This window comes from Streptococcus sp. HMSC065E03, from assembly GCF_001815045.1.
Taxonomy (GTDB): domain Bacteria; phylum Bacillota; class Bacilli; order Lactobacillales; family Streptococcaceae; genus Streptococcus; species Streptococcus parasanguinis_AD.
Genome location: NZ_KV818847.1, coordinates 184,031 through 241,701 on the forward strand (window position 1 = coordinate 184,031; position 57,671 = coordinate 241,701).

The following is a 57,671-nucleotide window of genomic DNA, read 5'->3' on the forward strand; positions in this document are numbered from 1 at the left end:
GAGAGGCTAGGACTTTTGTCCCAGCCTCTTTTTTCGTCTAAAAAAACATCTAGCAAAATTGCTAGATGCTTCAAAAACCACTATTTTTTAAACGTTTAGAACCTTATCCAAGAATTCTTTCAAACGTGGGTGTTGTGGGTTGTCGAAGATTTGGTCTGGTTTGCCATCTTCGAGGAATTCACCGTCTGCGGTAAAGATGACGCGGTTGGCTACTTGGCGGGCAAATCCCATCTCGTGGGTAACGATGATCATGGTCATGCCTTGCTCTGCCAATTCTTTCATAACGTTCAATACATCTCCAACCATCTCAGGGTCAAGGGCAGAAGTAGGTTCGTCAAAGAGCATAATATCTGGATTCATGGCAAGTCCACGTGCGATAGCCACACGTTGTTTTTGACCACCGGAAAGGCTGTTTGGATTGGCATCGGCTTTATCTGCGAGTCCAACTTTTTCCAACAATTCCATCCCGACTTTTTGAGCTTCTTCACGGGTCATCAGTTTGTGCTCTACTGGCGCAAACATAATGTTTTCAAGGACGCTCATGTGAGGGAAGAGGTTGAAGTGTTGGAAAACCATCCCGATATTTTCACGGACCAAATCAACATTGGTTTTTGGATCGGTTAGATCATAGCCATTTACGGTAATTTGTCCTTTTGTAACTTCTTCGAGGAGATTGAGACTACGAAGGAAGGTCGATTTACCAGAACCAGACGGTCCGATAATGCAGACCACATCCCCTTCGTAGAATTTTGCTGAGATTCCTTTTAAGACCTCATTTTCACCATAGTATTTGTGGAGGTCATGGACATCAATTTTTAATTTAGCCATTAGTTAACCTTCTTTTCTAATTTTTTTGCAAATCGTGTTAGCAAGGTGATAATCACGAGGTAGAAGACGGCAAGGATCGCATACATCTTGAAACTTTGGTAGTTTCGAGCGATGATGATCTTACCAGTTTGGAAGAGTTCTACCAATCCGATCGCAGAAACGATAGTCGTATCTTTCAGGGCAATGACGAATTGGTTAACAAAGTTTGGAAGCATGAGTTTGGTTGCTTGTGGCAAGATGATCTTGCGCATGGTCTTACCATAAGAGATCCCAAGGCTTCGGCTGGCTTCCATCTGTCCAATCGGTACAGCTTGGATCCCCCCACGAACAATTTCTGCAATATAGGCAGCAGCATTGAGGGAGAGGGCGATGGTACCTGCAACAAAGTCGTTGATTGGGGATTGATGACCTGTGACCGATTCAATCAAGTTTGGAATTCCCCAGAAGATGAAGGCAGCGAGGATCATGAGTGGGATTCCACGAATGACATCGACGAAGATTTCCGCTGTCCAGCGGAGCCATTTATAAGGGCTAACACTAAACATCCCAAAGATAACACCGATCACCATAGCAATGGCGAAAGAGAGAAGGGCAAGGGCAAGAGTGACACCCAAACCACTTAACAATTGTTTGTAGTTGTTTTGGAGCAAGCCCCAGATCGTTGTTTCATCTGCTGTTGTACTTGAAGTACTTGATTTGCTATCTGCTTTAAGGTATTTATCGAGAATCTTTTGGTATTGACCGCTTTTCTTCAAGTTTGCAAGACCGTTATTGAACATTTCGATCAATTCAGGATTTTCACCCTTCTTAACGGCAAATGCTAGTTGACCACTTGGAGTTCCTTCGATAGGTGTTTTGAATTTACGTCCTTGTTTAATAGCGTATTTGATAACAGGTTCGTCATCCATGATCGCTGCGACAGAACCAGAATTCAAACTATCGTACATAGAAGCTCCGTCAGAGAACGTTTTGATCTTGTAACCATATTTCTTTTGGTTTTCTTCAAGGAAGTTTTGTGAGGAAGTACCGTTTTTAACACCGACTGTCTTTCCTTTTAGGTCATCATATGAATCAATCTTGCTGCTTTCTTGAACGGCTAGAATAGAATTGGCCGTGTAGTATGGTTCAGAAAAATCAAATGTTTCTTTCCGAGCATCTGTTACGGTCATCCCTGCGATCATTCCTTGCGCATGGCCGGATTGGACATCACTTACCGCTGCGTCAAATCCAGGATTATTAATCTCGATGGTAAATCCTTGGTCTTTGGCAATAGCCTTGATCAAGTCCATATCGATTCCTGTGTATTTGTTTTTTCCATTTTGGAAGACAAATGGTGCAAAAGATGAGTCACTTGAAATTACATATTTTGATTTTTTAGGAGTTGCTTTTTGACCAGCAGGAGTAGTTGTTTCTGGAACGGTACTGTTACTTGATGATTGGCTTTCACCAGTCCATTTCTTGATGATCTTATCAAGTGTTCCATCAGCTTTCATTTGAGCGAGAGCCTTGTTAAATTCAGTGATCAACTTTTCATGATTTCCACCTTTTTTTACACCAAAGGCAAAGCCACCGACTGCTTCCCCGTCCATATTGATAGCTAGGTCCTGCCCCTTTTGAATGGCGTATTGAATAACAGGTTGGTCATCCATCACCGCATCGACCGCACCAGCTGATAAACTGTTGTACATGAGATCACCAGTATCAAAAGTCTTGATCTTGTAGCCGTACTTGTCCTTGTTTTTATCGAGGAAGCGTTGGGCTGCAGTTCCGTTTTTGACACCGACTGTCTTCCCTTTTAATTGGCTGTACTTCGTGATTTTATCGGCTTTCGTAGTCGCGATGACAACTTTTGTATCGTAGTAAGTATCAGACATGGTGAAGACTTTTTCACGTTCTGTTGTTTTGGTCATCCCTGCCATGATGGCATCCGCTTGACCAGCTTGAACTGCATTGACCGCTGCATCAAATCCTGGGAAGGATTTGTCCAAATCCCAGCCATTGATTTCAGCGACCTTGTCCAAGATTTCTACGTCAATTCCTTTATAGGTTTGATCTGAATCCTTAAATTCAAATGGTGCATACGCTGTATCGAAAACGACCTTGATCGTCTCAGCATGAGCATGACCAGCGAATGCAACGAATGGAAATAAGAAAAGCAAACATGCTAGTAATTTTTTCTTCATTTCTGTCTCCTTTAAATTCTTTTCTCTTTGGGTATTTGACCCATGAGCACATTGACCAAAGGATGGCCTTAAAAAAACAAATCATTCATACCAAAACGAGTATGAATGGTCTTATGTTTTTCTACAAGAGCTATTATATCAGAAAAGACGTTGCTTTGCAAGAAAAATCGAGTTTTCGTGTTAGGTTTTCTTACATGAAACGATATTGCAGCTCTAGATTTTCTTTGCTACAATGGACCTATCAGATAAATGGAGGTTGATCATGAAGAAAGGAAAGATGATTCAGGATATAAAAACTAACACCTCATGGCCAGTTCTTATTTCTATACTATTTTATGTATTATTAGCATCTCTCTTTATAGAAGGAGGCCTTTGGATTGGTAGTGAACTTGTGGGGCCATTTTCCTTAGTGATAGGTTTTCTAGTGGAGTTCTTTTCGCCAGGAAATGGGACAGCAAGTATTCAAGAATTTTTCTACCATTATCTTCTCTATTATGAGCTTTTCAGTTTTGTAATCATACTATTTCTCTTTATTTTTTGGGTGAAGGTCATAGAGAAGAATGCTTTATCAAGCTTAGGCTTTGTAAAAAGAAATTGGCTCAAGTATCTAGTCTGGGGGATCATGATTTCACTTGTTCAAATGGGAGTGATCGCGCTTGTCTACCAAGTAAGTGGCATCGGGTCTTTTGTGTTAAATGAGCTGAGTTTAGAGCCCTTGCTTTTTATCCTAGGATTATTTCCATTTTGGCTTCTGCAAGGGGGGACGGAAGAAGTAGCGACGCGAGGTTGGCTTCTGACTCGGATTGCTGCAAGAACTAATCTGCCTTTAGCGATCGCGATTTCTAGTAGTCTCTTTGGCATTCTGCATATGGGAAATGCAGGAGTGACCTTCTTATCCGTTCTGAATATCATCCTCGATGGAGTGCTGGCTGGTCTGCTTTTTATCTATACGGATAGTATCTGGCTAGTGGTCGCCCAACACGGCACTTGGAACTATGTACAAGGAAATCTCCTTGGTTTTCAAGTCAGTGGCACAGGCGCAGATGCGTCTATCTTTAGTTTTACCATGGGAGATGGACCTGTCTGGTTGACCGGAGGGGCATTTGGAGCAGAAGGATCAATCATCACCACTCTGGTTCTTCTTGTATCCCTAGTGATTGTATATCGCTTAGGGGAGAGGAAAGAAAAGTTTGATGACTAACCTCTGTGTAATGTCTGAAAGTCATATATGAAAAAGACAAACACCAAAAATGACGTTTGTCTGCCTTCTGAGTCGAACACATATTGATGAGTTCGGCTTATTTTATATAATGGGAATAATTAGCTTGACTTGTGCACCATGATTAATATTTTCTAAATGCATCGTTCCATTATGAAGTTTCATGACGCGTTTTACGAAAGATAAACCAAGTCCATAGTGACTTTCTTGAGAGGGTGTTCTTGCTTGGTCATCTTTATAGAAAAGATTTCCAGCATTCTGTAATATATTTTTTGAAAAATTAGATTGGTTATTCCATATAGTTAGAACTAATTGACTATTTTCTTGTGAAATTGTTAGCTGGATTTGTGCATCATTTTCTTTTTGATGTTGTATTGCATTATTAATGATATTTGTGATTGCTCGGAAAAATAGATTGGAATGAATTGCAATTTGTGTTGATGGAGTTACTGTGTTTGTAAAAATAAAATGTGTATTTTTGGGGAGTAAAGGTGAGATATGTTCCTGTAATTGATAAATTACTTGTTTAATTGATATGTTTTCAAGTTGAATATCATGGTCGTAAAAGGTTTTGGAGTATTGGATGAAGTGGTTAAAATAATCGTTTAATTGAATACTTGCTTGCTCAAGATCTTTTAGACATTCCATTACTTGAGGTGTTTGCTCGGTAGATTGTAAGAATTCAGCATTTCCTCTGATGACAGTTAGAGGAGTTCGAAGATCATGTGCAGCGCTAGATACTTGAAACATGAGTTCTTTTTTTTGTTCTTTTTCATGTTCAATCCTATTTTTTATATCAGATTGCATTTTTTCGATCAGTTCATTTGTTTCAATAAATTCTTTAATCTGCAAATGGTGATTTTCATTTTTTGTGAAATATAGACCACTATGATAAACCATGTTCATTTCTTTTTGAATCTTGGTTAATAACTGTCTAATATTTATTACAATGATAACAATTAAAATGATGCAAAGATAAATCCAAGAACTGACGCTAAAAAATAAAGCAAAGTGATTGGCATTTTTCTCATTAATTCCAGACACAGAAGATAGAAGAGCTGGAACTATGTAAAAAAGTATAAGACATAGAAGAAATTGCCAAATGATTTTAAGGTAGGTACGCTTAATGAGTTGCTTGATTGTCAATTCTTTTTCCATTTGTATCCTCCTCCCCAAACGGTTTTGATGGGATCAATTTGATGAATCTTAAATTTTTGTCTAATTTGATAGATGTATTCGGTGATTGACCGTAGTTGAGCATCAGAGCTTACAGGATAAAGATAATTGTAAAGTTCTTCTATGCTAAATATTCGGTTTTCATTTTTGGCTAAAAGATAAAGTAAATCAAACTCTCTCTTGGTCAGTGATATTCTCTTTGATTGATAATAAACTTCTTGACGATCTCGATAAAAAGTAATATCTGAATTCATTTCTTCTTTAGAGGCAGGGTGAGATCTTTCTTCTCTACGAAGATGCATTTGAATTCTTGCAATCAATTCTTTAATGCTGAATGGTTTTGTGATGTAATCATCGGCTCCGGCTTGTATTCCTTTTAATAAATCTTCTTCAAAATCTTTAGCGGTTAGAAATAAGATTGGAGTAGCAATTTGTGGACGAATGGAACGACAAATATCTAAACCAGAAATAGGCATCATGACGTCAAGTAAAATTAGATCAAATCCAGTAAAGTCACAGATATTGATCTCCTCTATATTTTTACGAGTTTCCACGTGAAAGTTGTTTGCTTCTAATGCATTCCCTATTAATCGTAAGATTTTTTCATCATCGTCAATGGCTAAAATTTTATACTTCATAGTTCCTCCAATTATATGAGCATATTATAGCAAATATAGAATGTAATTTGTTGAAAATAAAAAAAATAATTATTCTGAGAATTTCCTGATTTTCTCCTGTTATACTTGCTCCAAGTGAAGGTGGAATTTCACTAAAAGTCAGAAGGGAAAAAGAATGAATGATAACAATTCAAAAGCTACATAAGGAATATAATAATAAAATTGTCCTTCAAAACGTGTCTTTCAAAGCTAAGAAAGGTGAGATTACTGGATTGATTGGACCGAATGGATCTGGAAAATCAACTTTAATCAGAATTTTACTTGGCTTAGAAAATAGTCAAATGGGAATGGCATTGATCAATGGCAAAAAATACTCTCAATTGGGAGATAATCCTTTTTGTATTGTTGGATCGTTCCTTGACAGTTGCCAACCTTACCCAACCAGAACAGGATTTCAGCATCTTCGGTGGATTGGGTTGGCTTGTGGGGTTGATAGAAATAGGTGCAAGGAATGTTTAGAGTTGGTGGGGTTAAGTGAAGCTAAAAATAAAAAGGTAAAAGACTATTCATTAGGAATGAAGCAACGTCTTGGGTTAGCAACAGCCTTATTAGCAAATCCTGACATCTTAATTTTAGATGAACCAATCAATGGACTAGATCCAGAAGGAATTCGCTGGGTACGTAATTTTTTACAATCTTTTGTCAATGAAGGTAAAACTGTCTTAATGACAAGTCATTATATGAGTGAGTTAGAATTAACTGTAGATCATTTGGTTGGTATTTCTAATGGCAAAATTGTTATTGATGCTCCTACAAAAGATATTTTGAAACAGTTTGGCTCTTTTGAGGAAGCATATTTTAAAGCACTCGAAGGGAAAGAAGGTGAATAATTTGTTGAAGCGTTCCTTTTTTAGTGACCTTTATAAATATAGTAGTTTACCTACTTTTAAAGTTACTTTTTTTCTTATTTTGGGAGTTAGCATATTTTTTTCAATTCAAAATATCCAGGTGATAAATGCCTTAGTAGAAGGAAATGGACAAGCGGTTAACCTTGATCCATCTATGTTATCATCGAATCCAGTGTATACAGTCAGGGATGCTCTCTTATCTTCACCCTACCAAGCAAGTGTTATTTTCTTGCCAATTCTTGTTTCACTTGTTTATTCAACCCATTATCAATTTGGTGATGATTATTTTAGCCAGTTATTGATTCCTAACTGGAAAGTTCGTCTTACTGGGTTTATTGCAAGTTCGATTGTCCTATCGTTACTTTCTACTTTAATATTTTCTATAGTAAACGCTGTTATTTTATTCGTTTTTCTAGATTCAACTCTAAAGAATTTATTAGAATTGACATTGTTTTTAGATGTCACGGTAAGAGTTATGATATTTGCAATCGTTCTTACTTTATTAGCTTTACTTTTCGTAATCATAACGAAAAAATCAATGACTGCATTAATTGCAGACGTTTTATTATTGGTAATCACCTTATCAGGTATTCTAAGAGGAATTTCCTCTAAAATAGAAAATCTATTGCCTTTGATTGGAGCAAAGTCATTTGCATTTGGTCGAATTGAAGGGACTCAAACGAGCCAATTGTACGGCTTTACACTTTTAGTAGTAGAAGGGATCTTGTTCTTGGTGTTCATAATGGTTGTAGAAATGATTCGAATGAGGAGGAAGAATGGCAAGAATATTATTTAGTCTTATCGTCAAAAAATATAGTTTAAAACCCGTAAAGTACCAGATAGCTATACAGTCACTTTTGATAGGTTTTGTGTGTCTCTTCGGTGTGTTACCAGTTTCAATCAATGATACTGTTGTACAATTATCTATAAAGCAAGCTCTTGTTTTTGCCTCAATGCTCTCTGTTAGTATAGGGTGTGTTAATGCATTTGTTGAGTTACAATCACACGAAACAAAACTAGTTTATTTGGTAAGTGGAAAAAGGATCTTAAGTTCAATTAGGATCCTGTTCGTAGAGTTATGTGATGTAGTACTACAATCAACCTTGTATTTCATTGTATTGCTTATATGGTTTCATTTTTTTAGTAGCGAAAATGGTGTCAGTTTAGAAATTTTCAGCTTCTATTTGATTGGCTCCATCCAATACTTTTTGATTTCTTACTTTTTAAGTTATTTTTTCAAAAGTCCAATGGGGAGTTTAGCTATTTTATTGCTATTTCCTATTTTAGTACAACCATTCATAGAAAGAGTAGTGGAACCATTGACTAGTTACCTATTTTATAATATTGTTGCAGATACAATATTAGGGAGAGCTTCCTATTTGCAACTCTGTACTTACATTATTGGATTTGTATGTTCACTTGGAGCAACTCTCTACTTCTTGGTAAGGAATCAAGAAGTTAAGTAGTAAATAAAAATGATACTGATGAGCAAACCTTGCTAATTTTGTATATCATGGACACTGATGTTTATTACGTATTGCATGGTTTTAGAATAAAAGACAAGACTTTCGAAGTAAATGCGAGAGTCTTGTTTAGTTTTCACGCTAATGCGTGTCCAATTAATTATTTTGTAATATGTTGTTTTCCCTTTCATTCCTCATCTCAGAGAATTCTAGTGATTTATGGTAAAATAAGGTCTATATATGTGAGGTCAAAGAGATGATTAATCGAGTAACAGATAACAAATTTAAACTAGTATCGAAATACCAACCGTCTGGGGATCAACCGCAGGCCATTGAACAGTTGGTAGATAACATCGAGGGTGGAGAAAAGGCCCAAATCCTGATGGGGGCGACTGGTACGGGGAAGACCTATACCATGAGCCAGGTCATTGCCCAAGTCAATAAACCGACCTTGGTCATCGCCCACAATAAAACCCTAGCAGGGCAACTCTATGGGGAGTTCAAGGAATTTTTCCCAGAAAATGCGGTCGAGTACTTCGTCTCTTACTACGATTACTACCAGCCAGAAGCTTATGTGCCCTCTAGCGATACCTATATCGAAAAAGATAGTTCGGTCAATGATGAGATTGACAAGCTTCGTCACTCAGCAACATCAGCATTGTTAGAGCGTAACGATGTCATCGTTGTCGCATCTGTTTCATGTATTTACGGTTTGGGTTCGCCGAAGGAATATGCCGATAGCGTAGTGAGTCTGCGTCCAGGTCTGGAGATTTCTCGTGATAAACTACTCAATGACCTGGTGGACATCCAGTTTGAGCGCAATGACATCGACTTTCAACGGGGGAAATTCCGTGTTCGAGGAGATGTGGTCGAGATTTTCCCAGCTTCTCGTGATGAACATGCCTTCCGGGTGGAGTTTTTCGGGGACGAAATTGACCGCATCCGTGAGGTTGAAGCTTTGACGGGTCAAGTCCTTGGTGAAGTGGACCACTTGGCTATTTTCCCAGCCACTCACTTCGTGACCAATGATGACCATATGGAAGTAGCCATTGACAAGATTCAAGCGGAACTAGAAGAGCAGTTGAAGGTCTTTGAAAAAGAAGGTAAGCTTTTGGAAGCTCAACGCCTGAAACAACGTACTGAGTACGATATTGAAATGCTACGGGAGATGGGCTACACCAATGGGGTCGAAAACTACTCCCGTCACATGGATGGCCGGAGTGAAGGAGAGCCTCCTTACACTCTCCTTGACTTCTTCCCAGAAGATTTCCTCATCATGATCGATGAAAGCCACATGACTATGGGACAGATCAAGGGCATGTACAATGGAGACCGCTCGCGCAAGGAAATGCTGGTCAACTATGGTTTCCGTTTGCCGTCTGCTCTGGATAACCGGCCACTGCGTCGGGAAGAGTTTGAAAGCCATGTCCACCAGATCGTTTATGTGTCAGCGACACCGGGTGATTATGAGATGGAACAAACCGATACTGTCATCGAGCAGATCATTCGTCCGACAGGTCTACTCGATCCTGAGGTGGAAGTGCGCCCTACCATGGGACAAATGGACGATCTCTTGGGTGAGATCAATGCGCGTGTAGAACGTGGAGAGCGGACCTTTGTCACTACCCTGACCAAGAAGATGGCAGAAGACTTGACCGACTATTTCAAGGAAATGGGGGTCAAGGTCAAATACATGCACTCGGACATTAAGACCTTGGAGCGGACAGAGATTATCCGTGATTTGCGTTTGGGCGTTTTTGATGTCTTGGTCGGTATTAACCTTCTTCGTGAAGGGATTGACGTACCGGAAGTGAGTCTAGTTGCTATACTTGATGCTGACAAGGAAGGTTTCCTCCGTAATGAACGCGGATTGATTCAGACCATCGGTCGTGCAGCCCGTAATAGTGAGGGTCACGTCATCATGTATGCGGACACCATGACCCAGTCTATGCAAAAAGCCATTGATGAAACAGCTCGCCGTCGGAAAATCCAGATGGCTTATAATGAAGAACATGGCATTGTTCCACAAACCATCAAGAAGGAAATCCGTGACCTGATCTCTGTTACCAAGGCGGTGGCCAAGGAAGAGGACAAGGAAGTGGATATTACCAGTCTCAACCGCCAAGAGCGCAAGGAACTGGTCAAGAAACTGCAAGGCCAAATGCAAGAAGCCGTCGAAGTGCTTGACTTCGAATTGGCAGCACAGATCCGCGATATGATGTTGGAAATCAAGGCTTTGGATTAGATAGGATAAAGCGAATGAAGATTATCATTAAAACAATGGAAACTCCTGAAGAGATAGAAGGAAAATCTCTCGTTCATTGGCAAACGTGGAGAGAGGCTTATGACGATCTTTTACCCGCGGAATATCAGGAGACGATGACATTAGATAGATGTCGTTTCTTTAGTCAAAAGTATCCAGAAAATACCTTGATTGCGATGGATGGAAAGAAGGTCGTTGGATTTATCAGCTATGGAAATTTTTGTGATGAAGCCATTCAAGCTGGTGAAATCATCGCCTTATATGTTTTAAAAGATTACTATGGAAAAGGTGTGAGTAAACAGTTAATGCATGCTGCATTTGCTGCTCTCGATCATTTCTCTGAAATTTATTTATGGGTATTGAAAGATAATAAGCGAGCCATTGCTTTCTATCAAAAAATGGGTTTTACTTTTGATGGCCAAGAAAAAATACTTGAACTTGGAAAACCTGTTAAGGAGTTGCGGATGATGTGTTCTACAAATAAAACTTCCTAAAGGACCTATCTATCAATCTATGAACCATTATCAATTAATCAAGTAAAAAAATAAATGAGATAGAATGAACCAAAGAGATGAAGGAGAAGACGAATGAAAATTTTAGTGATCAATGGGCATCCTGATAAGGAAAGCTACTGTCAAGCCATTTTTCAAACCATTGTCAAAACTATTGACTCAAATCGCCACGAGCTCCAAGTGATCAGTCTCAATGAAGAGGACTTTGACCCGGTCCTTCGCTACGGCTACCGAAAACGGATGGAAGAAGATTCCTTTATCCTTCGTTCTCAAGAATGGATCCAGTGGGCGGATCACCTGATCTTTGTCTATCCCATCTGGTGGAGTAGTATGCCGAGCCTTATGAAGGGCTGGATCGACCGGGTCTTTACACCGGGGATTGCCTACTCGGCCAATGATCAGGGAAGCTTTATCTGGAATTACCTCAGAGGCAAGCAATTCAAGAAGTTGCTCAAAGGAAAAACAGCCAGTATTTATGCGACCTCCATGGCGCCTACTTGGTGGTACAAGATCTTTTCAGGCCCTCTCAACATTCCTGATAGTTATGGCATTTCTGTTTTGAAAAATGCCGTCTTGAACCACTGTGGGATTAAAACCAAACGCGTGTGTATCTTGGGAGAGGTTGGACGGGATGTGAACACTGCTAGCATTCGGGAACAGCATTTCCAAAAGGTCGCAGCAGAAGTGAAGAAACTTTGATCAGAGATGGGAGACTACTGATAAGTTAGTGTCTTTAGTTGTATTTTGAATAGGTTTTAGTTAAACTATTAATATAATTTATAAAACATAGGGATGATTCAATATGCTGCTATTTATCTATATGATCTATGTCGTTCTTTCACTATCCAAAATGAAAAATGAAGGAAAAAGGGTCTCTATTTTTACTAAGGTAATTGTTTACGGCCTATTGATTCTCTCTTTGTTTATGTTCTATTTCAGATTTTTGGCATTTTTATTTAGTCCATTGCCATTTTTGGGCTTTCTAGCGGCTCTTGCTATTGGAGGTATGATGCTATCTCTTAAACTAGTTATTGCCCTTGCTTTGCTTTTGTTATCTCTTAGCCTATTCTTAGATAGCAAAAATAGTAATCCGGAAACGCCTCTCATTGATCATTGGCTACGGTTGGCAGTCCATATTCTGTTGATCTTTATTTAAGGGAAAAACTCCACTTTCAACCTTGAAAGCGGAGTTTTTTTTGTCCTTAGAAATTAGTAACCCACCAGAAATGGAAGTGAAAATTCTCAAATGAGGGTATCCACTCAATGCACATTGACGAACCTCTGAATTAACTTTATAATATAGTTAGTTACAGCATTTCTAAATAAGGAGGCTTCTCTATGCTTAAGCGGTTAAATGGTTTTAAAATGTTTTATTTATTCTCTCTAATTTTTTTAGTCATTGAATTACTATTGGTTGTTTTTGGTCTATCCTTTATTCCGATTCTCTGCAGTTTGTGGTTTGACTCTCTGTTTTTCGTATTATTTTGCCATATTTGGAGCAACTTTTATAAAAAGAGTGGAGCTGAATCGGTTCATGCTTTCTCATTCATTTTTAGTTTCATTTTTACTTTATTTTTTTGGGGTTTTCTATGCCTGTCCTTTTCCGATAATGAAAATACTATGATCCCTCCAATCTATCATAGTGCGGAAATCCAAGGGAATTATGTTGAAATTCCCCATGGGGTGATCCCTATAAGAAGTCGTGATTACTATGAACTAGTCAATCCTTTTATTATGAAAATAAAAGCGAAATATAGTGATGAAGGGTACTAATCAGAAAGTTGTTTTTTCTTATTCATTATTTCATCTATCTCATTTGTATGTACAGATTACGGTTAAGATTGTCATTAGGAACCAAGAGAATGTAGAAAGTATTTTTAAACTTTTGCTGTTTTTTCCCGTAAGGGATAGAAGTATAATGAAAAAACAAAGCAATGGTATAAATGAGCTTCAATCATGTAAAAGTGACTAAATGTGTTTTTTATTGTATTATATCTCCTATTTTTTGTGATTTGGATTGGACAGATATATTTGCAAAGTTTAGGTTTATCGTTTATTCATTTTTTGTTGAACAAATGGTTTTCTTTACTATTTATCACTATATTTTTTCACCCATGGTTTTTTTATAAAAAAGGTCATTTAAAGAAACTCATACCTTTCTCCATTTCCTAACTGTTATAGTTGGATTTGGTATTTTTATGGTTAGTTTCGCGATATTTCAGGTAGCCTCAACTGTTGAATTTTCAATCATGAACTATCGTTTGGAAGGTGATGTAATTTTTTTATACGAACAGCCTTTATTGCAATTCCCAGCTTACCATGAATTAATCAATCTCTTTGGCACGAAGAAAGAAATAGAGAAGAAAGTTTATATTGATTAATTGTCAATATCATAGAAAGGAAATATATGTCACGTACAACGCCTACTATACTGTGCAATCTTTGCATGGTCGAAGATCTTGAAAATAGGAAAGTAGTCCTCCAATACCGCTCACCTGAAAAGACTCACTGGGCTGGCCATGCTTTTCCAGGTGGCCATATCGAGGAAGGAGAAAGTCTTGCTGAATCCGTCATTCGTGAAGTCTACGAAGAGACAGGACTGACAATTGCAGATCCAAAACTGGTTGCAGTCAAAGACTGGGAGCCAGATGAGGGAGGACGCTATATTGTCTTTTGCTACAAAGCAACAGAATTTACAGGCCAGCTCAGATCGTCTGAAGAAGGAGAAGTTTCTTGGGTTGAGAAGGACCAATTAGAAAAGTTGGACTTATCCTACGACATGCTTCCTCTGCTGGAAGTGATGGAAGACCCAGATTTATCCGAGTACTATTATCGCAAACGGACAGACGACGACTGGGAAAAATTAAGATTTTAAGGAAAGGGGCTAGAGGTATCTAGTTCTTTTTTCTCTTCAAATTTCTCTTCAAAGATAAAATGTTGCCTAAAGCACTGAGAATATTCCATTCGTGCTTGAATCTGCTCAGAAAAAGTACTATAGTATAAGCATAAAATACAATTGTAATCTTTCATACTGTGAATAGAAAGAAGGCAAGATATGAAATTACAATTTAGAATCCTTATAGGAATTTGCTTCTTGATCGGTGCCTTAGTCTTTGCATTTCAAAAGGAATGGTTATACGCTTTGCTGTTGCTTTTGGTTGGGGCTTCTTACCTTTATAAAGGAGTGCGTCGATGAAGAGTGAGTGTTTAAACATCAAGGGGCTAAACGTTTGGTATAAAAAAGACAAGCCCATTATAAAAGATACGAATTTGCTTGTACCCAATCATTCTGTAGTCGGGTTGATTGGTCGAAATGGAGCTGGGAAGACAACCTTGCTAAAAGCTTTAAGTAGTGTCTTTGATCATCGGCAGTATGCAGTTGAGACTGTTACTATAGAAGACAAGGCAACCTCTTTTCATACGAATTTCTATAAGAGCCGTACCTACACAGTTTTTACTGAAAACAATAGTTTTTTAAACTGGGATTTTGTTCATTACTTTAATTTTGTCTGTCGTTTGTATCATCGAAAGAGAGATGAAACGTTATTGCAGGACCTGATCTCAGGCTTTCGTTTTGAAGAATTTCTCAACACCGACATTGGTAGTTTGTCAACGGGAAATAAGAAGAAAGTCTTCTTGATCACAGCTTTTTATCTCAAACCTCCTCTCCTTATTTTGGACGAACCATTTGATGGCCTTGATTTTGATGCGACAGAATTTCTATATGGTTTGCTATTGCAGTATAAAGAAGAAGGCTCTATTCTGATGAGTTCGCATATTGCAGAGAGTATCGTTCGGGTCTGTGAAACAGCTTATTCTATTGAAGATGGTCACCTAGACGCGATCGAATCGAATTTAGAAGATTGGTTTCATGACGTCAATCGTCAGAGGGGGTAGAGCATGCTACTAGCAATTTTTAGAGATTTGGTGTCCAAAAATCGGCTCATCTTGTTCTTGACTTCCTTAGCCTTTGCTCTTTATTACCATCTTGTTGGGGCCAAATTTTCTACGAGCTTTCAAGTCTTGTTGATCAGTACGGCTATTGTTACTGCTCTATCAACCTTTCAATTGCTCTATTCCTACTTTTCGATGGACAGGGTCCAGGCCTACTACCAGCTTCCTTTGTCTCTCAATCGTTTCAAAGGGTCTTTTCTGACGGTAACCTTTCTTCTCAATTTACTAGAGCGCGTGCTGTTATTGATTCTCTTTTTGGGAGTCAGGTTAGACCTGCTGCAATCCATTAAGCTCGCCCTCCTTTCTTTCCTAGTGATACTAAGTGTGTTTTATGTCTTTATCCAGTTCAATACAAGGCCAAGTCTTCTAGGAGGAGTGCTCATTTCTGTAACGACTGTTCTTACAGTATCTTCTTTATGGGTCCAACAAGTGCCCTATATGATCTTACTTTCAGCCTTCATTGCTGTCTTAATTTTTAAAAATGAGGACTTGATCGCGATTTCAAAAAATGATCAGTTACTCGTTTCAAAGAGAAGAAGTGGAAATTATTTTTGGATTTCCTTGTTTCAAGAGCGCTATTTTTCCATCAATTTTGTCTTTACTCTCATCTTCCTCCTTCTCATTCTGATACAGGATTATGAGGCTCCTTTAAAAATCATCATCCTGTTAACGATTGCTTCTGTCAATACGCCATTAACCACTCTCATTTCCGCTGATAAAGATTTGATCGATCATGTTAAGTCTCTCCCTAAGAGTCGGTTCTTTTACCTGATGTATTACCGTGTGTTGCTGACCTATTTCCTATCTGTCAATCTATTTGTTGCTCTTTTATTAAAAATGGTGGTCATGCCTGACTTGGGGATCCTATTTTTACTAGGAGTGATGATTCTAGCAGTAGTGGAAGCTGTTTTGCACTTACTGATTGAAATCTATTTCCCTTTAAGAAAATGGAATTTAAAGAGAGAATGTTGGAAGCACCCAAGAAAATACATTGTTCCTAGTATCGTCTTCTTACTTAGTTGGAGTCTCCTTTTCTGCTTCTAAGGAATTGCCCCTTTGCTTGTATCTGCTTCTTAATTGTAGTATGATAGAGGAGTTGAAAAGATGCTAGAAAAGGTGGCAAGTATATGAAAGATTTTCACTTTGATGCAATTGCTGCATTTGAAAATTATGAAATCGAAAAGATGAGAGATGGCCATGTGGTGGTGACAACCAAGGTCGTGGAATCATCGCTCAATTATTATGGAAATGCGCACGGAGGCTATCTCTTTACCCTGTGTGACCAAGTCAGTGGTTTGGTAGTGGTTTCTCAAGGGGTCGATGGGGTAACCTTGCAATCTTCGATCAATTACTTGAAAGCAGGGCGTCTGGGTGATGTCCTGACCATCCATGGCGAATGTGTCCACAGTGGACGGACGACTCGAGTTGTGGATGTCGATATTACCAATCAAGACGGGGCCAATGTCTGCAAGGCAACCTTTACGATGTTTGTTACGGGAGTGAGAGATGAATCCGCACAAGTACGCATTTAAAAACTATATTTTTGATTTTTATGGAACCTTGGTCGACATCGAAACGGATGAGTCGAGTCCCCTTTTATGGGATACCATGGCTCAGATCTACCAATCCTACGGGGCAAGCTACACAGGAGAAGGACTGCGCCTGCGTTATAGAGAGTTGGTGCAACAAGCAGAAGAAGACTTGGCTAAGGAAAAACAAGTTGCCTACCCTGAGATTGATCTGACGGTTATCTTTGTGCAATTGTATTTAGAAGGCCATCCAAGCGGGAATAGTGTTGTCCACCTCAAAGAGTGGGGACGTTTGATTTCGCGGACTTTCCGTGTCCTTTCTCGCAAGCGGTTGGAGCTTTATCCTCATACGAAAGAAGTATTAGAGGATATGAAAGCTGCAGGTTGCCGAATCTTTCTCTTATCCAATGCCCAAGCAGATTTTACCAATCCGGAGATTGATTTGGTTGGTTTTAGAGAGCTTTTCCATGCCATTTACTTGTCATCTGATGCAGGTATTCGTAAACCTCAGCCCGAGTTCCTCTTGGAAGTGATGAAAGAACACCAGTTGAACCCTGAGAAAACGGTCATGGTGGGGAATGACTTTACGACAGATGTTGCTGTTGCCCAAAGTATCGGGATGGAGAGTATCTTGATCAATACCTTCCCATACTCTGATGTTGAACTGCGAGAGCAGAATCAAGCAGGTGTGCGCGTGATTCGAGATATTCAAGAATTGCAGGAAGATTGAAAAATATTATCTATGTAGGGAGGCCAAGTCGCCTCCTTTTTTCTTGAAAATGCTACAGTCGAGCAGGATTTGTCAAATTTTCGCTTTCATGGTATACTATGAAAGTTAATTTGAATAAGGAGATAAAAATGAATAACTTACCAAACTGTCCAAAATGTAACTCTGAATACATCTATGAAGATGGAGCGCTCTTGGTGTGCCCAGAGTGTGCGTATGAATGGAACCCAGCTGAGGTCGAAGAAGAAGAGGGTGTCGTAGCGATTGATGCCAACGGAAACAAATTGGCTGATGGCGATACAGTGACTTTGATCAAAGATTTGAAAGTGAAGGGTGCACCGAAAGATTTGAAACAAGGTACGCGCGTGAAAAATATACGTATCGTGGAAGGAGACCACAACATCGATTGTAAGATTGATGGCTTTGGTGCAATGAAACTCAAATCAGAATTTGTGAAGAAAATCTAAAGATAAGAAGAAGGGCCTAGCCCCTTTTCTTTCAGGAGGATACTATGAAATTCAAACTATTATTTAGCTATCGTTTTCTATTGTTTATCTTAAGTGTACTCGGTGTTTATCTGCAACTGACCAAGCATGGTGGCTTTGGCATGATGCTCTATTACACCATTTTATCTAACATGTTGGTCATGTTCTTTATGGGAGACATGGTTTGGCGCATGGTTCGAGGTCGTTCGACCCAGACTCAGGGCTACCTTCGTATGAAAGGCGCAGTTACCATGTCCATTATGATCACCTGTGTCATCTACCACTTTATGTTGGCGCCTATTGCGACACCAGAGAAGTTTTATCGTTTGGAAAACTTCCTCTGTCATTACATCGTTCCTTTGATGTTCTTCTTTGATACTCTAGTGATTGATAAAGCCAAGCAATACCGTAAGCTCGATCCCTTCCTTTGGACCTCGATTCCCCTGGCTTACATGCTCTTTGCCCTTCTCAATGGATTGGTCTTGAAGTGGCCAATTCCAGGTGCAAAAGATAGTCCCTTTGCCTATTTCTTTATCAATGTGAATAAATACGGCTGGGCCTTTGTGGGCAAATGGGTGGTGATCATTTTTATCGCTTACCTCTTAGCTGGCTATGTGCTCTATGGGATGAAAAATATCAAGCGGAAATCGGCTGCTTCTTAGTAAAAACCGAACATTATTCGGACGTAAAGTCATGTTTTTAAATTTTTTTGAAAAATGTTGAGTTTTTTCTTGCATGTCGTTTGAAACTGTGATATAGTTATCTCAATTAAATAAATCCTTTAATCCTGTCCCGTGAGGCAGGCAAGGAGACTGTGAAAAACAATGGCTAGGACCATAGGGCGAGACTCTATCCTCTTAGACCATTCATTTGCTGAACCTCCTTGAAAAAGGAGGTTTTTCTTTTACAATTAAGGAGGACTGAATGAAAACCAAAGAAGTCGTTGATGATTTGACGATGAAACGGGCCATTACCCGGATCACCTACGAAATCATTGAACGAAACAAAGATTTGAGCCAGATTGTGCTGGTGGGGATCAAGACGCGTGGTGTTTACATCGCTCGCCGGATCCAAGAACGCCTCTCTCAGCTGGAACAAATCGATGTCCCTGTAGCAGAACTAGATACCAAGCCTTTCCGAGATGACATGAAGGCGACTGAGGATACAACGGTCTTACCAGTTGATATCGCTCATAGAGAAGTCATTTTGATCGATGATGTCCTCTATACAGGTCGCACGATACGCGCTGCCATTGACAATTTGGTCAGTCACGGTCGTCCTGCTCGAGTGAGTCTTGCGGTTCTAGTCGACCGTGGGCATCGGGAGTTGCCGATTCGTCCGGACTTTGTTGGGAAAAATATCCCGACAAGTAAGTCAGAGGAAATCATTGTCGAGATGGTGGAGCTAGACGGTCAAGACCGCGTCCTCATCAGAGAAGCTTAAATAAATTGTAAACTATTTGCATTCACATTATAAAAGGAGAATCAACATGTCTGAAAATCAAATCGCTCTTAAAAACCTTGTCTCAATGGAAACTCTTACCAATGAAGAAGTAATGGCATTGATCAAACGTGGGATTGAGTTCAAAAACGGAGCTAAAGCATCCTACGAAGACCAACACATCATCTCAAACCTTTTCTTTGAACCTTCAACTCGTACCCACAAAGCCTTTGAAGTGGCAGAGTTGAAATTGGGATGTGATCTCCTTGACTTTGATGTGAAGACAAGCTCTGTGAACAAAGGGGAAACACTTTACGATACCATCTTGACCATGTCAGCTCTTGGAGTAGATGTCTGTGTCATCCGTCATCCTGAAGTGGACTACTACAAAGAATTGGTTGAAAGCCCAACGATCACAGCCTCTATCGTCAATGGTGGAGACGGTTCAGGTCAACACCCAAGCCAAAGCTTGCTTGATTTGATGACCATTTACCAAGAATTCGGTCACTTTGATGGCTTGAAAGTTTGTATCGCTGGGGACTTGGATCATTCACGTGTGGCAAAATCAAATATGCAAATCTTGAAACGTTTGGGAGCAACCCTTTACTTTGCAGGTCCAGACGAATGGAGAAGTGCGGAATTTGAAGACTATGGAAGTTTCGTCACTATCGATGAAGTCATTGAAGAAGTAGATGTGATGATGTTCTTGCGTGTGCAACATGAACGTCATGATTACGAATCACTCTTCTCTAAAGAAAACTACCACCGTCTTCATGGCTTGACTCAAGAACGTTATGAGCGTATGAAAGATACAGCGATCTTGATGCACCCAGCACCAGTCAACCGTGACGTTGAAATTGCGGACCACTTGGTAGAAGCTCCTAAATCACGTATCGTAGAACAAATGACCAACGGTGTCTTTGTCCGTATGGCCATCATTGAAGCCGTCCTTAAAGGTCGCGGTGCAAAATAAGATAACTGACCATTCATTGAAAGGAAAGGAAGAGGACAGAGTAGAGAGCTACATGGAATCTGACTTTCCTTTTTTTGAGGAACTATGATAAAATTGGACTAGTGTAAAAGAAGGGAGGGGTTCGATGAAACGATTATTGGTCCTAGAGGATGGGACTGTATTTGAAGGGGAAGCCTTTGGTGCAGACTTATATGTGACTGGTGAATTGGTCTTTACGACAGCCATGACAGGCTATCAAGAATTGATCACGGATCAGGCTTTTAGTGGCCAGATCCTCTCCTTTACCTTTCCAGTTATTGGCGCAACAGGGATCAATCGAGATGATTCTGAATCCATTACGCCCACTTGTTTAGCAGTAGTCGTTCAGCATCTGGTGGAGATGCCAAGCAATTGGCGGCAGCAGATGACCTTGGATGAATTCTTGAAGCGAAAAAAAATCCCTGGTATTGTAGGGATTGATACGAGACAGGTGGCAAAAATTGTGCGCAAGTATGGACGGATGAAGGCGACTGTCATTAACAAGGGGGATTCAATCGAGCATATCCTGGATCAGTTGCGAGCGACAGTGCTTCCCAAAGACCAAGTGCGTCAAGTCTCGACAAAAACGGCCTATGCTGTACCAGGTTTTGGAAAGAGTATTGCCTTGATCGATCTAGGGGTCAAGCACTCTGTCTTGCGCCAGCTGAGTCAAAGGGACTGTAATGTCACGGTCTATCCCTATGATATCTCTTATGATGAACTGATGGAACAGCAGCCCGATGGCGTTATTTTATCTAGTGGGCCTGGCGATCCCCATCAGGTAAAAAAACTCTGCCGCTTGATCAAAAAGCTCAATGGACAGATTCCGATCTGGGGCATGGGCTTGGGAGCACAGGTACTGGCTCAAGCTTATGGAGCGGAGCTAGCTCCTATGGAAGTTGGACACTTCGGATTAAATATTCCTGTTCGTGAAATTGCGACAGGAAAAATCGAGATAACGAGTCAAAATCACTTGTATAGTATCGCACGCGATAGCCTACCCCATGATTTATTGGTCACGCATGAAAACGTCAATGACCATAGTATCGAAGCTTTTCGCCATCGTTACCAACCGATTTTAGGGGTTCAATTCCAAGTGGATGCTAGTCCAGGGCCAAGGGAAAATCTCTATTTTTACGATGAATTTTTAGAGTTGATTGATGCCAAAATTCACGAAAGTAGAAGGGAGAAGGAATAATGAAACAAAACCAGAAATTGCTTCTCCTATGTGGAGATTCTTATCAGGATATTAGCCTCTTGGCTGCGGTAAATGAAGCCCAAAAACTCAATGCCAAGGACGGGAATGCTCTTGTCCTTTATCTGGGCGAAGAAAATACTATCACACAAGAAGCTGGAGAACAGGTTGTGGTCAGCAAGCTCAAGCTGGATGCTCTTAGGACGACTCTTCTTTCTTGTACTGGATCTCGCTTGCTCCTAGCTTTTGCGGATAAACAGATTTTAAATCTCTTGTTCCGATTGGAAGAAACTGGATTTTTCAAAGAAGCATCGATCATGATTGTCGGTCCGAGTCTTCAACGCTACCGGACCTTTTATCAGCAGGCGGACCAACGACGCCTTTTTCAAGAGTTGGGCTATCAGGTACCCGCTTCCGCCCTGGTCGGTTCTGTTCGAGAAGCCATCGAGTTTTCTGAAGGCATTCAATTTCCCATTATGATCTGGCCGGTAGCGAGTAAGCAAGGGCAGGGACGAAAGATTGCTCATAATCTAGATGACCTGTGCGAAGCAGTGGAAACGGGACTTTCAGTCTCTCCAAGTCAGCAGTGTTTGCTAGAGTTTTCGACCTATGGCTTTAAGGAATTGGATTTTGTCGTCATGCGCGATCGTGAAGACAATCACTACCTGGCGGCCTCTATTGAAAGCATTGATCCTGTCGGGATCCACTCTAGTGACTCTTATCAATTTATGCCAGCTGTCACCCTGACTGACCGAGAGTTTCAAAATCTTCGAGAAGCAGCGATCCACATCAGTCGCTATTTGAAGCTGACAGGAGCCATTTCGATCAAGTTTGCTCTTGATCCGACGAGCTATGCTTTTTATATTCTAGAGGTTAATCCATTTGCTTCCGATAGTATCTCGATGGCCTCTATGGGCTTGGGCTATTCCTTGTTTGAGCAAGGAGTTCAGTTACAATTAGGGCGCTCTCTCGAGCATTTGCCTCATCCCTTATTAAAGGATTTAAAGGCCGTTTACGAACCGAGTTTGGACTATATCTTCTTTAAGATCCCGATTTTTTCTGATGCTGCTAAAAATGCCCGCCTCAATACCCAAATTCACTCTTATGGGGCAGTTTATGGATTTGGGAAGAGAATCGATGAAGCTTATCAACAAGCCTTAGAAACCATTAAAGATAAGAACTTGCTGACCATCCTTCCTGAGGAAATGAGCGATGATGAATTAATCCAGAAAATTGCTCGTCATATGCCCCACCGGCTCTTCTATATCTTAGAAGCTTTGAAACGTGGTTTTGAGTTTGAGGAACTCTTGGATTTGAGTAAATTAGCACCAGTTTATTTGCAGGTCCTAGCCAACCTTGTAGCAATGGAAAAAGCAGCAGAAGTTGCAACAAGCCCAGCCTTTCTTCCGGTTGAGCCATCAGCTGGCTTATATGAGGTCAAAGCGGGAGCAGCCTATTATCTGACCCAAAACGGAACCAATGAATCATTGGGTTTGGACGCTGCTTGTGTCTTGGTGGATGATCTAGAAATCTGCGATGAGCATTTTTACCAAAAGGTGAGAAAGCAAGTGAAAGAGCTGAAAGAAAAAGGACAACAGGTGATCTTAGTCACGAATCGTCCTTTTACAGAATCTTTGGCAGATAAAATCTATTATCTTCCTATTAATGAGACAAGCCTTCACCTGATTCAGAAAATTGATCAGGTCAAAGATATTATCAAGCTTTCTAATAGACAATAAAGGATCCGGACAATCTATCCGAATCCTTTTTTGTTTCTTATTTTTTGGTCACAATACCGATAATGGTATCAACTGCGCGTTCCATGGTTTGGAGACTTACGTATTCAAAGCGACCATGCATGTTTTCGCCACCGGCAAAGATATTTGGTGTTGGAATCCCCATAAAGGAAATTTTAGATCCATCTGTACCACCGCGGATTGGTTCAATGATTGGAGTGATTCCAAGATCTTCCATGACTTCCTTAGCAAGGGTAATCGGTGTCATATCTTTTTCAATCACTTGCTTCATGTTGTAATACTGATCTTTGAGGGTGAGGAGAACGCGTTCGCTACCGAGTTCCGCATTCATCTGATCAGCAATAGATTTCATGAGGTCTTTGCGTTTCTCAAAGCTTTCAGTTTCAAAGTCCCGAATGATGTAGCTAGCACTTGCTTCCTCGACAGTTCCATCGATGTTCATCAAGTGGTAGAAGCCTTCATAGCCTTCGGTTAATTCTGGACGTGCTCCTTCAGGGAGTTTGTTATGGAAATCAATGGCCAATTGAAGAGCGTTGATCATTTGACCTTTGGCTGTACCTGGGTGGACATTGCGTCCTTTGAAGGTAATTTCAGCCCCAGCTGCTGAGAAGGTTTCGTATTGAAGCTCTCCAAGAGGACCCCCATCGACAGTATAGGCAAAGTCTACGTCAAAATCCTCTGCATCAAATTGATCTGCCCCAACTCCGATTTCTTCATCTGGACCAAAGCCGACACGGATTTCTCCGTGTTTGATTTCAGGATGAGCTGTCAGGTATTCAATAGCTGTCATGATTTCAGCGATACCTGACTTATCGTCTGCACCCAGAAGAGTAGTACCATCCGTCGTGATCAAGGTTTGTCCCTTGTAGTTGTTCAAATGAGCAAAATCGGCTGGATCGAGTGTGAAACCAGAGTCACCAAGGGCAATGACACCCCCATCATAATTCTCAACGATTTGTGGATTGACATTTTCGGCATTGAAGTCAGCGGTATCCATGTGAGAGATAAATCCAATCTTGCGTGTAAAGCTTGGATCATTAGCTGGAAGCGTTCCAATAGCATAGCCGTTTGGCAAATAGTAGACGTTTTGAAGACCCACGCGTTTCATCTCAGGGATCAATACATTTGTTGCAAAATCAACCTGTGATTGGGTACTTGGAGTGGTTGTAGAGTTTTCGTCTGAACGTGTGTTAACCTTTACATAGGTAATAAAACGGTCCAACAAATTTTGGTATTTCATGGTCATTCTCCTTTTTCAGTTTCAATTAATTTGTGAATAGCATGGGCCACGCCATCCTCATCATTGGTCAGGGTGATGAAGTCTGCGATTTCCTTGACAGCAGTATTTCCATTTCCCATAGCGACGCTGTAACCAGCAAAACGTAGCATTTCAAGGTCATTATTGGCATCTCCAAGAGCCATGACCTGGTCTCTCCTGTAGCCTAATGTTTGGCTTAATGCTTGAAGAGCAGAAGCCTTGCTAGCTCCTTTTGGCAAGATTTCAAACAAGATATCCTGTGAACGAACAGTGTTAAAATCGGCTTCCAACGCAGCCTCGTGCTGAGCTTGGAAGGCATCAATAGCAGAAGGATCTCCTACATACATGGCTTGAAAAATAGGAACAAGGTTGGGTAGATCTTCTTCTGAGACAGGTGTCGGTTTACTATTAACAATGCCCGCATCCATCGTGACAATTTCACTGGCTTCAGGTGCGACCACTAGGTAGTGATCCATGTCAAATAAGGTTAGCTGGACATCTGTATCTTCCGTCAAAACATGCAACCGGTGCATATCCTCAAGGCTCAACTCTTCCTTGCCGATGATTTCCCAATTCTTAGTGGACAAGGTTGTACACCCGTTATTGATAATCATATAGTAGTTACCATCCGGAAGACCAATCTCTTCAAAGATAGGCCGTACACCCGCTAATGGACGCCCCGTACAGATCACAATGTCATAGCCGGCTTCATGGGCCCGGTGAAGAGCTTCAATATTACCTTTAGATAGAGTCTTATCCTCATGTAAGAGGGTTCCGTCCAAGTCAATCGCAATTAATCGAATCATTTGATTTCCTCCAAATCAAGAGGAACAAAGCCATCAATCACTTTTCCAATCACCCCAGGTTCCTCATCTAGTGGAATGATTTGATCACTATATTTCTTATTAAGGGAAACCAGTCGAATACCGTTGGCCTCACGAAAGACACGTTTGATCAACGTTTGCCCATCAAAATCAATGGCATAAATAGCCCCTGCCTGATCATAATAGGTTTGCTTGATTAAGACAACAGCCCCTTTTTCGTATTTAGGCTCGAGGGAATCCGTATGAATCCAAAAAGCCAAATCGTAAGGAATCTTTTGATCAAACCAAACGATATCAGCTTGCTTCTGATTTTGGTAAGCTGCAAAAGAATCATAGACAGAATACGAGTGGTATTGCTTTTCAATTTTCTGTCTTTCTTTCTGATGGGTCAAGAGACTCTTTCCGTAAGAAAGAAGATTTTCTTGATTTCCTTCATCAAGCTGTTTATATAATCGTTCAATCTCTGAATCAATGACTACAAAATCATTGCGCAATCGAGGGTCAATATCAGCAACTGCTACCTGGAAAAAGGCTGCAATCTTCTCTAAATTTTCGGGAACGGGAAGAGAAGTCCCTTTTACATATCCAGTTAGGGTACTTGCAGGGATTCCAGTAATACGAGATAATTCGATCTGCTTTTTTCCTTGTTCTTTCAGTAATTCTCTAATCTTTTCCGATATAATCCGTAATGCCTCTTTGTCTTGAGGGCTTGCTTTTCCACGACCTCTGGCCAACGTACTCACCTCCTTGTATTTACCCTTACTATTATAATGAATTAAATCGAAAAAGTAAATAGAAATCCCTGAGAAATGCGAAAAAAGATGAATTTGATCTAAATCGGATTTTCTTTATAAATTTTATCTGCTATTCCTTTACTTTTTGAGGAAAAAGGTCTAAGATAAAACCAAAGAGTTCATGGAGGTGGAGCTATGATTCGTACTGTTCAAGTCAAAGATGCAGGTCAAATTAGAGATTTATGTCACCAAGCATTGGGGTATGATTCAACCCTTGAGAAAGTGGCAGCTCAGATCGATAAATTTAATTCGCCAGATTCGGATCATTTTTGCTTTGTTTATGAAGAGGACCAAACAGGAAATATTCTTGGTTATGTGGAAGCGGAAGTCTATGAAAGCCTCTATAGTGATGCTGGTTTAAATATTTTGGGTCTTGCGGTTTTTCCATCTGCACAAGGACGTGGGATCGGTCGCCAATTGATGGAGCGAGTTGAAGAACTTGCCAAAAGCAAGCATTATGCTTTTATCCGTTTAAATTCTGCCTCTCATCGAAAAGAAGCCCATCTCTTTTACGAACGAATAGGTTATGAGGGAAATAAAACGCAGAAGCGATTTTTGAAAATAATGAATTAAGATAGGCAAAGGCCTGTCTTTTTTGTTATAATGAGGAGTACGATTAAATTTACTAGGAAGATGATTATGCCAAATTTTGAAGAATTAAAAAAACGACAAGAGAAGATTCGGAACTTCTCGATCATCGCCCATATTGACCATGGAAAGTCAACCTTGGCCGATCGAATCTTAGAAAAAACCGAAACCGTGTCTAGTCGGGAGATGCAAGCCCAACTTTTAGATAGTATGGACCTGGAACGGGAACGTGGAATTACCATCAAGCTCAATGCCATCGAGTTGAACTACACAGCCAAAGATGGGGAAACCTATATCTTCCACTTGATTGACACACCAGGACACGTGGACTTTACCTATGAGGTTTCGCGTTCGCTCGCTGCTTGTGAGGGAGCTATTCTCGTAGTGGATGCCGCTCAAGGGATTGAAGCCCAGACCCTAGCCAATGTTTACCTTGCTTTGGACAACGATTTGGAAATCCTGCCAGTCATTAACAAGATTGACTTGCCAGCTGCGGATCCAGAACGTGTGCGCACGGAAGTAGAAGATGTCATCGGCTTGGATGCCAGTGAAGCTGTCCTAGCTTCTGCCAAGGCTGGTATCGGGATTGAAGAAATTTTGGAGCAGATCGTTGAGAAAGTTCCAGCACCGACCGGTGATGTTGAAGCCCCTCTTCAAGCCTTGATCTTTGACTCTGTATATGATGCCTATCGTGGGGTGATCCTTCAGGTCCGAGTGGTCAATGGAATGGTTAAACCAGGCGATAAGATCCAGCTCATGAGCAATGGCAAGACCTTTGATGTCACAGAAGTTGGGATCTTTACTCCTAAAGCAGTTGGACGTGATTTCCTTGCGACTGGAGACGTTGGCTATATTGCGGCCTCTATCAAGACCGTTGCGGATACCCGTGTCGGGGATACGGTGACCCTAGCGACTAATCCGGCAAGTGAGCCCCTACATGGATACAAGCAAATGAATCCAATGGTCTTTGCCGGTCTTTACCCGATTGAATCCAACAAATACAATGATCTTCGTGAAGCTTTGGAAAAATTGCAATTGAATGACGCCAGTCTTCAATTTGAACCCGAAACTTCTCAGGCCCTTGGTTTTGGTTTCCGTTGTGGTTTCTTGGGTCTCCTTCATATGGACGTTATCCAGGAGCGCTTGGAGCGTGAGTTCAACATTGACTTGATCATGACAGCACCGTCTGTTATCTACAAGGTCAATTTGACAGATGGAGAAGCACTGGATGTCTCAAACCCTTCTGAGTTTCCAGATCCAACCAAGATCGCATCGATCGAAGAACCGTATGTCAAAGCACAAATCATGGTGCCACAAGAGTTTGTAGGGGCTGTGATGGAATTGGCTCAACGGAAACGTGGGGACTTTGTGACCATGGATTACATCGATGAAAATCGGGTGAATGTCATCTATCAAATTCCACTGGCGGAAATTGTCTTTGATTTCTTTGATAAATTGAAATCCTCTACTCGTGGCTATGCGAGCTTTGACTATGAGTTGTCTGAATACCGTCCTTCTAAATTGGTCAAAATGGATATCCTTCTCAATGGCGATACTGTCGACGCCCTCAGCTTTATCGTTCACAAGGACTTTGCCTATGAACGTGGTAAGTTGATCGTTGAGAAACTCAAGAAGATTATCCCTCGTCAACAGTTTGAAGTGCCTATCCAAGCAGCCATCGGTCATAAGATCGTGGCCCGTACAGATATCAAGGCCCTTCGTAAGAACGTCTTGGCCAAGTGTTATGGTGGGGACGTCTCACGGAAACGTAAGCTTCTTGAAAAACAAAAGGCTGGTAAGAAACGGATGAAGGCCATTGGATCTGTAGAAGTACCCCAGGAAGCCTTCTTATCTGTCTTGTCAATGGATGAAGAATAACATTTAGAGAGTGGGACAGAAATCGGTAATTCGTTAGAATTCGATTTCATCGTCCCACATCCGCACAGTTGAGTAGGGCTGTAAAAGCTGATGAAATCAGCGTATTAGAGCCCACTCAACCACTGCATCTTGCTCGACATCCAAAAACAATTGAGAGGCTAGGACTTTTGTCCCAGCCCTTTGTTTTAGGTCCAAAAGAAATAAACTGAAATAGAAAGGTTCCATCAGATGTGACACTTATCCTATTTTAAAATACCCACTTTCATGGTAGACTAGAGGAAAGAAAACGTTCTCAAGGAGGTTGAGCATGAAACACAAATTATGGGTCACATCACTGACGATTCTTTCTACCTGCACATTAATGGCTTGTAGTCACACCACTAAAAAGGACACAGCAGCTTCTTCTACAAAAGAGAGTAGCAGCAAAGTCGAAAAGCAAACAAGCAGCTCTTCGTCAAAGGATACTGCTTCTACAAAGAAAAACACTTCCAGTCAAGAAACCAAGCGGATTGGAAATGCAGATTATGGATACATCGATATTCCAAGTAAATGGTTCAAGTTCACGGATATCGATGGGACAGAAGCTGTCCAGTATACGGATGGGAGTGGCTATAATATTGTCACCTTGAACAGCTTTACGCGGGAAAAGGCCAAAGTTCCTGCGGATATCGAGTTTAATGCTGAATTTCTAGCCAAGAAACTGGCCGTAATGTGGCAAGATAACCAAGATGTTGGAAAGATGACGGGAGCGCGGACTAAAGTCGCAGGTCTGGACGCCTACCAGCTTCAAATTGTCATGAAATCTGGTCAATACCTGATTTCTTGGATCTTCCAGAAGGGTGAAAAAGTTTATACCATTTCTTTTGAAGGGGATGCAGAAACCTTGAAAACCTTTATCCCATTCATTGAAGACACTTGGAGTCTAGATGGAACAGGTGCTGTAACGGATTAATCAAGTGAGATAGATCGCAAGATCTATCTTTTTTCACGTTCTTTGTGGTATAATGCTTCTATTGTTTAAAAGAGGAAATAGAGGATGACACAGGAAATTGATATTGAAAAATACCATCAGTTAGCTCTCCAAAAGCAAAAGGAGCACCGCAAGGTATTGGCGAATCTCAAGAAGAAGCCACCTAAGAATTTAGACAAAATAGCGCAAGAAATTCACGATGAAGTGTTCCAAGAAATCGATTGTACCGCTTGTGCTAATTGCTGTAAGACCTTAGGGCCTGATTTTAAGGAAGCCGATATCACACGAATCGCCAAATATTTCAAGATGAAGCTTCCTGCCTTTGAGGCAGAATTTCTTCAGGTTGATGAAGATGGGGACAAGGTTTTTAAATCCATGCCTTGTCCTTTCTTGGGTGGAGATAATCTCTGTTCGATTTATGATGTTCGCCCAAAAGCTTGTCGGGAATTCCCTCACACAGATCGCAAGAAGATTTATCAGATCAACCATCTGACCATCAAGAATACCCTCACTTGCCCAGCGGCTTATTTATTTGTAGAAAAATTGAAGGATCGTTTGTAATGGCATATACATTTTTGCTTTTTAACTGTTTAAATTCTCTTGTTGTAATTTATTAGTAGATTAAATTTTATTTTCTAAAAATTATATTGTTAATTAAAATTCAAATATTTTGTAGTTTTAAAGTTTTATAGTTATTATGGAGCTACGTTTATTGGATATAAAGCACATGATACTTATAATGAAATTAACGTAATTATCATAAAAATGAGATTTATTGGGGACATAGAATATTTCCTAAACTTTTATTAGATTATATTTAATAATAGTACAAGTTTGGATCTTCAGATTCTGGAAAATATGAACTAATGATTTTATAAATTTATGTATAATTTTAAAGTATTATAGATTTAAGAAAAAATTGTAAGTTCTAATTTACTAAAAGTATCTCAAATTCTATTTAGTAAAAGTCTTTCAATCGACTTCATTGTAATTCTGAAGTTTTCTAACAATTGTATTAAAGGCTTCCATTATAAAATGTTTCTGTTTACTACATCTTTACTGTTTTAAAACTAGCATTCATATAGCTTAAAATTTTTAAAATCGAATTACTTAATTAATCTTCTCTAACATATGAAAATTTTTGAAAAATATACTAAGTTATAGAAGTGTATAGTTTGTGAACCAATAAATTAAAGCAATTATAAATTAATCAAGAAAATAACCAAAGGAAAGTAGATGTAGCAATACAAAGAAGGAACAAAAATTTTGTTGTTCCTTTCTTTTTATTTGCAAAAATTTTATATCGTGATATTCTATACCTAGGTGAGAAACAACGAGGTGTGAAATGTTTAGTAAATTAAATGAACATGATTTAATAAGAGGTGTTTTTAAATCTAAGTTTAGTCAAATGGTGACTCCTTTGGACAAACAGTCTGATTGGTTGCATTCAAAAGGACCAGATTATATGTGGATTGGTTTAGTGTTGCTATCTGGAAATAGAACGGATAGTATGAAGAGCATCATGATGTTTTTGAATAAGCTCTTAGAAGTATTTGACACTGAAAATAATATGCCTTTGCTTACAATTAGCACATTACTGGATTTAGAAGATGAGGACAAGCTAAAGATAATAGATATAATGGAGTTGTATTTTGATCTCTCAGAATTTGCCCCCTTAACTATAGTTTTACCCGATAATGAAAAAGTATTGACGAAGAGATTCTATACTAATAACTATTCTTTTGAAAATAGGCTAAAGAGATTGAATGAATTATTAGATGAAATAACAGACCAATATAGTCAAATGTCAACAGACATAAGATATTTTAAGCTGTACTATAAGATGTTACAAGGTAAGTTGGTTTTTAACGATTCAATGTTTCAAATGATGGATGCTTTAGAAATATATCCGGATTTAGAAGTAGAAGCACCGGAGATAGCTTTGATAGGCTCACAGATACGTTCCTTGGAAGTTGCTATATCGTTGGCTGAAGATATAGATTATAGTTTTAGTAATCAATTTTGGAATAATATAAGTCAATTAATAGATTGTGAGGTGTTCTCAGTGATTATTAACAAAGAAAATAATGTAGATTTACAAGAGATAAGAAGAGAGGTATATCAAGTATTACAATACTATAGGGAATTATTACAAAATATAGAACACTTTAATAACAAACTTTATGTTTTAACTAGCATCTTAACTTATTCATATAAACGGTTACTAGAGTTAATTAATCATGAATTGCAATATACAATATCAGGGCGTTCAATAGTAAGATCATGTATTGAAAATTATGTTATGACAAAATACTTAATTACTGAAGAGGATTCTCATGAAAATATTTGGGAAGAGTATCAATACTATGGGATTGGTAGCTATAAGTTGATTTCAGAACGTTACATAGAACATTCACCTGAATCACCACCATCTCATGTTAATTTTCAGTATTTAAATTTATTGGTGTCCGAGTTTATAAATAAAGAATTTATTGATATGGATACAAGATATTTTGGATCAGGTAATATAAAAAATAAATTTGAAAAAGTAGGAGAAAAAGATTTATATAGCTATCAATATGATTACGATTCTCAATTTGAACACGGACTATGGGGGGCTATTAGAGAAAGTTCAATTCTGAAATGTAATTAACCAGGTCATCAATTTCATGGAATTCCTGATATAGATGACATTCAAGAATTACCAGATGTTAGTAGTGATATAGATATTGTCCTAAAAAAACATTTATCAGTTATTAAAGAAATATTTCCAATACCTAACGAGGAAGCAAATGCTAGATAAACTAAATAAAACCCAAACGGAATATGCTAAGTTATTGAATAGTATAAGAGCAGATTTTGATACTGAAGACGTAGGCTACCATTTAGATAAAATAAGGAATTTTTGGTTTAAAAAAAGAAGAGTTATAGAAATAGCTAGCCAATACGTTTTTAATAAAACTAATACGTACTTTTTCACTGCTACATCTAAATTTAACATCGAAAATACAGAAAATAATATTTTTTTTGTGATAGGAAAATATCAAATATATGATGATCCGCTTTTGTCTTATTTAGAAGCAATTAGAAGTGAAGATACAATACTACATTTTGAAACTTATCTAAGAATATTAAAAAATAAAGTGATCAAAATAATTGATAATTCACTAATTTTGTTGGAAAAAGAGATACCAAATTTTTACATAGTTCCATTAAGATTTCTTTATTCCTTTATAAATGAAAAAAAAATTGATGTTATGCCATTTATAAAATATTTTTTTGTGAAAGAGAATGATTTCACAAAATCAAATGAGTGCTATGATGTAAATGCTGTTGTTATTGCTGAACATATATCTCAAATAATGCTTTTTGAAGAGGATGATCCCTCATTGCCAATAAAAGAGCGTATAAAACAATATCAAAGGGAGTTCTCAGACATCATTCCATCCAATATGAATGACATACAATTACTTAAATTTATTCTATTTGGGTATTTTAGTCAAGCCATAGACATATTGCAAACTTCTTTTTATTTTAATGTTTTTCCATTTTTTTCTAGTGTGGTGAGTTTTTTGAATTATAATTTTCTTTTAATTCATATTTCGTATAATAATCAAGATGATATTATGAAGGAAGATTTGAAAAAATCAAAGTTTATCTTTACGATATGGTGTGAGTACAGGAAAAAAGGTTTAAATTTATCAGTTGAAGCAATAAAGTCACAAGCGCTATTACGTAATTTTTATCTTAAGATAGAAGATTTATATAGAAATATGGATGTTTTAGGAACACATGAAAATATTGCAAAAGAAATTAATAGTTGCCTAGATTTGTTCATTAATGAACCTTTAGATAATAATGGATAAGAAGAAATAATTTTCATATTTCATATGAATATAGTAAACAATACAACAAAATATTAACTTTTTTAAAGGAATAACGAATAACACCTATACGTTTTTGTATAATTGCTATTTTTTAATATCTGACTATAATTTTATGAGATCACTTATTGTTTTTCCTTTAGCAACTAGAGTCGATTGCTCCTTTTTGGTAGAATAGAATCGAACAAAAAAAATATCCAAATGAGCTTAAAATATACTGTAGAGTTCTAAAAAATTATTGTTCTATTACATGAAGAAAGCAAGTCTGTTTCATATCTGGTCAAAGAATACAGGGGGATAATAAACCATATACTAATGATTTGGAAAGGTTGCAACTCTAAAACTGAGAATATTACTTCATAAACAACAAATGCGCAAAGCAACGGTTAAAATGAAGGTAAGTTGTAAAGGAAATCAAAAAAATTTAATGATTATTGCGAATTTTAATATCTTTTAAGTAATTGATCATTTTTGCGTTAGTTATCAGTCGTATATTGAAATGACGTGGTACTTAGACCAAGTTTAAGAGTCTATCTATAATTTCTTTATAAGCTACCACCCAAGACAATGGGATAAAAGAAATAAACTTGTAAAACAGAATATTTTGATCTTTCATCACTTATCTCGCCTCTTCCAAGAGATATGTTGCTTGCGAGATTCATGTGTACTTATATAAAATGGTTAATAGATTTCTTAAAAAATGAATACAAAAAACTGATTGAAAATTTTACTATTTGAACGATCATCATAAAGAGAGACCTATTACGTCACCTAAACAAGAATTGCAAAGAATCCCCGAATTTGTTAGAAGTAATTTCTCAATGGTCGAAATTAATCAAAAATGGGTAACTTATATTACATATATCTACAAATTTTCTGATAGTTGATGTTATTCACCAAATATTTTAGATGTTTATTCTTGGAAAATTATTGCTTGGTGTCTTCCCTGGTATATTATAATAGGCTTAGTTATTGAAAAAATTACAAGATGCCTAGAGTATGCGAACTATACCAGATAGGTTCCTCCTTCACTCAAATAGAATACAATGCTTATCTTGTACAACACAGTGTTCAGCATTCGTATAGCAATAAGTGTTTCTCATACGACAATAGTTATATAGAATCATTTCACGGTTCGATTAAAAAAGAGTGTATTTACCTCGAAAAAAATTTCATTTTAAAAAATTTTAGGCCTGTTATTCTAGTACTTTTTAATATATGGAAGCTTTTGTAATTCGAGGAGGCGATGCAGCAAACTGAACTATCTTTGTTTAATTAAATTTGAGAAATAAATTACTCTGTTTTAACACTCTTCTTAACGATTATATAATTCATTTTATAATAGTTAAGAAGATATCCAGCAACGGGAGGGCACTAGCTATCAAATTTTCCTCACAAAATATTGACAGAATTAAATAACTGTAGTGTAATATAGAGAGGGGATATAGTTTGTCTAACCGATAGCTTAAACATGAATAATTTATTATTCATGTTTAATTTTATTAAATTTTAAGAATATTACCGAAGGATATAAGCTAGTTTGTTAAAATAATAGGTTAGAAATTGGTGGTTGATTAAATTATTTTTTCTATCAAAATAATTTAACAATTTAACTATTAAAACTAATAATATTGTAAGGACGGAAATGTGATAAATATAGAAACTTTGGATCCATCTTTTGTAAGTGATTGGTGTCAGATGATATATAAAAAGATGGATTTCAAGAATAAATATAAAGGATACGGTTCATTTAAAGTCGATTTATCAAATTGGATTAGAGAGAACTTATCAGATTTAGGGATTGAATGGATAGACAATGATGCATTTTTACAGTTAATGAAATTAGAATTTTCAGAACTTACTTTAATTGTTGATTGGTTTAAGGAAAGCGCTGAAATTATAAATAAAATTGATATGCGAGACAGGATTTTTTATCCAAGATTTAAACAACTTGAAGAATTTAGAAAATTTGAAGAATGTCTAAAATATGCATATCAAAATTTTGTTGATTCGAAAAGTAGATTACTTAAAATTAGTTCTTCAAATATAAAAGTATGCCCATATTGTAATAGAAATTATATAAATTCAAGTTTCAGAATATATTGTTGCAAGTCTTGTAAAGTTGAAAATAAAGAGAATTATGATTATATTATAAATGATTGGTGTTCCTCTAAATGTCCCGAAGGACACGACTTATCTGTTTCAGATATTAAGATTATAAATACCTGCCAATTAGATCATTTTTTCCCGAAATCAATTTACCCGTTATTTTCGGTTTGTTATTATAATTTAATTCCGATTTGCCCTTCGTGTAATTTTTCTAAATTAGATAATGAATTAAATATATCACCATACGATTCAAGTATCTCAATAGCTAATTTGTATAGATATAATTATGATTTAACTAAACTACATCAACCTAGAATCTATATTGAAGACAGTAACGTAAATAGTGATGAATCTATATTTTACAAAATTGAAAGTGATTTTGAGAAATTACATTTAGTAGAGTTGTATCAATCTCATATTGATATTGTTAATGAAATAGAATGGAAAAATCAAATCTATTCAGATAATTATAAAAATGAGATTAATAAATTAATTGAAAGTGCTGGTTTAAATATATTGACTAAAGATGAAATTAATCGCATAATAACAGGAGTTTATACAAATATAGAACACTATGGTCAACGACCGTTATCGAAATTAATAACTGATATCAGTAAGAATGTAGGATTGATTTGAGGTTTGTATGAAGTTAATAGGATTGTTAATTAACGATTTCAATGATTTAATAAAAAGAAGTCAAATTATATTTGATTCTAATGTTAATATTAATTTCTCGAATTATACCTTGGAAGTTATATTAGGAGAGGATCAATTATCTAATTTTTATGGGAACAATATAAGTAATATTACTGCGATTATTGGAAATAATGGTTCTGGAAAAACTTCAATTTTAGATATAATTGCTACTTCAGATGAGGAACGGAAGAAATTTCTAAATAAATCTTCGTATTGTCTTATATTTTTAAAGGATGACTTGCTTTATTTGGAGATGCACAATTTTAGTATAAATAATGTTATATTTTTAAATACTAATACTCAGCTTAATTTGAAAAATTATACAGGTCACTATACCATCGGTAGTAATAGTATAGAAGATTTGTTTACTATTTACTATTTTCAATTGACAAAAAGTGTAGCTCAATCAAATGTTCAAACTGACATAATAAAAAGAGTTTATAAAAATAGTAAACAATTATCGATAAGCGATGCAACTTCAAAATACAAAGCATATGAATTACTTGTTACTGAAGGTTTTTTTCCAGAAAATGCAGATTATAAATGGTTGATTAAGGTCGATACATATGATAAGTTAATTGACTATATTACAGACTATTGTTTTAGGAAAATGTTGCCATTAGATTCTATGTATGAACATAATTTGAAAGAAATTATTTGGAATTATATAGATCCTACTTATGAATCCCATATTATAGATAATGGTAACTCAGAAGATTTATCTATATTTCTAAAAGATAATATTTCATTTTTTGAATCGTTTAACAGATTTAAGAATAAAGAATATAATGATGATCTAGAATTTGAAGATGATAGAATTAGAGATGAATTTAATAAGCAGTTTAATATAGCAATTTCGAACTATAAAAAAAATGTAAGTATCAGAAGATTTAATTTTATTTTTAAACCATTTTTTCAAAATGAATCAAAACAAGAGTTAACGTTTAAAGAATTACAAATATTAAATTGCCTTATTGATACGTACACTTATATTAGAGATTTATATTTCCCTAATTACAATAAAGAGTCAGAAGTAGTTAAACAGTGGGAACATATTTGTGGAATAGTTGTTATTTATTTTAAACAATTATTAAATCCAGAATTTATTATTGATAATACTGGGGAGTTTGTTGGTGATAGTTTTCAGTCATTTTGTGAGGAATTTTCTAGCTCTGATATTTACCCTAAAGATGATATTGGAGATTATATAAATTTTACAGCTCGATTTTTAAGACAATTTTATAAAATTAATAGCACTCTAATTTCAGAAGATAAATGTTGTAGTATACTTGATCTTAAAATTGATAATAAATCTGTAGATGATTTTATAAAAGAATTAAATAGGAAAATTGATTTCGAAGAAAGTCGAAAAGTCAAGCTTATTAATGAACGTAAACTGGTTAGTTGGTTTAAGATGACAGAAGTAACTTCAAGAGGTGAACAAAATCTACTTGACATAACTACTTTAATCAATTTTCTTTCGGAAAAACTAGTTGTTGGTGAGAGTTTAATAGTTATAGATGAGATTGAAGACGGCTTACACTTAGAGTGGACTAGAAGGTTATTGCATTTTTTAATAAATAAATTTAATATGGTGCCTAATCATAAGTTTCAATTGATATTCACTACTCATTCACCATTCATGTTATCAGACATAAAATCAGGTAATGTTATTGCCCTAGTGAAAGATAATACAAATGGTTTAACAAGCATTCAACCATACAAGAATACATTTGCAAAAAACATACAAGAAATTATGCATGATGATATGTTTATTAAGGATGTCTATGGTGAATTTGCGATTTATAAAATTAACACTATTATAAAAGACCTTAACTCGCATCAAGAGCCAATATGTAATTTATCTAAGAAAAAGCTACTGTCAGAGATTGATATGATTTCAGAACCGTTATTAAGAAATAAATTATACGAAATGTATGAAAGAAAGTTTAAAGAAAGTACAGTTGATAATAGAATTGAACAGCTAAAATTAGAGTTAGAAAAATTAGAGTCAAAAAGAAGAAATCAATAATTTTATTATTCCTAGTTTTAATAGATATTTTCTAAGAAAGGATTTCAACCTTGTCACATACATTTTTACTTTTTGATTTGGACCATACCTTGTTGGACTTTGAATCTGCTGAAGAAACAGCCTTGACGCAGATGTTAGAAGACATGAATTTTCCAGATGTACAGGCCTTTAAGGATTACTACAAACCCATGAACCAAGGTCTCTGGAAGGATTTGGAACAAAAGAAGTTGACCAAGCAAGAGCTCGTGGATAGTCGGTTTGCGATTGGGTTTGCCCACTTTGGGATCACGGTTGATGGGGCTGAGATGGCTCTTCGCTACCAAGATTACATCAGCCTTCAAGGGCAGTCTTTCCCAGGTGCGGAGGACTTACTGGCCCGACTTGAAAAAGCGGGTTACCAGCTCTATGGTGCAACGAATGGAGTGACTGCCATTCAAGAAGGACGCTTGGCTCATTCTACAATCGCACCTTATTTCAAAGAGGTCTTTATCTCTGAGCAGCTTCATACTCAGAAACCAGAACCTGCATTTTTTGATAAGGTCGGCCAACTGATTCCAGGTTTCAACAAGGAAGAGACACTCATGATCGGAGATTCCTTGACGGCGGATATCGCAGGAGGAAATGCTGCAGGGATCGATACCGTCTGGTATAACCCAGATCATAAGGAAAATACCAGTCGGGTAGTGCCGACTTATACCGTTAGCAACTATCAAGAAATCGCCAATTTACTGATAAAATAAAAAATTTCAAATACTGTCAAGTTTTTTTCTTGACAGGTCTATAAAATGTGTTATAATAGATCATGTGCTAAATAGCTTGTCTATTTCACCGAAAATTAAAATATAGAAAAGAGACTTATAAAAATGGCAGTTAAAATTCGTTTGACTCGTATGGGTTCTAAGAAAAAACCATACTACCGTATCAACGTAGCAGATTCACGTTCACCACGTGATGGACGTTTCATCGAAACAGTTGGAACTTACAATCCACTTGTTGAAGAAAACCAAGTAACTTTGAAAGAAGACCGCGTTCTTGCATGGTTGGCTGATGGAGCTCAACCTTCAGATACAGTTCGCAACATCCTTTCAAAAGCTGGTGTGATGAAGAAATTCCACGATTCTAAATTCTCAAAATAATTTTTTAAGTAGGTTGATGTATGGATACGATTGAAAATCTCATTATTGCAATTGTGAAACCCTTGATTTCACAACCGGATGCTTTAACCATCAAGATCGAAGATACTCCTGAATTCTTGGAGTACCATCTTGACCTTGATCCTAGCGATGTTGGTCGTGTAATCGGTCGAAAAGGTCGCACCATTTCTGCGATAAGAACGATTGTCTACTCTGTCCCAACTGAAGATAAAAAAGTAAGAATCGTTATTGACGAAAAATAAAAAAGGCGGGACTTGGTCCCGTTTTTTTGTTGGAAGGCTCAGTGAGCACCGTTGAGAATTGTTGCTGAACGTGATAAAATAGAGTGAATAAACTACACTGGAGAAATCATGAATTACTTTAATGTTGGGAAAATTGTCAATACCCAAGGCTTACAAGGAGAAATGCGGGTCTTGTCTGTGACAGACTTTGCGGAAGAGCGTTTTAAAAAAGGAGCGGTGTTGGCTCTCTTTGATGAGAAGGATCGTTTTGTCCAAACGGTGACCATTGCTAGCCACCGCAAGCACAAGAACTTTGACATCATCAAGTTTAAGGATATGTACCATATCAATGCCATCGAAAAGTTCAAGGGTTATAGCCTCAAAGTTGCCGAAGAAGACTTGACAGATTTGGAGGATGGCGAATTCTATTACCATGAGATCATCGGTCTTGATGTTTATGAAAATGACCAACTAATCGGTCAGATCAAGGAAATCCTGCAACCAGGTGCCAATGATGTCTGGGTCGTGAAACGAAAAGGCAAACGAGATCTTCTTTTGCCATATATCCCACCTGTAGTCTTAAATATCGATATCCCTGGAAATCGTGTGGATGTAGACATCTTAGAAGGGTTAGACGATGAAGATTGATATTTTAACCCTCTTTCCAGAGATGTTTTCGCCTTTGGAGCATTCTATCGTCGGCAAGGCGCGTGAAAAGGGACTTCTCGAGATCAACTACTATAATTTCCGTGAGAATGCGGAGAAAGCGCGCCATGTGGACGATGAACCCTATGGGGGTGGGCAAGGCATGCTTCTACGAGCTCAACCGATTTTTGATGCCTTTGATGCCATTGAGAAGAAGAATCCACGCGTGATCTTACTGGACCCTGCTGGTCGGACTTTTGACCAAGCCTATGCTGAAGAATTAGCTCAGGAAGAGGAATTGATCTTTATCTGTGGTCACTATGAGGGCTACGACGAGCGGATCAAGACCTTGGTGACAGATGAGATTTCTCTTGGAGATTATGTCCTGACGGGTGGCGAGCTAGCCGCCATGACTATGATTGATGCGACGGTCCGCTTGATTCCAGAAGTGATTGGAAAAGAGTCCAGTCACCAGGATGACAGTTTCTCCTCTGGTCTACTAGAATACCCTCAATACACACGGCCTTATGAATACAGAGGAATGACAGTTCCCGATGTTCTCATGAGTGGTCATCATGAAAATATCCGTCAGTGGCGCCTCTATCAGAGTTTGAAAAAGACCTTAGAACGTCGGCCAGACTTGCTAGAAAACTATGAGTTGACAGCAGAAGAAGTGAAGATGTTGGAACAAATTAAACAAGAAGACTAACAGCGTCAGCTGTTTTTCTTTTGCTCCAAAATTTTATGAAAAAAACTTTTTAAACCTACTAGTTATTGGTAACAAAATGTGGTATGCTAAGGGGTAGAGAAACTTCAAGAAATGATTCAGTTTTGGGGGTGAGTTTAATGGGAAAGAAATTAGGAAAATCGGTTTTCACGACAGGGATTGCTGCAACAACAGTCCTATCTGGTATGTTTCATCACAAAGCAAATGCCGAAGAGGTCAAGCAAAATGAAAATCCAGAAACCAACAGCACGGAAGTAGTTGAAAAACCAATTACAGTTGATGAGTTGAAGCAAATCACAGCTCAAAAAGGCCAAGTGGTGAAAGATGTCCACTACCAAGAGCAAAAAGTGATCGATGCTCAAACGGAAGTCAAGGCTGCTGGACAAGAACTGGAAGAAAAGAAAGCAGAAGTGACGGATGCGGAAAACCTCATCGCAACAACTTCGGATGCCCAAGTTCAGAATGCAGAAAATGACGTCAAGGTAGCTCAAGCCTATGTGACCATCGAAGAAAATAAGGTTCGAGAAGCAGAAGCTGCCCATGACCAAGTCATAGAGGCTGTTCGTCAACAGGAAAATCAAGTTACTGCTCAGGAATCTTTGGTCGATGTAGCACAAAATGAATTGAACCAAGCTAAAGCACCGATTTCAAATGATGAGAATGTGCTCAACCAAGCTTTGTTGGAGCAAAGTCAAGTCGAGCAAAGTATCCGAGAATCTCAGAATTACCTTGCAACCTTGCAAGCGAGTCAGCAAACCGGTTCAGATACAGTGGCTCAAATTGAGAACGATATTCAACTGGCTCAAACGCGTCTGACAGATTTGAAAGCGGTCATCGCAACCAAGGAAGCAGAATTGGCAGCCTTAGAACAAGCAGCGGCCAATAGTCCAGTTCAGTTGAGTCAAGCGACTTATGAAGGTTATTTGCAACACTTAGCCGAGAATGGCAATGAAGCTGCAGCGAGTGCTTTAGCCCTCTACAAGCGTGGTCGTGAAGAAGACGGCTTGACAGTTGGAGAGTCTGGATCTTTGCAAGCCAATCTTCGAGCTCTTGAAATTGCGGATGCTATTAATAACTATCGTCGCAATGCCGGCTTGCCTGAATTGGAGCTGGATCCTTATTCCCTTCCTGCCAGCCAAGTACAGTTGGAATACTTCAAGAAAGCCAACTGGCATATGTTTAAGTATTTGCCAAACGAAAACATTGCTTATGGCTTCTCACCTGCTGGTGCGGTTGACTTTTGGTACAATGAAAAAGCGGCTTATCAAGAAGTAGCGGCTCAATATGGTCTACCAACAGACGAAACACAAATCGATGCCAATGACATTTATATGAAAATTGGGGCTGAGGCCTTTGCTAAGGTTGGTCACTACCTCCAAATGGTAGACAACAAAGCGACAGCTTTATCAGTCGCTTATGACCCAAGTAATGCCATGTCAGAAGCAGCTTTCTTACACCGCCCGGTCAATTCAGCAGTGTCAACCAATGCACTTGCTTACCAATTGCGTCAGGGAGCTGGTGCTACAACGACAAGATCAGATGTGAAAGCAAAATCTGATGAAGTCGCTAACCTCAAGCTGGACAAGGCCAATCAAGAGTCCCAAATCATTATCTTGCAAGGCAAATTAGAAGATGCCCGCCATACTAATTCAAATGTGGAAGTAGAGATGGCCAATGTGCAAAAGACCATCCAAAACTACAAAATTCTTCTTGTCAGCAAGGATCATGCAGTTGAAAAAGCAAAAGCGACTCTTGATGTATCTCGAGGTCGGATTGAAGCAGCTATTCAACCAAAAGAAGCAGCCCTTCAAAAAGCGAAAGATTTGTTGGCAGCTGCGCGTGAGAAATTAGATCGTTTAAAAGCGGAAGAAGCAGAAAAAGCCCAAGTCGTTCAAGAAGCGCATGAGGGCTTGAAGGCGGCGCAAGAACGTCTGGTTGCTGCTGAAAAACGTCTTTCTGACTTTAAAAACGCTCCAGAATTATTGGTCAAAGCCCAATCAGTTTTATCTGCTGCGGTGGCTAATTTGGAAAATAAAAAAGAAAAATTGGAAGCAGAATTCACAACTCTTCAATCTTATCAAAGTGTCGTGGAACTGTTGAATTCCCAATATGAAGATCTAGCGTCACGAATGGATCCAGCTATTTTAGAAGCAGCAGATATGCCAATGGATATCCGCTCAAGCAATCCAACAACTTTCACGGATAGACCAACAGTTCTTCCAACAACTACCAATAGTCCGAAAGTGCAAGCACCAACAGCTACTCCAGCTCCAAAACAAGAAGCTAAAGTAGAAGAAATCAAACCCAAAAAAGAAAATAGCCAAGCTGTGGCAAGTACAGATTCTTCCAAATATGCAGTAGCAACAACAGGTGTTGCCGTTGGGTTACTTGCTGGATTGTTTGGTTTTAAGAAAAAGAAACAATCTTCAAAAAATGATTAAGACATACCGAAGATAGAATAGATACTTAGACACTTTATTGCTTAAAATCTTCAAAGAAGATAGATGAGGGTGGGAAAAGGACTCTTTTAACAAAATGAGTTCTTTCCTGCTCTTTTTTTGTACACTTTTAGAATTTTTGAAAGAAAATGATAGAAATTGATAAAAAGTGTTGACATTTTTTGGAGATGGAGTATAATAGTCTTTGTAATCGATTGCAAAAGGAGGAGAAATGCTTAAGTCTGAACGAAAACAATTCATCCTCGAGAAGGTACTGAAGGAAAAATTTGTTTCCTTAGAAACCCTTGTGCAAGAGCTGGGAACGTCTGAATCAACCGTTCGTCGAGACTTGGATGAGCTAGAAGCTGAAAGCAAACTCCGCCGGGTTCACGGCGGTGCGGAAAGCCTGCATTTTCTTCAAGAGGAAGAAAGCAATAAAGAAAAATCTATCAAAAACATTCAAGTTAAGTCAAAAATTGCGGTAAAAGCAGCGGAGTTGATCAAAGATCATGATGTGATCTTTATCGATGCTGGGACGACTAATGAACTCTTGGTACAAGAAATTGTCAATCCAACGGTAACTGTGGTGACCAATTCGATTCACCATGCGACCAAGTTGGTCGAGCGAAATGTTCCGACGGTCATCATCGGTGGGAAGGTAAAATCTTCTACAGATGCTAGTATCGGAGGGATCGCGCTCAATCAAATCGGTCAGTTGAATTTTGACAAGGCCTTTCTTGGAATGAATGGAATCGATGATGAATTTTACAGCACTCCAGACCTGGAAGAAGGATCTGTCAAGCGTGCGATTATCGAAAATGCAAAAAAAACCTATATCCTAGCGGATGATTCAAAAATTGGAGTGACATCCTTTGTCAAAGTGGCTCCGATCAAGCGAGCCATGATTATCACCAATCAATGTGAACCGCAACGATTAAAGGTTTTAAAAGAAAAAACGGAGGTTATAGAGGTTTGATTTATACAGTAACACTGAATCCAGCCATTGACTACATTGTCCGTCTCGATCATGTAGAGACCGGGGCGGTCAATCGGATGGCTTCGGAAGATAAATTCGCCGGTGGTAAGGGAATCAATGTCAGTCGTGTCTTGAAGCGGCTCGATATTGAGAACACAGCGACTGGATTTATCGGTGGTTTCACAGGACGCTTCATCGAAGACGTACTGACTAGCGAAGCCATTTCAACCAACTTTGTGACAGTGGATCAGGATACCCGGATCAATGTCAAGATCAAAGCTGATCAAGAAACAGAGATCAACGGGAACGGTCCAGAAGTGACAGAAGCGCAGTTGCAAGAATTACTCAGCATCCTATCAAGCTTAACAGCAGATGATGTGGTAGTCTTTGCAGGATCTGCCCCATCTTCACTTGGAAATGCTGTTTACAAACAATTGATCGCAGCAACTCGTGCGACAGGTGCACAAGTCGTTTGCGACTTTGAAGGGCAAACTTTGATTGATTCCTTGGAGTTTAATCCGCAATTGGTTAAACCAAACAACCATGAGTTGGGAGATATTTTTGGCGTGACCTTGACGGAATTGCCAGAAATCGAACGCTATGCCAAAGAAATTTTGGCCAAAGGTGCACAAAACGTCATTATTTCCATGGCAGGTGATGGTGCTCTCCTTGTCAGTCCAAGCGGTACTTACTTCGCAAAACCAATCAAAGGGCAAGTGAAGAATTCTGTTGGGGCTGGGGATTCCATGGTAGCAGGCTTCACAGGGAAGCTCGCAACGACGGGAGATGTTATCGAAGCCTTCAAATGGGGCGTGGCTTGTGGCACAGCGACCACCTTCTCAGATGATTTGGCGACAGCTGACTATATTAAAGAAACTTATGAAAAAGTAGAGGTAGAAAAACTATGAAAATTCAAGACGTTTTAAATAAAAACGTGATGTTGTTTGACCTTCAAGCAACAGATAAAGAAGGCGTGATCAATGAGATGATCCAATCGCTCGTTGACAATGGTGTGGTGACAGATTTTGAAACTTTCAAAGCTGGGATTATGAACCGTGAAGCACAAACTTCAACTGGTTTGGGTGACGGAATTGCTATGCCGCACAGCAAAAATGAAGCTGTCAAAGAAGCAACGGTCTTGTTTGCAAAATCAAACAAAGGTGTTGACTACGCCTCACTTGATGGGCAACCGACTGACTTGTTCTTCATGATCGCTGCTCCAGAAGGAGCAAACGACACTCACTTGGCAGCCCTTGCTGAATTGTCTAAGTACTTGATGAAACCAGGATTTGCGGATAAACTTCGCCAAGCAAGCACACCTGAGCAAGTGATCGCAGCCTTTGATGCGGAAGAGCAAGTAGCTGCAGCAGAAGAAGCGAAAAAAGCAGAAGCAGTCAAAGAAGCAGCTTCATCTGACAAACCTCTCATCGTTGCCGTTACAGCATGTACAACAGGTATCGCCCACACTTACATGGCAGAAGAAGCCCTCATCAAAAAAGGGGAAGAAATGGGTGTTACAGTCCGCGTTGAAACCAACGGGGCATCTGGTGTCGGTAACCGCTTGACAGCTGAAGAAATCGCAAAAGCTGAAGGGGTCATCATTGCAGCTGATAAAGCAGTTGAAACCGCTCGTTTCGATGGCAAAAAATTGATCTCTAAACCAGTCGCAGCCGGTATCCGTCAGACAGAAGAATTGATCCAAACCATCTTGGATGGAAAAGCAGATGTCTTCCACGCTGAAAATGCAGCACAAGCTAGCGCTAGCCAAGAAAAATTGAGCTTGGGTGGAGCTTTCTACAAACACCTGATGAGTGGGGTTTCTCAAATGCTCCCATTCGTTATCGGTGGTGGTATCTTGATCGCCCTTGCCTTCTTGATCGACCAAGTTCTTGGTGTGCCTCAAGATCAATTGTCTAGTCTTGGTTCTTATCATGTATTAGCAGCACAATTTAAAACAATTGGTGGAGTAGCCTTTGGCTTCATGCTTCCTGTACTTGCAGGTTACATTGGATTCTCAATCGCTGAAAAACCTGGTTTTGTAGCAGGATTTATTGCTGGATCTATTGCTAGCTCAGGTTCAGCATTTGGAAATATCGCCTACGGTGCTGCTAAAGGTGAATTACCAGCAGCCGTATCATCAGGTTTCCTTGGAGCTTTGGTAGGTGGTTTCCTTGCAGGTGGAGTTGTTCTCTTACTTCGCAAAGCCCTTGCAGGTCTTCCACGTTCACTCGATGGTATCCGCTCTATCCTTCTCTTGCCATTACTTGGTGTTGGTTTGACAGGATTCTTGATGTTCCTCATCAATATTCCAATGGCTGCTATCAATACTGGTCTTAACAACTTCCTTTCAAGCTTGTCAGGTAGCTCAGCTGTCCTTCTTGGACTTCTCGTCGGCGGTATGATGGCTGTCGATATGGGTGGACCAGTTAACAAAGCCGCTTATGTCTTCGCTACAGGTACACTTGCTGAATCTGTTGCTTCAGGTGGTTCTATTGTTATGGCAGCTGTTATGGCAGCTGGTATGGTTCCTCCATTGGCAGTATTCGTAGCAACTGTATTGTTTAAAGATAAATTCACACAAGAAGAACGCGATTCAGGTTTGACAAACATCGTTATGGGTCTTTCCTTCATCACAGAAGGTGCCATTCCATTCGGTGCAGCTGACCCAGCTCGTGCCATCCCTAGCTTCATTGCTGGTTCAGCATTGACAGGTGCCCTTGTTGGTCTTGCAGGCTTGAAACTCATGGCTCCTCACGGAGGAATCTTCGTTATCGCTCTTACATCAAATCCACTTCTATACATCTTGTTCGTATTGATCGGTGCAGTCGTAAGTGGTATCTTATTCGGATTGCTTCGCAAACCTAAAAACTAAATATGATTAAAAGGTTGGGAATGCCCAACCTTTTCTTCTTGTACTAGCGAAAAAATCACCTCATTCGGCGTTGGTATCTTGAGCTGAATTATGATATAATAAGCCTATCGCATATTTTTAGGAGAATAAAAATGGATATTCAACGTGAAAAAGAATTTGTCAGCCAATACCACTATGACGCTCGTAATTTTGAGTGGGAAAAAGAAAATGGGATCCCTGAAACAAAAGTAGATGTAAACTTTCAATTGATCAATCGTGATCAAGAACAAAACACGACTTCTTTGATTGTCATCTTGAGCTACATGATCGTTTTTGACGGTTTTGTGATCAGTGGAACTATCACTCAAATCAACCACTTGTTTGGTCGTTATGTCAATGAACCAAGTGAATTCAGCAAAGACGAAGTGGAAGAATTGGCTCGCCCTTGCTTGAATATGCTCAACCGTTTGACTTATGAAGTCACAGAAATTGCCCTCGATTTACCGGGTATTAATTTGGAGTTTTAATCAATGAAATTAGCAGTGATCACGGATTCGTCTGCCTATTTAACGCAAGACGTGCTCCATCACGACGACTTATTTATTTTAGAGATCCCGATCTATATCGACGGGGAGTCTTATGTTGAAGGGAAGAACCTGACACACGATGAGTTCTACCAAAAGATGGCGGCGTCTAAGGAATTGCCAAAGACTAGCCAGCCGAGTGTTGCAGAGTTAGAAGAAGTATTATCTGGTTTGACAGCTAAGGGCTATACGCATGCTATCGGTCTTTTCTTGTCATCAGGTATTTCTGGTTTCTACCAAAATATCCAATATTTGAAGGACGAATTCGAAGGCTTGACCGTCGAATTTCCGGATTCAAAAATCACCAGTGCTCCTCTAGGAATGATGGCAGAAGACTGCTTGAAATGGTCTGGTGAAGGCCGTTCCTTCGATGAGATTGTGGCCAATGTCCAACACCAGATTGATGGAACCTCTGCCTATATCATGGTGGATGATTTGAACCACTTGGTTAAAGGTGGTCGTCTGTCAAATGGTGCTGCTATTCTTGGAAACCTCTTGAGCATCAAGCCCATTCTTCATTTTAATGATGAAGGCGTGATTGAGGTCTTTGAGAAAGTCCGGACGGAAAAGAAAGCCATGAAACGCTTGGTAGAGATTGTTGTATCAGATATCGCAGATGGTCATTACCAAGTCTTTGTCATCCATGCCAATGTTCCTGAAAAAGCAGAAGCACTTCGCCAACTGCTCATGGAAGAAGGAGTGGAAGGTGACATTCCTTTTGCTACCTTTGGAGGGGTGATTGGGACGCACTTAGGTGACCATAGCTTAGCAGTTGGGTATATCCCTATCGTTTAAGGAGAATTCTATGTCCATTAAAGTCATTATCGCAGGTTTCAAGGGAAGAATGGGACAAGCAGCCTACAAGATGGTTTCTGGAGATCCTGAGTTAGAATTAGCTGGCTTGATCGATCCATTTACTGATGAGACAGAGGTTGCAGGAGTCCCTGTCTTTAACCGCAAAGAAGATGTTGTGGGTCTAGAGGCAGATGTTTGGGTCGACTTTACCATGCCCAAGGTAGCTTACGAGAATACTCGCTTTGCAATTGAGAATGGCTTTGCGCCTGTTGTGGGAACGACTGGATTCACTCCTGAGGAGATCCAAGAATTGATAGACCTTTCACGTGAAAAGGATTTGGGTGGCTTGATCGCGCCGAACTTTGCCATTGGAGCCGTGCTCTTGATGCAATTTGCAGCGCAAGCAGCCAAGTATTTCCCGAATGTAGAAATTATCGAATTGCACCACGATAAGAAAAAAGATGCACCGAGTGGAACAGCAATTAAGACAGCTGAGCTGATCTCAGAGAAGCGCGAGAAGATCCAGCAAGGTGCAGCAGATGAAGAAGAGTTGATGCCTGGAGCAAGAGGGGCAGAGTTTGAAGGGATGCGCATCCATTCAGTTCGATTGCCTGGCCTAGTCGCTCACCAAGAGGTGATTTTTGGTAGCCAAGGCGAAGGGTTGACTCTCCGTCATGATTCCTATGATCGTGTTTCCTTCATGACAGGAGTAAATCTAGGGATTAAAGAAGTTGTCAAGCGTCATGAGCTTGTCTATGGTTTGGAACACTTACTATGAGATTAGAAAAGATGCCTTCTGAGTTTCAGGAGGCTTTACCAATATTAGAGAAGATTAAAGCAGCTGGTTTTGAGGCCTATTTTGTAGGGGGATCTGTCCGTGATGCCCTCTTGGATCGTCCAATTCACGATGTCGATATCGCTTCCTCCTCATACCCAGAAGAGACCAAGGCCATTTTTGATCGAACAGTGGACGTCGGTATCGAACATGGGACTGTCTTAGTTCTTGAAAATGGTCAAGAATATGAAATTACGACCTTCCGGACGGAGGATGTCTATGTCGATTATCGTCGTCCGAGCTCCGTGTCTTTTGTACGCTCACTAGAAGAAGACCTCAAGCGCCGTGATTTCACCGTCAATGCCTTTGCCTTAAATGAAAAAGGAGAAATTGTTGACCTCTTTCATGGACTAGAAGATTTAGAAAACAAGGTCCTTCGGGCGGTTGGCCTTCCTCACGAACGGTTTAACGAAGATGCACTCCGGATCATGCGAGGCTTTCGCTTTCAAGCCAGTCTCGGCTTTGAATTAGAAGAGGCAACTTTTGACGCTATGAAGGAGTGTGCGCCATTACTTGAGAAGATTTCCGTAGAGCGCACCTTCATCGAGTTTGATAAACTCTTGATTTCTCCATACTGGAGACAGGGCTTGGAGGCTATGCTAGCAAGTGGAGCCTATCACTATCTGCCAGAGATGAAGGATCGTAAAGAAGCGATCGAGCGTTTGTTTGACATAGAGTTGGAATATACTTTTTCAACTTCTGAGCAAGCCTGGGCTGCTTTGGTCTTAGCACTAGAGATTCAAGATATTCCAAAATTCTTTAAGAAATGGAAGACCTCTAGAGACTTTGCTAAGACGGTGGAGCAGATCGTGGAGATTCTAAAGCTCCGAGAAAATGGAAGCCTAGACAAGCGTGCCTGCTACAAGTATGAGAAACGTTTGTTACTGGTTGCTGAAGAGCTCCGTGAAGCTTATGCCTTGAGTGTGGATTATTTGGCCATTGAGCGTGTCTATGATAGCTTGACCATTCATGATAAGCATGAAGTGGTGGTCAATGGTGGCATGCTGATCAAAGAATATGGCTTTCAACCAGGTCCAGCCTTAGGAGAGATTTTGACAAAAATTGAATATGCCATTGTCGATGGGGAACTGGCTAATGAGAAAGAGGCCATCATCGCCTATATCCAGCAAGCAAAAGAGGAGGAAAAATGAGCGATTTTATTGTCGATAAATTAACCAAATCTGTCGGAGATAAGACCGTCTTTCGTGAGATTTCCTTTATCATTCACGACTTGGATCGGATCGGATTGATCGGGGTCAATGGGACTGGAAAAACCACGCTGTTAGATGTATTGTCAGGTCGCTCTGGCTTTGATGGAGATGTGAGTCCTTTTTCTGCCAAGAGTGATTATACAATTGGTTACTTGACGCAGGAGCCAGATTTTGATGATCAAAAGACGGTTCTGGATACGGTGCTATCTAGTGATTTGCGCGAAATGCAGCTCATTCGCGATTATGAATACTTGATGGCGGATTACCGAGAAGAGAACCAAGCACGTCTGGAAAAGGTCATGGCGGAGATGGATTCGCTCAATGCTTGGGAAATTGAGAGTCAGGTCAAGACGGTCCTTTCAAAGCTTGGAATTGAAGACCTGAATGCCAAAGTTGGAGATCTATCTGGGGGCTTGCGTCGTCGGGTGCAACTGGCCCAAGTTTTGCTGTCTCACCACGACCTGCTCTTACTAGATGAGCCGACCAACCACCTGGACATTGATACTATCGAGTGGTTGACCAATTTTTTGAAGAACTCTAAGAAAACCGTGCTCTTCATTACCCACGATCGCTATTTCTTGGATAATATCTCGACACGGATCTTTGAGCTGGATCGGGCAAACTTGATTGAGTATCAAGGCAACTACCAGGATTATGTCCGCTTAAAGGCTGAGCAAGATGAGCGTGATGCGGCCCTTCTTCACAAGAAGCAGCAACTCTATAAGCAGGAGTTGACCTGGATGCGAAGACAACCCCAGGCGCGTGCGACCAAGCAACAGGCGCGGATCAATCGTTTCCATGATCTTAAGCAAGACTTGTCTGGTCAAAGCAACCAGACGGATCTAGAAATGAACTTTGAGACCAGCCGGATCGGAAAGAAAGTCATCGAGTTTAAGAATGTGAGTTTTGCTTTTGAAAATAAGCCGATTTTACAAGACTTTAACCTCTTGATGCAAAACAAGGATCGCATAGGGATCGTCGGTGATAATGGTGTCGGTAAATCGACCCTACTCAATCTGATCGCTGAGAGACTCCAGCCTCAGTCAGGGCAAGTGATTATTGGGGAAACTGTGCGGGTGGCTTATTTCTCTCAACAGATCGATGGCTTGGATGAGAGCAAGCGCGTGATCAATTTCTTGCAAGAGGTTGCGGAGGAAGTCAAGACGACTGTCGGAACAACTTCGATCGCAGATCTTTTGGAGCAATTTCTCTTCCCGCGCTCTATGCATGGAACCTTGATCGAAAAACTCTCCGGTGGGGAGAAAAAACGCCTCTTTCTCTTGAAACTCCTGATTGAAAAACCCAATGTGCTTCTCCTCGATGAGCCAACCAATGACTTGGATATCGCAACCTTGACGGTTTTGGAAAACTTCCTTCAAAACTTTGGTGGTCCAGTTATTACCGTTAGTCACGACCGTTATTTCCTAGATAAGGTCGCGAGTAAAATCCTCGCTTTTGAAAATGGGGGCATTCGTGAGTTCTTTGGTAATTATACGGATTATTTAGATGAAAAAGCCTTTGAAGCAGCCAAGGTAACGGCTAGTCAAAAGATTGAAAAAGAGAAGCCTGTCAAGCCAAAAGAAGAGAAGAAGCGCATGAGCTACATGGAGAAGCAAGAGTGGGCAAGTATTGAGGCAGATATCGAAGCGATTGAAAATCGAATTGCAGAGATTGAAGTGGAGATGAATGAAAACGGCTCTGACTTTGGCAAGTTGTCAGCCCTTCAAAAAGAACTAGATCAGGAAAACGAGCGTCTACTTGAAAAGTATGATCGTTATGATTACCTAAGTGAATTAGATGAATAAGGAGGCCCTATGAATCAATTGAATCGCATATCTCTTGGAATTTCAGCTACTATGTTTACCATTATTGGTATTGTCTTGTTTATCAATCCCATTGAGCACATCGGCTCTTTTAGCTGGTTGATCTCCTGTGGCTTCTTTTTAATCTCTTTTTCACGTTTTTCACGCTATTACCGATTGCGTCAGTCAGGTATTATCAAGCAGCAACAGCTCTTTCACAGTATGGTTGCCTTGGTGTTCGCGGTTTACTTGCTACTATATGGCTACAAGACCTTACCGATTGTCTTCCCAGTTACCTTAGGGATTTGGCTGATCTATCGCTCCGTTTTAAATTTCCGAAAAGCTAACTTCTATTCCAAGAAGATTGAAGAGCTTTCCAAGCGCTATATTTTCTTTGCCTTGGTGCAGCTCTTTATCGGCTTGTTCTTAATTGTCAGTCCATTATCAATCAGTGTCATTCTCCTGAATATTATTGGTTTGATTTTCCTGCTTCTAGGACTTCAATCTTTCAGCCTCTTGCTAAAAAGTTAAGAAAATTTACGTGCAAACCTTTGCATTTGCCCAAAAGTCTGATATAATAGAGCTGTAAGTGTTTACAAGTTTGAAAGGAGTTACAGATGTCTAAAAAAATTATTGGGATTGACCTTGGAGGAACTTCCATCAAGTTTGCCATTCTTACCTTGGATGGAGAAGTTCAAGAAAAATGGTCTATTAAAACAAATATCTTGGATGAAGGAAGTCATATTGTAGAGGATATGATCGAATCGATCGCTCATCGTTTGGAAATGCTTGGGCTTGATGCTTCTGAATTCCAAGGAATCGGAATGGGATCGCCTGGTGTTGTTGACCGTGAAAAAGGTACAGTTATTGGGGCCTACAATTTGAACTGGAAGACCCTTCAACCAGTTAAAGAAAAAATCGAAAGTGCCCTTCATATTCCATTCTTCATTGATAACGATGCCAACGTTGCTGCTTTGGGTGAACGTTGGAAAGGGGCTGGTGAAAACCAACCAGATGTTGTCTTCATGACACTTGGTACAGGTGTTGGCGGTGGTATCGTCGCTGAAGGTCGTCTCTTGCACGGTGTGCGTGGAGCTGCTGGGGAACTTGGTCACATCACGGTTGACTTTGATGATCCAATCCAATGTACCTGTGGTAAAAAAGGCTGTCTTGAAACGGTTGCGTCAGCAACAGGGATCGTCAACTTGACTCGTCGTTATGCAGATGAGTACGAAGGGGACTCTCAATTGAAAGTCTTGATCGACAATGGTGAAGAAGTGACAGCTAAAACGGTCTTTGATCTAGCAAAAGAGGGTGACGCTCTTGCTTTGATCGTTTATAAGAACTTCTCACGTTATCTTGGACTTGCTGCAGCCAATATTGGTTCAACCTTGAACCCGTCTAAGATCGTTATCGGTGGTGGGGTATCTGCTGCTGGAGACTTCCTCTTGGATGGCGTGCGCAAGGTCTTTGAAGAAAACTCATTCCCACAAGTACGTGAATCTACTCAATTGGCGCTTGCTACTTTGGGAAATGATGCGGGTGTCATCGGTGCCGCATCTCTAGTATTACAATAAGATTAAAAGGAGATTTGCCTCTCCTTTTTTCTTTATCCTGTGATATAATGAAGGCAATAGTAGATTCAAGGAGAGTATATGACAAAAGCAGATACAATTTTTAAAGAAAACATTCGAAAAATCATGGAAGAAGGGGTCTGGTCAGAGCAGGCCCGTCCTAAGTATAAGGATGGTAGAACAGCCAACTCCAAATACATCACGGGAGCCTTTATGGAGTTTGATCTTGCAAAAGGCGAGTTCCCTATTACAACCCTTCGTCCCATCGCCATTAAATCAGCCATCAAAGAGATGCTTTGGATCTACCAGGATCAGTCGAATAGCTTAGACCTGTTAGAAGATAAATACAATGTCCACTACTGGAATGACTGGGAAGTAGGGGATAGTCGGACTATCGGTCAGCGCTATGGTGCTGTGGTCAAAAAACATGACCTTACCAATAAGATCCTCAAACAATTAGAAGCCAATCCTTGGAATCGCCGCAACATCATCTCGCTCTGGGATTATGATGCTTTTGAGGAGACCGACGGACTCTTGCCATGTGCTTTTCAGACCATGTTTGACGTGCGTCGGGTTGATGGAGAGATCTATCTAGATGCGACCCTGACCCAGCGTTCAAATGATATGTTGGTAGCCCACCATATCAATGCCATGCAATATGTAGCGCTACAGATGATGATTGCCAAGCACTTTGGCTGGAAGGTCGGAAAGTTCTTTTACTTCATTAATAACCTTCATATTTATGATAATCAATTTGAACAGGCTGAAGAGTTACTCCGTCGGGAGCCCTCTGATTGCCAACCTCACTTGGTTTTGAATGTACCAGATGGAACCAATTTCTTTGACATCAAACCAGAAGATTTTGAACTGGTCGATTATGATCCAGTGAAGCCACAGTTGAAGTTTGATCTTGCGATTTAGTGATAAACCAAGGTTTTTTGATGCCCTGATCTATGGGTGAAATCCTTTTAGATTTAAAATAATTCTAGCTAAAAATTTTTACTCATTTTTGAGTCAAAATATTTTGAATATCGTTCGGGTTTTGTTAAAATAGAAAAGGTTTGGAAAAACTAAACAATTTAAAAAAGAATGTTAATTTATAGATAAATATGGAGGTCCATTAGATGGGGAAAGACTTATTTAATGATCGTATTAGCAGATTCTCAATTCGTAAATTGAATGTGGGTGTTTGCTCAGTACTTTTGGGAACACTTGTCATGGTTGGGACAGCCGCAAGTGCAGCCGCAGAAGAAAATACAAATACAACAAGTGAAAGTGTAGCAGCAGTTGCAACAGCGTCAGAAGCGTCCGCAACTTCAACAGCTACAGCAACTTCAGCAACATCAACAGCTGCAACGACATCGACTTATGATGCAAACGCAGCAATCACTGCACCAGAGACTTCAACTGCTGCAGCAACATCAACAGCACCTGCTTCAACTAGTGAAGCAAGTAGCACGAGCACAGCAGCGTCTGCAGCCTCAACTGCACCAGAAACATCAACTGCACCAAGCCTAAAAGCAACTACGCCAATAAACAAGCTTGCAGATACAACTTCAACAAGTGCAGATAAAAAAGAAACACCAACTCTTTCAGCTGGACAAGGTGTACCAACAAATAATACACTAGCCACTGAAGAGACAGCTCAAACTTCTGGTAAACGCCGTTCTCGTCGTGCTGTTGGTGATGCAAATGATCCAAACTTGATCGGAGATGATGTCCAAGATGCCACTTCAACTCCAAAAGTTGAAAAACCGGGCTTTACAACAAATATCAAAGCTACTGACTTGGCCAGCCAAATCTCTTGGTTGGACTTTGGCGATGTAGCTAGCTGGACTGGGACCACGACAACATCAAGCGGAAATCTGGCCCTTCAAGTGGGCTCAACCTACACCAAGGAAATCATGCCTGGCTATGTGGTTACTATCAAAGTTAAATCCTTAAAACCCTTCCAAGCGACAGAAATCTACAAAAAGCGCTTAGAAGAACGTGGAGCGACTGAAGCTGAAAAGGCTACCTATGACCCAAATGCTAAGAACGGATATATAGGAACAACTACTAGTGCTGCAACTAACAAAGCATTTAATAATGGTGAAGAAGCTAAAATTATTGCCGAAGCTCAAAACCGTTGGACAGAAATAAAAGGTGAAGGCATCGATACTGGCACTAAAAAAACAACCATCAGTTCCGAGTTTGAAGGTGGCAATATTGGTGTTCAGTTTGAAATTTCTGCTACCTTCCGTGGCAAAGCCGTCAAACCTGCTGTAGTCATGGCAGATGGTGAGTCCGCTAATCCTGGTGAATCGGTTATTTTCACCACAAACGGAGAAGGTTGGCAACAAATTGGGGAGTGGTATAAATATGGAAATAAATCTACTAAAACCTTTATTCCACAAGATACAGACAATTTATTTGGCCCAAATCCTACCTTTAATATAGAAGGTACGAATTACTATTCGACGAACCTTAACCTACTTAAACGTGCAAATGAAGTGGGGCCAGATAAAAAAGCGGTTGCTTGGAAGTACTTTGGAAGTGCTGATTTAACAACTGGAGGCCTCGGAACAGGGGTCTTCGGGCCAAATATTTCTGCAGGTCCTTCTGCCGTTCCCCTTGTTATGACAAAAGGAGCTTCTGAAGTTGGTCTTTACATTGCTTCAAGTGGGAAACAGGCAGCTATGCTTGGCTTCTTCCCGCTTGATGAAGGGGATGCACCGGAGTCTTATGGTAAGGCTATCCACTCTATCGCAACCGTTGATGGGATAACAGGTAAGAAAGTTAACCAGCCTTATCTTGGTCACTTGAGCCCAGATATGGATGAAAACAATACCCTTGATTGGACTGGTGATGACAAGGCGACCACTGCGGATGAAGGCATCGACCAATTACTTCCAAATGATCTCAAAGGAAAAACCAATGAGTTGATCAAGATGGACCGTACCAAACCAGGTAATTATAAGATTTCTGTTGAAGCCCATACGGATGGAGCAGCAAAAGCTAACATCTATGGTTGGATAGATTTCAACCAAAACGGAACCTTCGATGAAGATGAACGGTCTGATTTAACAACTATTACCCAAGATGGAACGGCTACGTTAAGCTTTACAAAGAGTAAAACCTATATTGATCCTAGTGTAAATGAATTGGGTGTTCGGATCCGTATCGCAAAGAATGATAAGGAGATTGAAAGCCCAACCGGTATGGCCTTGTCAGGGGAAGTTGAGGACTTCAAGACTCAAATCACCCACCCACCAAAAGGAGAATTCAAAGAAACAAGTGGTCTTCAAGGGGCGAAGCAAACTGCAACTGTAGCCTTTACTGCTCGAGGTTTGCAAGGCTATAGCTTAACTGAGCCAGCTAAAATTGACGAAACAATTGAACCTTACATTGTTGATTCTAATGGTAACAAAGCTACTTTGGATGCGGAAGGTTACTATGTCGTGCCAGGTCAAGGTAAATACAAAGTTACTGGTAATGGTAAAGATGTAGATGTGGAATTCATCCCAGAAGATCACTTCCTTGGAACAGCTGACGGTATCTCTATCCGTCGTACAGACAGCAATGGCTACGATACAGGT

The 57,671-nt window shown here is 39.5% G+C and carries 53 protein-coding genes (1 of these 53 cut by a window edge); 46 read left to right on the top strand and 7 right to left on the bottom strand.

Going from position 1 to position 57,671, the window contains the following annotated elements; translation table 11 throughout:
- Positions 1-87: 87 nt before the first annotated feature.
- Together HMPREF3002_RS03870 and HMPREF3002_RS03875 are read right to left on the bottom strand one after the other, a co-directional pair.
- The gene (locus HMPREF3002_RS03870; RefSeq protein ID WP_023918276.1) at positions 88-828 is read right to left on the bottom strand and encodes an amino acid ABC transporter ATP-binding protein; all 741 of its coding nucleotides are present in this window, start codon (positions 826-828) and stop codon (positions 88-90) included.
- Complete coding sequence (locus HMPREF3002_RS03875) at positions 828-3,011, bottom strand: amino acid ABC transporter substrate-binding protein/permease (protein WP_070665334.1); 2,184 nt, start codon at positions 3,009-3,011, stop codon at positions 828-830. The genes HMPREF3002_RS03870 and HMPREF3002_RS03875 overlap by 1 nt, the downstream gene beginning before the upstream one ends.
- 262 nt (positions 3,012-3,273) lie before the next feature.
- Between HMPREF3002_RS03875 and HMPREF3002_RS03885 the strand changes: the two genes are divergently transcribed.
- The gene (locus tag HMPREF3002_RS03885; protein WP_070665336.1) at positions 3,274-4,212 is read left to right on the top strand and encodes a CPBP family intramembrane glutamic endopeptidase; all 939 of its coding nucleotides are present in this window, start codon (positions 3,274-3,276) and stop codon (positions 4,210-4,212) included.
- 102 nt (positions 4,213-4,314) lie between these two features.
- On the opposite strand, the gene HMPREF3002_RS03890 is transcribed toward HMPREF3002_RS03885, so the two are convergent.
- Both HMPREF3002_RS03890 and HMPREF3002_RS03895 read right to left on the bottom strand, forming a co-directional pair.
- The gene (locus tag HMPREF3002_RS03890) at positions 4,315-5,388 is read right to left on the bottom strand and encodes a sensor histidine kinase (protein ID WP_070665337.1); all 1,074 of its coding nucleotides are present in this window, start codon (positions 5,386-5,388) and stop codon (positions 4,315-4,317) included.
- Entirely contained in the window at positions 5,373-6,044 is a 672-nt protein-coding gene (locus HMPREF3002_RS03895) for a response regulator transcription factor (RefSeq protein ID WP_070665338.1), read from the bottom strand. Before HMPREF3002_RS03895 ends, HMPREF3002_RS03890 begins: the two co-directional genes overlap by 16 nt.
- A gap of 158 nt (positions 6,045-6,202) precedes the next feature.
- Between HMPREF3002_RS03895 and HMPREF3002_RS03900 the strand changes: the two genes are divergently transcribed.
- The 19 genes from HMPREF3002_RS03900 (at position 6,203) to HMPREF3002_RS03995 (ending at position 23,229) form a co-directional block, all read left to right on the top strand.
- Positions 6,203-6,913, top strand: coding sequence for an ABC transporter ATP-binding protein (locus tag HMPREF3002_RS03900; RefSeq protein ID WP_049496324.1), 711 nt, complete (start codon positions 6,203-6,205; stop codon positions 6,911-6,913).
- A 1-nt stretch (position 6,914) separates the two neighbouring features.
- Positions 6,915-7,727 (top strand): hypothetical protein, encoded by an 813-nt coding sequence (locus HMPREF3002_RS03905; RefSeq protein WP_176745567.1) that lies wholly within the window; start codon positions 6,915-6,917, stop codon positions 7,725-7,727.
- Positions 7,708-8,397, top strand: coding sequence for a hypothetical protein (locus tag HMPREF3002_RS03910; protein ID WP_070665340.1), 690 nt, complete (start codon positions 7,708-7,710; stop codon positions 8,395-8,397). The genes HMPREF3002_RS03905 and HMPREF3002_RS03910 overlap by 20 nt, the downstream gene beginning before the upstream one ends.
- A gap of 253 nt (positions 8,398-8,650) precedes the next feature.
- Positions 8,651-10,639 carry an excinuclease ABC subunit UvrB gene (gene uvrB / locus HMPREF3002_RS03915; RefSeq protein ID WP_070665341.1) on the top strand — a complete coding sequence of 663 codons (1,989 nt, stop codon included), beginning with the start codon at positions 8,651-8,653 and terminating at the stop codon, positions 10,637-10,639.
- A 14-nt stretch (positions 10,640-10,653) separates the two neighbouring features.
- Positions 10,654-11,151: a GNAT family N-acetyltransferase gene (locus tag HMPREF3002_RS03920; protein ID WP_070665342.1), complete on the top strand. Its 498-nt coding sequence runs from the start codon at positions 10,654-10,656 to the stop codon at positions 11,149-11,151.
- A 93-nt stretch (positions 11,152-11,244) separates the two neighbouring features.
- Complete coding sequence (locus HMPREF3002_RS03925; RefSeq protein WP_070665343.1) at positions 11,245-11,868, top strand: NAD(P)H-dependent oxidoreductase; 624 nt, start codon at positions 11,245-11,247, stop codon at positions 11,866-11,868.
- 103 nt (positions 11,869-11,971) lie between these two features.
- A complete protein-coding gene (locus HMPREF3002_RS03930) occupies positions 11,972-12,325 on the top strand; it encodes a diacylglyceryl transferase (RefSeq protein WP_070665344.1) in 354 nt (117 codons plus the stop codon).
- Positions 12,326-12,507: 182 nt separating this feature from the next.
- The gene (locus tag HMPREF3002_RS03935; RefSeq protein WP_070665345.1) at positions 12,508-12,942 is read left to right on the top strand and encodes a hypothetical protein; all 435 of its coding nucleotides are present in this window, start codon (positions 12,508-12,510) and stop codon (positions 12,940-12,942) included.
- 634 nt (positions 12,943-13,576) lie between these two features.
- Entirely contained in the window at positions 13,577-14,044 is a 468-nt protein-coding gene (locus HMPREF3002_RS03945; protein WP_176745564.1) for an 8-oxo-dGTP diphosphatase, read from the top strand.
- 317 nt (positions 14,045-14,361) lie between these two features.
- Positions 14,362-15,066 carry an ATP-binding cassette domain-containing protein gene (locus tag HMPREF3002_RS03950; protein WP_070665346.1) on the top strand — a complete coding sequence of 235 codons (705 nt, stop codon included), beginning with the start codon at positions 14,362-14,364 and terminating at the stop codon, positions 15,064-15,066.
- Between the two features lie 3 nt (positions 15,067-15,069).
- Positions 15,070-16,167, top strand: coding sequence for a hypothetical protein (locus tag HMPREF3002_RS03955; RefSeq protein WP_070665347.1), 1,098 nt, complete (start codon positions 15,070-15,072; stop codon positions 16,165-16,167).
- A gap of 83 nt (positions 16,168-16,250) precedes the next feature.
- The gene (locus tag HMPREF3002_RS03960; protein WP_003016342.1) at positions 16,251-16,655 is read left to right on the top strand and encodes a PaaI family thioesterase; all 405 of its coding nucleotides are present in this window, start codon (positions 16,251-16,253) and stop codon (positions 16,653-16,655) included.
- Positions 16,630-17,382, top strand: a complete 753-nt coding sequence (locus HMPREF3002_RS03965) for an HAD family hydrolase (RefSeq protein ID WP_070665348.1) — start codon at positions 16,630-16,632, stop codon at positions 17,380-17,382. The genes HMPREF3002_RS03960 and HMPREF3002_RS03965 overlap by 26 nt, the downstream gene beginning before the upstream one ends.
- A gap of 128 nt (positions 17,383-17,510) precedes the next feature.
- Complete coding sequence (locus HMPREF3002_RS03970; RefSeq protein WP_070665349.1) at positions 17,511-17,846, top strand: zinc ribbon domain-containing protein YjdM; 336 nt, start codon at positions 17,511-17,513, stop codon at positions 17,844-17,846.
- A gap of 44 nt (positions 17,847-17,890) precedes the next feature.
- On the top strand, positions 17,891-18,526 hold the full coding sequence (locus tag HMPREF3002_RS03975) for a Pr6Pr family membrane protein (RefSeq protein WP_070665350.1): 636 nt from the start codon (positions 17,891-17,893) through the stop codon (positions 18,524-18,526).
- A gap of 262 nt (positions 18,527-18,788) precedes the next feature.
- The gene (pyrR, locus tag HMPREF3002_RS03980) at positions 18,789-19,307 is read left to right on the top strand and encodes a bifunctional pyr operon transcriptional regulator/uracil phosphoribosyltransferase PyrR (protein WP_049523388.1); all 519 of its coding nucleotides are present in this window, start codon (positions 18,789-18,791) and stop codon (positions 19,305-19,307) included.
- A gap of 46 nt (positions 19,308-19,353) precedes the next feature.
- Entirely contained in the window at positions 19,354-20,277 is a 924-nt protein-coding gene (locus HMPREF3002_RS03985) for an aspartate carbamoyltransferase catalytic subunit (protein ID WP_049523386.1), read from the top strand.
- A gap of 124 nt (positions 20,278-20,401) precedes the next feature.
- Entirely contained in the window at positions 20,402-21,493 is a 1,092-nt protein-coding gene (locus HMPREF3002_RS03990; protein WP_024055662.1) for a carbamoyl phosphate synthase small subunit, read from the top strand.
- Positions 21,490-23,229: an ATP-binding protein gene (locus tag HMPREF3002_RS03995; RefSeq protein WP_070665351.1), complete on the top strand. Its 1,740-nt coding sequence runs from the start codon at positions 21,490-21,492 to the stop codon at positions 23,227-23,229. The genes HMPREF3002_RS03990 and HMPREF3002_RS03995 overlap by 4 nt, the downstream gene beginning before the upstream one ends.
- A 37-nt stretch (positions 23,230-23,266) precedes the next feature.
- On the opposite strand, the gene pepT is transcribed toward HMPREF3002_RS03995, so the two are convergent.
- From pepT to HMPREF3002_RS04010, 3 genes are read right to left on the bottom strand one after another with little or no spacing between them, the layout of a single operon-like run.
- Complete coding sequence (gene pepT / locus HMPREF3002_RS04000; RefSeq protein WP_003011473.1) at positions 23,267-24,487, bottom strand: peptidase T; 1,221 nt, start codon at positions 24,485-24,487, stop codon at positions 23,267-23,269.
- Between the two features lie 2 nt (positions 24,488-24,489).
- On the bottom strand, positions 24,490-25,311 hold the full coding sequence (locus HMPREF3002_RS04005) for a Cof-type HAD-IIB family hydrolase (protein WP_070665352.1): 822 nt from the start codon (positions 25,309-25,311) through the stop codon (positions 24,490-24,492).
- Complete coding sequence (locus tag HMPREF3002_RS04010; RefSeq protein WP_049486142.1) at positions 25,308-26,063, bottom strand: LexA family transcriptional regulator; 756 nt, start codon at positions 26,061-26,063, stop codon at positions 25,308-25,310. The genes HMPREF3002_RS04005 and HMPREF3002_RS04010 overlap by 4 nt, the downstream gene beginning before the upstream one ends.
- Before the next feature lie 195 nt (positions 26,064-26,258).
- Here HMPREF3002_RS04010 and HMPREF3002_RS04015 point away from each other — a divergent pair, with 195 nt between their 5' ends.
- The 26 genes from HMPREF3002_RS04015 to HMPREF3002_RS04140 form a co-directional block, all read left to right on the top strand.
- Positions 26,259-26,696 (top strand): GNAT family N-acetyltransferase, encoded by a 438-nt coding sequence (locus tag HMPREF3002_RS04015; protein ID WP_070665353.1) that lies wholly within the window; start codon positions 26,259-26,261, stop codon positions 26,694-26,696.
- A gap of 66 nt (positions 26,697-26,762) precedes the next feature.
- Entirely contained in the window at positions 26,763-28,589 is a 1,827-nt protein-coding gene (gene lepA / locus HMPREF3002_RS04020; protein ID WP_009731117.1) for a translation elongation factor 4, read from the top strand.
- Between the two features lie 307 nt (positions 28,590-28,896).
- Positions 28,897-29,541 (top strand): hypothetical protein, encoded by a 645-nt coding sequence (locus HMPREF3002_RS04025; protein WP_070665354.1) that lies wholly within the window; start codon positions 28,897-28,899, stop codon positions 29,539-29,541.
- An 84-nt stretch (positions 29,542-29,625) separates the two neighbouring features.
- Positions 29,626-30,120, top strand: a complete 495-nt coding sequence (locus tag HMPREF3002_RS04030) for a YkgJ family cysteine cluster protein (RefSeq protein ID WP_003001664.1) — start codon at positions 29,626-29,628, stop codon at positions 30,118-30,120.
- Positions 30,121-30,904: 784 nt separating this feature from the next.
- The gene (locus HMPREF3002_RS04035; protein ID WP_256263415.1) at positions 30,905-32,212 is read left to right on the top strand and encodes a DUF5677 domain-containing protein; all 1,308 of its coding nucleotides are present in this window, start codon (positions 30,905-30,907) and stop codon (positions 32,210-32,212) included.
- Between the two features lie 139 nt (positions 32,213-32,351).
- On the top strand, positions 32,352-33,425 hold the full coding sequence (locus HMPREF3002_RS04040; protein WP_070665355.1) for a hypothetical protein: 1,074 nt from the start codon (positions 32,352-32,354) through the stop codon (positions 33,423-33,425).
- 1,665 nt (positions 33,426-35,090) lie between these two features.
- Positions 35,091-36,188 carry a hypothetical protein gene (locus tag HMPREF3002_RS04045; RefSeq protein WP_141754483.1) on the top strand — a complete coding sequence of 366 codons (1,098 nt, stop codon included), beginning with the start codon at positions 35,091-35,093 and terminating at the stop codon, positions 36,186-36,188.
- A 7-nt stretch (positions 36,189-36,195) separates the two neighbouring features.
- Positions 36,196-38,280 carry an AAA family ATPase gene (locus HMPREF3002_RS04050; protein ID WP_070665357.1) on the top strand — a complete coding sequence of 695 codons (2,085 nt, stop codon included), beginning with the start codon at positions 36,196-36,198 and terminating at the stop codon, positions 38,278-38,280.
- A 50-nt stretch (positions 38,281-38,330) separates the two neighbouring features.
- A complete protein-coding gene (locus HMPREF3002_RS04055; RefSeq protein ID WP_070665358.1) occupies positions 38,331-39,020 on the top strand; it encodes a pyrimidine 5'-nucleotidase PynA in 690 nt (229 codons plus the stop codon).
- A 123-nt stretch (positions 39,021-39,143) separates the two neighbouring features.
- Entirely contained in the window at positions 39,144-39,416 is a 273-nt protein-coding gene (rpsP, locus tag HMPREF3002_RS04060; protein WP_003007475.1) for a 30S ribosomal protein S16, read from the top strand.
- A gap of 20 nt (positions 39,417-39,436) precedes the next feature.
- Complete coding sequence (gene kphA / locus HMPREF3002_RS04065; protein ID WP_003001620.1) at positions 39,437-39,676, top strand: RNA-binding protein KphA; 240 nt, start codon at positions 39,437-39,439, stop codon at positions 39,674-39,676.
- A 108-nt stretch (positions 39,677-39,784) separates the two neighbouring features.
- Positions 39,785-40,303, top strand: coding sequence for a ribosome maturation factor RimM (gene rimM, locus HMPREF3002_RS04070; protein WP_070665359.1), 519 nt, complete (start codon positions 39,785-39,787; stop codon positions 40,301-40,303).
- Positions 40,293-41,009: a tRNA (guanosine(37)-N1)-methyltransferase TrmD gene (trmD, locus tag HMPREF3002_RS04075; protein ID WP_070665360.1), complete on the top strand. Its 717-nt coding sequence runs from the start codon at positions 40,293-40,295 to the stop codon at positions 41,007-41,009. The genes rimM and trmD overlap by 11 nt, the downstream gene beginning before the upstream one ends.
- A 137-nt stretch (positions 41,010-41,146) precedes the next feature.
- On the top strand, positions 41,147-43,468 hold the full coding sequence (locus HMPREF3002_RS04080) for a CAP domain-containing protein (RefSeq protein WP_070665361.1): 2,322 nt from the start codon (positions 41,147-41,149) through the stop codon (positions 43,466-43,468).
- Between the two features lie 229 nt (positions 43,469-43,697).
- Positions 43,698-44,441 carry a DeoR/GlpR family DNA-binding transcription regulator gene (locus HMPREF3002_RS04085; protein ID WP_003001800.1) on the top strand — a complete coding sequence of 248 codons (744 nt, stop codon included), beginning with the start codon at positions 43,698-43,700 and terminating at the stop codon, positions 44,439-44,441.
- Positions 44,438-45,349, top strand: coding sequence for a 1-phosphofructokinase (pfkB, locus tag HMPREF3002_RS04090; RefSeq protein ID WP_070665362.1), 912 nt, complete (start codon positions 44,438-44,440; stop codon positions 45,347-45,349). The genes HMPREF3002_RS04085 and pfkB overlap by 4 nt, the downstream gene beginning before the upstream one ends.
- Positions 45,346-47,313 carry a PTS fructose transporter subunit IIABC gene (locus HMPREF3002_RS04095; RefSeq protein ID WP_070665363.1) on the top strand — a complete coding sequence of 656 codons (1,968 nt, stop codon included), beginning with the start codon at positions 45,346-45,348 and terminating at the stop codon, positions 47,311-47,313. The genes pfkB and HMPREF3002_RS04095 overlap by 4 nt, the downstream gene beginning before the upstream one ends.
- A gap of 131 nt (positions 47,314-47,444) precedes the next feature.
- A complete protein-coding gene (locus HMPREF3002_RS04100) occupies positions 47,445-47,819 on the top strand; it encodes a DUF1149 family protein (protein ID WP_003001888.1) in 375 nt (124 codons plus the stop codon).
- A 3-nt stretch (positions 47,820-47,822) separates the two neighbouring features.
- On the top strand, positions 47,823-48,671 hold the full coding sequence (locus HMPREF3002_RS04105; protein ID WP_070505525.1) for a DegV family protein: 849 nt from the start codon (positions 47,823-47,825) through the stop codon (positions 48,669-48,671).
- A 10-nt stretch (positions 48,672-48,681) separates the two neighbouring features.
- Positions 48,682-49,449: a 4-hydroxy-tetrahydrodipicolinate reductase gene (gene dapB, locus HMPREF3002_RS04110; protein WP_070665364.1), complete on the top strand. Its 768-nt coding sequence runs from the start codon at positions 48,682-48,684 to the stop codon at positions 49,447-49,449.
- Positions 49,446-50,657 (top strand): CCA tRNA nucleotidyltransferase, encoded by a 1,212-nt coding sequence (locus HMPREF3002_RS04115; RefSeq protein WP_070665365.1) that lies wholly within the window; start codon positions 49,446-49,448, stop codon positions 50,655-50,657. Before dapB ends, HMPREF3002_RS04115 begins: the two co-directional genes overlap by 4 nt.
- Entirely contained in the window at positions 50,654-52,522 is a 1,869-nt protein-coding gene (locus tag HMPREF3002_RS04120; protein WP_070665366.1) for an ABC-F family ATP-binding cassette domain-containing protein, read from the top strand. The genes HMPREF3002_RS04115 and HMPREF3002_RS04120 overlap by 4 nt, the downstream gene beginning before the upstream one ends.
- A 9-nt stretch (positions 52,523-52,531) precedes the next feature.
- Positions 52,532-53,050, top strand: coding sequence for a hypothetical protein (locus tag HMPREF3002_RS04125; RefSeq protein WP_023918208.1), 519 nt, complete (start codon positions 52,532-52,534; stop codon positions 53,048-53,050).
- 86 nt (positions 53,051-53,136) lie between these two features.
- Positions 53,137-54,096: an ROK family glucokinase gene (locus tag HMPREF3002_RS04130; protein WP_070665367.1), complete on the top strand. Its 960-nt coding sequence runs from the start codon at positions 53,137-53,139 to the stop codon at positions 54,094-54,096.
- 78 nt (positions 54,097-54,174) lie between these two features.
- Positions 54,175-55,014 (top strand): thymidylate synthase, encoded by an 840-nt coding sequence (locus tag HMPREF3002_RS04135; protein ID WP_070665368.1) that lies wholly within the window; start codon positions 54,175-54,177, stop codon positions 55,012-55,014.
- 203 nt (positions 55,015-55,217) lie between these two features.
- Positions 55,218-57,671, top strand: part of the annotated coding region (locus HMPREF3002_RS04140; RefSeq protein ID WP_141754484.1) for a CshA/CshB family fibrillar adhesin-related protein (this coding region is incomplete at its 3' end). The annotated region continues 1,657 nt past the right edge of the window; 2,454 of its 4,111 annotated nt are in view.

Coding starts and splice junctions, on each gene's coding strand:
- HMPREF3002_RS04135 (WP_070665368.1), top strand. CDS start 54,175: ATGACAAAAGCAGATACAATTTTTAAAGAAAACATTCGAAAAATCATG.
- HMPREF3002_RS03930 (WP_070665344.1), top strand. CDS start 11,972: ATGCTGCTATTTATCTATATGATCTATGTCGTTCTTTCACTATCCAAA.
- HMPREF3002_RS03975 (WP_070665350.1), top strand. CDS start 17,891: ATGAAATTCAAACTATTATTTAGCTATCGTTTTCTATTGTTTATCTTA.
- HMPREF3002_RS04125 (WP_023918208.1), top strand. CDS start 52,532: ATGAATCAATTGAATCGCATATCTCTTGGAATTTCAGCTACTATGTTT.
- lepA (WP_009731117.1), top strand. CDS start 26,763: ATGCCAAATTTTGAAGAATTAAAAAAACGACAAGAGAAGATTCGGAAC.
- HMPREF3002_RS03965 (WP_070665348.1), top strand. CDS start 16,630: ATGAATCCGCACAAGTACGCATTTAAAAACTATATTTTTGATTTTTAT.
- dapB (WP_070665364.1), top strand. CDS start 48,682: ATGTCCATTAAAGTCATTATCGCAGGTTTCAAGGGAAGAATGGGACAA.
- HMPREF3002_RS03900 (WP_049496324.1), top strand. CDS start 6,203: ATGATAACAATTCAAAAGCTACATAAGGAATATAATAATAAAATTGTC.
- HMPREF3002_RS04095 (WP_070665363.1), top strand. CDS start 45,346: ATGAAAATTCAAGACGTTTTAAATAAAAACGTGATGTTGTTTGACCTT.
- HMPREF3002_RS04035 (WP_256263415.1), top strand. CDS start 30,905: ATGTTTAGTAAATTAAATGAACATGATTTAATAAGAGGTGTTTTTAAA.
- HMPREF3002_RS03875 (WP_070665334.1), bottom strand. CDS start 3,011: ATGAAGAAAAAATTACTAGCATGTTTGCTTTTCTTATTTCCATTCGTT.
- HMPREF3002_RS03945 (WP_176745564.1), top strand. CDS start 13,577: ATGTCACGTACAACGCCTACTATACTGTGCAATCTTTGCATGGTCGAA.
- HMPREF3002_RS03960 (WP_003016342.1), top strand. CDS start 16,251: ATGAAAGATTTTCACTTTGATGCAATTGCTGCATTTGAAAATTATGAA.
- pyrR (WP_049523388.1), top strand. CDS start 18,789: ATGAAAACCAAAGAAGTCGTTGATGATTTGACGATGAAACGGGCCATT.
- HMPREF3002_RS04015 (WP_070665353.1), top strand. CDS start 26,259: ATGATTCGTACTGTTCAAGTCAAAGATGCAGGTCAAATTAGAGATTTA.
- uvrB (WP_070665341.1), top strand. CDS start 8,651: ATGATTAATCGAGTAACAGATAACAAATTTAAACTAGTATCGAAATAC.
- HMPREF3002_RS04040 (WP_070665355.1), top strand. CDS start 32,352: ATGCTAGATAAACTAAATAAAACCCAAACGGAATATGCTAAGTTATTG.
- HMPREF3002_RS04105 (WP_070505525.1), top strand. CDS start 47,823: ATGAAATTAGCAGTGATCACGGATTCGTCTGCCTATTTAACGCAAGAC.
- HMPREF3002_RS03870 (WP_023918276.1), bottom strand. CDS start 828: ATGGCTAAATTAAAAATTGATGTCCATGACCTCCACAAATACTATGGT.
- HMPREF3002_RS03895 (WP_070665338.1), bottom strand. CDS start 6,044: ATGAAGTATAAAATTTTAGCCATTGACGATGATGAAAAAATCTTACGA.
- HMPREF3002_RS03885 (WP_070665336.1), top strand. CDS start 3,274: ATGAAGAAAGGAAAGATGATTCAGGATATAAAAACTAACACCTCATGG.
- HMPREF3002_RS04005 (WP_070665352.1), bottom strand. CDS start 25,311: ATGATTCGATTAATTGCGATTGACTTGGACGGAACCCTCTTACATGAG.
- HMPREF3002_RS04080 (WP_070665361.1), top strand. CDS start 41,147: ATGGGAAAGAAATTAGGAAAATCGGTTTTCACGACAGGGATTGCTGCA.
- HMPREF3002_RS04100 (WP_003001888.1), top strand. CDS start 47,445: ATGGATATTCAACGTGAAAAAGAATTTGTCAGCCAATACCACTATGAC.
- HMPREF3002_RS04120 (WP_070665366.1), top strand. CDS start 50,654: ATGAGCGATTTTATTGTCGATAAATTAACCAAATCTGTCGGAGATAAG.
- HMPREF3002_RS03935 (WP_070665345.1), top strand. CDS start 12,508: ATGCTTAAGCGGTTAAATGGTTTTAAAATGTTTTATTTATTCTCTCTA.
- HMPREF3002_RS04085 (WP_003001800.1), top strand. CDS start 43,698: ATGCTTAAGTCTGAACGAAAACAATTCATCCTCGAGAAGGTACTGAAG.
- trmD (WP_070665360.1), top strand. CDS start 40,293: ATGAAGATTGATATTTTAACCCTCTTTCCAGAGATGTTTTCGCCTTTG.
- HMPREF3002_RS03990 (WP_024055662.1), top strand. CDS start 20,402: ATGAAACGATTATTGGTCCTAGAGGATGGGACTGTATTTGAAGGGGAA.
- pepT (WP_003011473.1), bottom strand. CDS start 24,487: ATGAAATACCAAAATTTGTTGGACCGTTTTATTACCTATGTAAAGGTT.
- HMPREF3002_RS04115 (WP_070665365.1), top strand. CDS start 49,446: ATGAGATTAGAAAAGATGCCTTCTGAGTTTCAGGAGGCTTTACCAATA.
- rpsP (WP_003007475.1), top strand. CDS start 39,144: ATGGCAGTTAAAATTCGTTTGACTCGTATGGGTTCTAAGAAAAAACCA.
- kphA (WP_003001620.1), top strand. CDS start 39,437: ATGGATACGATTGAAAATCTCATTATTGCAATTGTGAAACCCTTGATT.
- HMPREF3002_RS03970 (WP_070665349.1), top strand. CDS start 17,511: ATGAATAACTTACCAAACTGTCCAAAATGTAACTCTGAATACATCTAT.
- HMPREF3002_RS03985 (WP_049523386.1), top strand. CDS start 19,354: ATGTCTGAAAATCAAATCGCTCTTAAAAACCTTGTCTCAATGGAAACT.
- rimM (WP_070665359.1), top strand. CDS start 39,785: ATGAATTACTTTAATGTTGGGAAAATTGTCAATACCCAAGGCTTACAA.
- HMPREF3002_RS04025 (WP_070665354.1), top strand. CDS start 28,897: ATGAAACACAAATTATGGGTCACATCACTGACGATTCTTTCTACCTGC.
- HMPREF3002_RS04130 (WP_070665367.1), top strand. CDS start 53,137: ATGTCTAAAAAAATTATTGGGATTGACCTTGGAGGAACTTCCATCAAG.
- HMPREF3002_RS03925 (WP_070665343.1), top strand. CDS start 11,245: ATGAAAATTTTAGTGATCAATGGGCATCCTGATAAGGAAAGCTACTGT.
- HMPREF3002_RS03890 (WP_070665337.1), bottom strand. CDS start 5,388: ATGGAAAAAGAATTGACAATCAAGCAACTCATTAAGCGTACCTACCTT.
- HMPREF3002_RS03910 (WP_070665340.1), top strand. CDS start 7,708: ATGGCAAGAATATTATTTAGTCTTATCGTCAAAAAATATAGTTTAAAA.
- HMPREF3002_RS03950 (WP_070665346.1), top strand. CDS start 14,362: ATGAAGAGTGAGTGTTTAAACATCAAGGGGCTAAACGTTTGGTATAAA.
- HMPREF3002_RS03920 (WP_070665342.1), top strand. CDS start 10,654: ATGAAGATTATCATTAAAACAATGGAAACTCCTGAAGAGATAGAAGGA.
- HMPREF3002_RS04050 (WP_070665357.1), top strand. CDS start 36,196: ATGAAGTTAATAGGATTGTTAATTAACGATTTCAATGATTTAATAAAA.
- HMPREF3002_RS04030 (WP_003001664.1), top strand. CDS start 29,626: ATGACACAGGAAATTGATATTGAAAAATACCATCAGTTAGCTCTCCAA.
- HMPREF3002_RS03955 (WP_070665347.1), top strand. CDS start 15,070: ATGCTACTAGCAATTTTTAGAGATTTGGTGTCCAAAAATCGGCTCATC.